The 57671-nt window shown below is 33.8% G+C and carries 59 protein-coding genes, 1 other RNA gene and 1 CRISPR repeat array (1 of these 61 running past the window's edge); of the genes, 34 read left to right on the top strand and 26 right to left on the bottom strand.

The window, feature by feature from the left end; translation table 11 throughout:
• Window positions 1-957 carry the 3' portion of a CHAT domain-containing protein gene (locus ACN4EE_RS01050; protein WP_431704537.1) on the top strand. 453 nt of this gene lie to the left of the window's left edge, so the window shows 957 of its 1410 coding nt (coding positions 454-1410); its start codon lies off the left edge, out of view; the stop codon is at window positions 955-957.
• 592 nt (window positions 958-1549) lie between these two features.
• Complete coding sequence (locus ACN4EE_RS01045) at window positions 1550-3784, top strand: RNB domain-containing ribonuclease (RefSeq protein ID WP_431704536.1); 2235 nt, start codon at window positions 1550-1552, stop codon at window positions 3782-3784.
• Here the strand turns inward: ACN4EE_RS01045 and ACN4EE_RS01040 are convergent.
• From ACN4EE_RS01040 to ffs, 20 genes are all read right to left on the bottom strand, one after another.
• Window positions 3774-7376, bottom strand: coding sequence for a DEAD/DEAH box helicase family protein (locus ACN4EE_RS01040; RefSeq protein WP_431704535.1), 3603 nt, complete (start codon window positions 7374-7376; stop codon window positions 3774-3776). The genes ACN4EE_RS01045 and ACN4EE_RS01040 overlap by 11 nt on opposite strands.
• A 13-nt stretch (window positions 7377-7389) precedes the next feature.
• A complete protein-coding gene (locus tag ACN4EE_RS01035; protein WP_431704534.1) occupies window positions 7390-7584 on the bottom strand; it encodes a hypothetical protein in 195 nt (64 codons plus the stop codon).
• Between the two features lie 10 nt (window positions 7585-7594).
• Window positions 7595-7825: a helix-turn-helix domain-containing protein gene (locus tag ACN4EE_RS01030; RefSeq protein ID WP_431704533.1), complete on the bottom strand. Its 231-nt coding sequence runs from the start codon at window positions 7823-7825 to the stop codon at window positions 7595-7597.
• An 18-nt stretch (window positions 7826-7843) separates the two neighbouring features.
• On the bottom strand, window positions 7844-8257 hold the full coding sequence (locus ACN4EE_RS01025) for a putative toxin-antitoxin system toxin component, PIN family (protein ID WP_431704532.1): 414 nt from the start codon (window positions 8255-8257) through the stop codon (window positions 7844-7846).
• Window positions 8250-8609 carry a hypothetical protein gene (locus tag ACN4EE_RS01020; protein WP_431704531.1) on the bottom strand — a complete coding sequence of 120 codons (360 nt, stop codon included), beginning with the start codon at window positions 8607-8609 and terminating at the stop codon, window positions 8250-8252. The genes ACN4EE_RS01025 and ACN4EE_RS01020 overlap by 8 nt, the downstream gene beginning before the upstream one ends.
• 58 nt (window positions 8610-8667) lie before the next feature.
• A complete protein-coding gene (locus tag ACN4EE_RS01015; protein WP_431704530.1) occupies window positions 8668-8892 on the bottom strand; it encodes a hypothetical protein in 225 nt (74 codons plus the stop codon).
• Window positions 8893-8900: 8 nt separating this feature from the next.
• Window positions 8901-9113 carry a DUF2283 domain-containing protein gene (locus tag ACN4EE_RS01010; protein ID WP_431704529.1) on the bottom strand — a complete coding sequence of 71 codons (213 nt, stop codon included), beginning with the start codon at window positions 9111-9113 and terminating at the stop codon, window positions 8901-8903.
• A complete protein-coding gene (locus ACN4EE_RS01005; protein ID WP_431704528.1) occupies window positions 9110-9358 on the bottom strand; it encodes a DUF4926 domain-containing protein in 249 nt (82 codons plus the stop codon). Before ACN4EE_RS01005 ends, ACN4EE_RS01010 begins: the two co-directional genes overlap by 4 nt.
• A 4-nt stretch (window positions 9359-9362) precedes the next feature.
• On the bottom strand, window positions 9363-9689 hold the full coding sequence (locus tag ACN4EE_RS01000) for a DUF6883 domain-containing protein (protein ID WP_431704527.1): 327 nt from the start codon (window positions 9687-9689) through the stop codon (window positions 9363-9365).
• Window positions 9690-9692: 3 nt separating this feature from the next.
• Complete coding sequence (locus ACN4EE_RS00995) at window positions 9693-10883, bottom strand: restriction endonuclease subunit S (RefSeq protein WP_431704526.1); 1191 nt, start codon at window positions 10881-10883, stop codon at window positions 9693-9695.
• A 32-nt stretch (window positions 10884-10915) separates the two neighbouring features.
• On the bottom strand, window positions 10916-11161 hold the full coding sequence (locus ACN4EE_RS00990; protein WP_431704525.1) for a type II toxin-antitoxin system HicA family toxin: 246 nt from the start codon (window positions 11159-11161) through the stop codon (window positions 10916-10918).
• The gene (locus ACN4EE_RS00985) at window positions 11158-11394 is read right to left on the bottom strand and encodes a 2-oxoisovalerate dehydrogenase (RefSeq protein ID WP_431704524.1); all 237 of its coding nucleotides are present in this window, start codon (window positions 11392-11394) and stop codon (window positions 11158-11160) included. Before ACN4EE_RS00985 ends, ACN4EE_RS00990 begins: the two co-directional genes overlap by 4 nt.
• 100 nt (window positions 11395-11494) lie before the next feature.
• Window positions 11495-11815 carry a hypothetical protein gene (locus ACN4EE_RS00980; protein ID WP_431704523.1) on the bottom strand — a complete coding sequence of 107 codons (321 nt, stop codon included), beginning with the start codon at window positions 11813-11815 and terminating at the stop codon, window positions 11495-11497.
• A gap of 114 nt (window positions 11816-11929) precedes the next feature.
• Window positions 11930-12169 carry a hypothetical protein gene (locus ACN4EE_RS00975; protein ID WP_431704522.1) on the bottom strand — a complete coding sequence of 80 codons (240 nt, stop codon included), beginning with the start codon at window positions 12167-12169 and terminating at the stop codon, window positions 11930-11932.
• Window positions 12170-12253: 84 nt separating this feature from the next.
• Entirely contained in the window at window positions 12254-12577 is a 324-nt protein-coding gene (locus tag ACN4EE_RS00970; RefSeq protein ID WP_431704521.1) for a nucleotidyltransferase domain-containing protein, read from the bottom strand.
• Between the two features lie 33 nt (window positions 12578-12610).
• The gene (locus ACN4EE_RS00965; RefSeq protein WP_431704520.1) at window positions 12611-12826 is read right to left on the bottom strand and encodes a type II toxin-antitoxin system HicB family antitoxin; all 216 of its coding nucleotides are present in this window, start codon (window positions 12824-12826) and stop codon (window positions 12611-12613) included.
• A gap of 74 nt (window positions 12827-12900) precedes the next feature.
• Entirely contained in the window at window positions 12901-13089 is a 189-nt protein-coding gene (locus ACN4EE_RS00960; RefSeq protein WP_431704519.1) for a type II toxin-antitoxin system HicA family toxin, read from the bottom strand.
• Window positions 13089-13313 carry a type II toxin-antitoxin system HicB family antitoxin gene (locus tag ACN4EE_RS00955; protein ID WP_431704518.1) on the bottom strand — a complete coding sequence of 75 codons (225 nt, stop codon included), beginning with the start codon at window positions 13311-13313 and terminating at the stop codon, window positions 13089-13091. Before ACN4EE_RS00955 ends, ACN4EE_RS00960 begins: the two co-directional genes overlap by 1 nt.
• Window positions 13314-13327: 14 nt before the next feature.
• A complete protein-coding gene (locus ACN4EE_RS00950) occupies window positions 13328-14851 on the bottom strand; it encodes a type I restriction-modification system subunit M (protein ID WP_431704517.1) in 1524 nt (507 codons plus the stop codon).
• A gap of 149 nt (window positions 14852-15000) precedes the next feature.
• Window positions 15001-15097, bottom strand: an RNA gene (ffs, locus tag ACN4EE_RS00945) — signal recognition particle sRNA small type.
• Between the two features lie 132 nt (window positions 15098-15229).
• Between ffs and petE the strand changes: the two genes are divergently transcribed.
• Complete coding sequence (petE, locus tag ACN4EE_RS00940; RefSeq protein ID WP_431704516.1) at window positions 15230-15601, top strand: plastocyanin; 372 nt, start codon at window positions 15230-15232, stop codon at window positions 15599-15601.
• A 147-nt stretch (window positions 15602-15748) separates the two neighbouring features.
• On the opposite strand, the gene ACN4EE_RS00935 is transcribed toward petE, so the two are convergent.
• The gene (locus ACN4EE_RS00935) at window positions 15749-16138 is read right to left on the bottom strand and encodes a hypothetical protein (protein ID WP_431704515.1); all 390 of its coding nucleotides are present in this window, start codon (window positions 16136-16138) and stop codon (window positions 15749-15751) included.
• A 268-nt stretch (window positions 16139-16406) separates the two neighbouring features.
• On the opposite strand from ACN4EE_RS00935, the gene ACN4EE_RS00930 reads away from it, so the two are divergent.
• The 9 genes from ACN4EE_RS00930 to ACN4EE_RS00890 all read left to right on the top strand — a co-directional run bounded on the left by ACN4EE_RS00930 (window position 16407) and on the right by ACN4EE_RS00890 (window position 24521).
• Window positions 16407-16922, top strand: a complete 516-nt coding sequence (locus ACN4EE_RS00930; protein WP_431704514.1) for a transcriptional repressor — start codon at window positions 16407-16409, stop codon at window positions 16920-16922.
• Between the two features lie 229 nt (window positions 16923-17151).
• Window positions 17152-18039 carry a fructosamine kinase family protein gene (locus ACN4EE_RS00925; RefSeq protein WP_431704513.1) on the top strand — a complete coding sequence of 296 codons (888 nt, stop codon included), beginning with the start codon at window positions 17152-17154 and terminating at the stop codon, window positions 18037-18039.
• 27 nt (window positions 18040-18066) lie between these two features.
• Entirely contained in the window at window positions 18067-18837 is a 771-nt protein-coding gene (gene tatC, locus ACN4EE_RS00920) for a twin-arginine translocase subunit TatC (protein ID WP_431704512.1), read from the top strand.
• A 79-nt stretch (window positions 18838-18916) separates the two neighbouring features.
• Window positions 18917-19117 (top strand): hypothetical protein, encoded by a 201-nt coding sequence (locus ACN4EE_RS00915; RefSeq protein ID WP_431704511.1) that lies wholly within the window; start codon window positions 18917-18919, stop codon window positions 19115-19117.
• Window positions 19114-19368 (top strand): type II toxin-antitoxin system RelE family toxin, encoded by a 255-nt coding sequence (locus ACN4EE_RS00910; protein ID WP_431704510.1) that lies wholly within the window; start codon window positions 19114-19116, stop codon window positions 19366-19368. The genes ACN4EE_RS00915 and ACN4EE_RS00910 overlap by 4 nt, the downstream gene beginning before the upstream one ends.
• Window positions 19369-19577: 209 nt before the next feature.
• On the top strand, window positions 19578-20036 hold the full coding sequence (locus ACN4EE_RS00905; protein ID WP_431704509.1) for a DUF29 domain-containing protein: 459 nt from the start codon (window positions 19578-19580) through the stop codon (window positions 20034-20036).
• A gap of 67 nt (window positions 20037-20103) precedes the next feature.
• A complete protein-coding gene (gene hisF / locus ACN4EE_RS00900) occupies window positions 20104-20871 on the top strand; it encodes an imidazole glycerol phosphate synthase subunit HisF (protein ID WP_431704508.1) in 768 nt (255 codons plus the stop codon).
• 276 nt (window positions 20872-21147) lie between these two features.
• The gene (locus ACN4EE_RS00895) at window positions 21148-22848 is read left to right on the top strand and encodes an Rqc2 family fibronectin-binding protein (RefSeq protein ID WP_431704507.1); all 1701 of its coding nucleotides are present in this window, start codon (window positions 21148-21150) and stop codon (window positions 22846-22848) included.
• Between the two features lie 95 nt (window positions 22849-22943).
• Window positions 22944-24521 (top strand): iron uptake porin, encoded by a 1578-nt coding sequence (locus tag ACN4EE_RS00890; protein WP_431704506.1) that lies wholly within the window; start codon window positions 22944-22946, stop codon window positions 24519-24521.
• Window positions 24522-24673: 152 nt separating this feature from the next.
• Here the strand turns inward: ACN4EE_RS00890 and ACN4EE_RS00885 are convergent, their stop codons facing one another.
• Window positions 24674-24949: a hypothetical protein gene (locus tag ACN4EE_RS00885; RefSeq protein ID WP_431704505.1), complete on the bottom strand. Its 276-nt coding sequence runs from the start codon at window positions 24947-24949 to the stop codon at window positions 24674-24676.
• A gap of 65 nt (window positions 24950-25014) precedes the next feature.
• Window positions 25015-26589: a CRISPR direct-repeat array (repeat unit 37 nt; unit sequence GTTTCAATCCCTCATAGGTATTAATGATAGTTTAAAC).
• 327 nt (window positions 26590-26916) lie between these two features.
• Here ACN4EE_RS00885 and ACN4EE_RS00880 point away from each other — a divergent pair.
• Both ACN4EE_RS00880 and ACN4EE_RS00875 read left to right on the top strand, forming a co-directional pair.
• Entirely contained in the window at window positions 26917-27957 is a 1041-nt protein-coding gene (locus ACN4EE_RS00880) for a DUF362 domain-containing protein (RefSeq protein ID WP_431704504.1), read from the top strand.
• Between the two features lie 95 nt (window positions 27958-28052).
• Window positions 28053-29207, top strand: coding sequence for a DUF58 domain-containing protein (locus ACN4EE_RS00875; RefSeq protein WP_431704503.1), 1155 nt, complete (start codon window positions 28053-28055; stop codon window positions 29205-29207).
• Window positions 29208-29496: 289 nt separating this feature from the next.
• Here the strand turns inward: ACN4EE_RS00875 and ACN4EE_RS00870 are convergent, their stop codons facing one another.
• Entirely contained in the window at window positions 29497-34797 is a 5301-nt protein-coding gene (locus ACN4EE_RS00870) for a hypothetical protein (RefSeq protein WP_431704502.1), read from the bottom strand.
• Between the two features lie 833 nt (window positions 34798-35630).
• On the opposite strand from ACN4EE_RS00870, the gene ACN4EE_RS00865 reads away from it, so the two are divergent.
• From ACN4EE_RS00865 to ACN4EE_RS00845, 5 genes are all read left to right on the top strand, one after another.
• Window positions 35631-36905, top strand: a complete 1275-nt coding sequence (locus ACN4EE_RS00865) for a dihydrolipoamide acetyltransferase family protein (RefSeq protein WP_431704501.1) — start codon at window positions 35631-35633, stop codon at window positions 36903-36905.
• Between the two features lie 264 nt (window positions 36906-37169).
• Window positions 37170-38246, top strand: a complete 1077-nt coding sequence (locus tag ACN4EE_RS00860; protein WP_431704500.1) for a Fic family protein — start codon at window positions 37170-37172, stop codon at window positions 38244-38246.
• A 172-nt stretch (window positions 38247-38418) separates the two neighbouring features.
• The gene (locus tag ACN4EE_RS00855; RefSeq protein ID WP_431704499.1) at window positions 38419-39531 is read left to right on the top strand and encodes a geranylgeranyl reductase family protein; all 1113 of its coding nucleotides are present in this window, start codon (window positions 38419-38421) and stop codon (window positions 39529-39531) included.
• A gap of 99 nt (window positions 39532-39630) precedes the next feature.
• Entirely contained in the window at window positions 39631-40149 is a 519-nt protein-coding gene (locus tag ACN4EE_RS00850) for a phycobiliprotein lyase (RefSeq protein WP_431704498.1), read from the top strand.
• A 252-nt stretch (window positions 40150-40401) separates the two neighbouring features.
• Entirely contained in the window at window positions 40402-41943 is a 1542-nt protein-coding gene (locus ACN4EE_RS00845) for a M16 family metallopeptidase (protein ID WP_431704497.1), read from the top strand.
• Window positions 41944-41951: 8 nt separating this feature from the next.
• Here ACN4EE_RS00845 and trhO read toward each other — a convergent pair whose 3' ends face one another.
• Window positions 41952-42716: an oxygen-dependent tRNA uridine(34) hydroxylase TrhO gene (gene trhO, locus ACN4EE_RS00840; protein WP_431704496.1), complete on the bottom strand. Its 765-nt coding sequence runs from the start codon at window positions 42714-42716 to the stop codon at window positions 41952-41954.
• A gap of 168 nt (window positions 42717-42884) precedes the next feature.
• Between trhO and ACN4EE_RS00835 the strand changes: the two genes are divergently transcribed.
• The 11 genes from ACN4EE_RS00835 (at window position 42885) to ACN4EE_RS00785 (ending at window position 53477) form a co-directional block, all read left to right on the top strand.
• Window positions 42885-43340: a peroxiredoxin gene (locus ACN4EE_RS00835; protein ID WP_431704628.1), complete on the top strand. Its 456-nt coding sequence runs from the start codon at window positions 42885-42887 to the stop codon at window positions 43338-43340.
• 225 nt (window positions 43341-43565) lie between these two features.
• The gene (locus tag ACN4EE_RS00830) at window positions 43566-43862 is read left to right on the top strand and encodes a hypothetical protein (RefSeq protein ID WP_431704495.1); all 297 of its coding nucleotides are present in this window, start codon (window positions 43566-43568) and stop codon (window positions 43860-43862) included.
• Between the two features lie 6 nt (window positions 43863-43868).
• Entirely contained in the window at window positions 43869-44273 is a 405-nt protein-coding gene (locus ACN4EE_RS00825; RefSeq protein ID WP_431704494.1) for a type II toxin-antitoxin system VapC family toxin, read from the top strand.
• Window positions 44274-44352: 79 nt separating this feature from the next.
• Window positions 44353-44610: a hypothetical protein gene (locus ACN4EE_RS00820; RefSeq protein ID WP_431704493.1), complete on the top strand. Its 258-nt coding sequence runs from the start codon at window positions 44353-44355 to the stop codon at window positions 44608-44610.
• Between the two features lie 118 nt (window positions 44611-44728).
• On the top strand, window positions 44729-45025 hold the full coding sequence (locus ACN4EE_RS00815) for a hypothetical protein (protein ID WP_431704492.1): 297 nt from the start codon (window positions 44729-44731) through the stop codon (window positions 45023-45025).
• Between the two features lie 7 nt (window positions 45026-45032).
• On the top strand, window positions 45033-45194 hold the full coding sequence (locus tag ACN4EE_RS00810) for a hypothetical protein (RefSeq protein WP_431704491.1): 162 nt from the start codon (window positions 45033-45035) through the stop codon (window positions 45192-45194).
• Window positions 45195-45305: 111 nt separating this feature from the next.
• Window positions 45306-49064: a hydantoinase B/oxoprolinase family protein gene (locus ACN4EE_RS00805; RefSeq protein ID WP_431704490.1), complete on the top strand. Its 3759-nt coding sequence runs from the start codon at window positions 45306-45308 to the stop codon at window positions 49062-49064.
• A 685-nt stretch (window positions 49065-49749) separates the two neighbouring features.
• The gene (locus ACN4EE_RS00800; protein ID WP_431704489.1) at window positions 49750-50112 is read left to right on the top strand and encodes a hypothetical protein; all 363 of its coding nucleotides are present in this window, start codon (window positions 49750-49752) and stop codon (window positions 50110-50112) included.
• A gap of 29 nt (window positions 50113-50141) precedes the next feature.
• Window positions 50142-51596 (top strand): ABC transporter ATP-binding protein/permease, encoded by a 1455-nt coding sequence (locus tag ACN4EE_RS00795; RefSeq protein ID WP_431704488.1) that lies wholly within the window; start codon window positions 50142-50144, stop codon window positions 51594-51596.
• A 220-nt stretch (window positions 51597-51816) separates the two neighbouring features.
• Window positions 51817-53052: an RNA-guided endonuclease InsQ/TnpB family protein gene (locus ACN4EE_RS00790; protein WP_431704487.1), complete on the top strand. Its 1236-nt coding sequence runs from the start codon at window positions 51817-51819 to the stop codon at window positions 53050-53052.
• 131 nt (window positions 53053-53183) lie between these two features.
• The gene (locus ACN4EE_RS00785) at window positions 53184-53477 is read left to right on the top strand and encodes a YkvA family protein (protein ID WP_431704486.1); all 294 of its coding nucleotides are present in this window, start codon (window positions 53184-53186) and stop codon (window positions 53475-53477) included.
• A 234-nt stretch (window positions 53478-53711) separates the two neighbouring features.
• Here the strand turns inward: ACN4EE_RS00785 and ACN4EE_RS00780 are convergent, their stop codons facing one another.
• The gene (locus ACN4EE_RS00780; protein WP_431704485.1) at window positions 53712-54785 is read right to left on the bottom strand and encodes a glucose-1-phosphate thymidylyltransferase; all 1074 of its coding nucleotides are present in this window, start codon (window positions 54783-54785) and stop codon (window positions 53712-53714) included.
• A 281-nt stretch (window positions 54786-55066) separates the two neighbouring features.
• On the opposite strand from ACN4EE_RS00780, the gene ACN4EE_RS00775 reads away from it, so the two are divergent.
• From ACN4EE_RS00775 to ACN4EE_RS00760, 4 genes are all read left to right on the top strand, one after another.
• Window positions 55067-55276, top strand: a complete 210-nt coding sequence (locus tag ACN4EE_RS00775; protein WP_431704484.1) for a hypothetical protein — start codon at window positions 55067-55069, stop codon at window positions 55274-55276.
• Window positions 55277-55310: 34 nt separating this feature from the next.
• Window positions 55311-55748: a DUF29 domain-containing protein gene (locus ACN4EE_RS00770; protein WP_431704483.1), complete on the top strand. Its 438-nt coding sequence runs from the start codon at window positions 55311-55313 to the stop codon at window positions 55746-55748.
• A gap of 438 nt (window positions 55749-56186) precedes the next feature.
• Window positions 56187-56498 (top strand): KGK domain-containing protein, encoded by a 312-nt coding sequence (locus tag ACN4EE_RS00765; protein WP_431704482.1) that lies wholly within the window; start codon window positions 56187-56189, stop codon window positions 56496-56498.
• 17 nt (window positions 56499-56515) lie between these two features.
• A complete protein-coding gene (locus ACN4EE_RS00760; RefSeq protein ID WP_431704627.1) occupies window positions 56516-56758 on the top strand; it encodes an HNH endonuclease in 243 nt (80 codons plus the stop codon).
• A 30-nt stretch (window positions 56759-56788) separates the two neighbouring features.
• Here the strand turns inward: ACN4EE_RS00760 and ACN4EE_RS00755 are convergent, their stop codons facing one another.
• Complete coding sequence (locus tag ACN4EE_RS00755) at window positions 56789-57622, bottom strand: alpha/beta fold hydrolase (RefSeq protein ID WP_431704481.1); 834 nt, start codon at window positions 57620-57622, stop codon at window positions 56789-56791.
• Window positions 57623-57671 lie beyond the last annotated feature (49 nt).

Genomic DNA, 57671 nt, shown 5'->3' with positions numbered 1-57671 from the left:
AGTAAACCTAATTGTCAGAAGCCTAATCGATCGAACGATTTTCATTATCCTCGCAAAGTACGCATTTTGGCAATTTTAGGCGATCGAAGAAGTATAGATATAGAAAGAGACAGACGTATCTTAAATAATTTACCTAATGCAGAAGTGGTATTTTTAGATCAACCTAATCTAGCAGAATTAACGCCCTTATGGGAGCAATCATGGCAAATTTTATTTTTTGCGGGGCATAGTAGTAGTAATGATAACAACCAGTGTGGTTTATTGCAAATTAATCCTTACGAAACCATCGATATACAAAGATTAAAAAACACCCTTGCCAAAGCGATTCATAATGGGTTAGAATTGGCTATCTTTAACTCCTGTGATGGCTTGGGGCTTGGCTTTAATCTAGCTGATTTACAGCTACCCCAAACTATAATAATGCGAGAGGCTGTACCCGATGAAGTCGCCCAAGAGTTTTTAAAATTTTTCCTTCAAGCCTATTCCCAAGGTGAAACCCTATATCAAGCCGTTAAGGATGCCAAGGCGAAAATTCAAGACTTGTATCATCTTGAACAACAAGCCCCCGGCTCGTCATGGTTGCCCGTTATTTGCCAAAATTTGGCGGTTGATCCGCCTTTATGGGAGAATTTGACAGGAAAGAAAACAAAACAAGGTAATAACTTGAAAAATAGTGGCTTTTCTCGGTTTTTCTCGAAAAGATCGATCGTAGTTGGTGGTGTCACGATGATTGTGGGAATCGCATTATTAATAATAGGATTCAATTTTTTAGAGAAATTTTCGTTATCCTCTTCTAACACCCCTCCAGATATGTCAAAACCAATTCGTAAACCGTTAGAGGGGGGGGTGTGTGAATGCCCCTATGACATAGACAAAGCTGGAAGATTATGCGGTGGCAAATCCGCTTATAGTCGCCCCGGAGGAAGTCAACCTATTTGCTATGTAGGTGATAAGTAGGAGGGTGCTGAAAAAGTCTGAGGAAAGGGTAGGGCAAAGGTTTTAATGGTTTTAATTCTTAGAATCAGAGTCTGTAATTGTATAATACTACCCTGTTTTTTGAGGAAAAATTCCTAAAACTGCGCACTTTTTTGTTAATTTAATGTGTTGAATCCCTTGATTTTCCTAGTCTTCCGATTTATTCAGCAAAGCCTAATTATGATGAAAAATGTCGTTTTTGATTTAACCCTAGAAAAACCTATAGAATGAATAGTTAATAGTCAATGAACTTTTTTACTTCTCTCTTCTGATTGATAAGCTAAAACCTATTTATTTCAATTTTTATGGTTCTTCTACTTCTCGTCGTGATAAATTATGTCTAAAAAAAGGTATCAGGTATTGGGTAGCAGGTATTAGGTTAAATTCACACTGTTAATTTAATTTATAACAATTGCATTTTTAAAATAATCAAAGCTATAGGTGATAAAGTTTGTATTAATTATTTTTTATTAATTCTTGAAAATAACTAAAACTCTTAATCTACTCCCTATTCCCTATCTCAATTAGATACCTCCTAGCTTACTGACAATGCGATTCAATTTTGCTATTTTCTATGATTAAACCACGCAAATTTACCTCTCCACAAATTAAACAAGCCGAAGCCATTAACTTAGCAGATTATTATTATAACCGTTTACCTGTTTTTGGTATTACGATCGATGATGCTAGTACTGTCGATCGAGATGACGGTATTTGGTTAGTAGAATTAAATAACGGTAACTTTGAATTGCAAATTAGTATCACAGATGTTTCGACAATAATTCCTAAAAATTCTCCCATTGACGAAGAAGCGTTTTTAAGGGTAATTACGTTATATCACACTTCACCGCCTACCCCCATGTTACCCACTCATATTAGCACTAATTTAGGCTCATTAGAACCTGAAAAAAGCAGACTAGCTTTAACAATGTTTTTTGAAATTAATAGTAATGGGGCGGTTAATTCTTTTCGCATAAAAGAAACAATTTTTACCAGTAAAAAGGCTTTTAGTTATACCGAAGTGGAAGAAATTTTAACTAATCCTCAAGATAATGCTGAAGATAAATTATTAGTCAAAATGCAGAAAGTTTCTCAATTAATTGGCAAAGCAAGGGGAGGAAATTCTGGTATTTTAACTGAAGATGGTTACTTAGATGAAGATGGTAATTTAATTCAAGAAAATGTTAATACTTACCAACTTATCGCTGAATTAATGATTCTTACTAACACTTCGATCGCCAATTTTTTAGCAGAAAATAATATTCCTGCATTATACCGCACTCAAGACGTTGGGATCACAGATTTTGAAGAAGTTAAAAAAACTATGGGACATTGTTTAGTACCTGCAATTTATTCTCCTTATGCCAAGCCCCATGTAGGATTATGCCTTATGGCTTATACTCATTTTAGCAGTCCATTACGCCGTTATATTGACTTAGTTAATCACCGTATTATTAAAGCGATTTTAAAGAAACAATCATCACCTTATACCCTAGAAGAATTAGAAAAAATCTGCAACTATATTAATGAATATAATCAGCAATTAAAAATTTCTAAAACTAAGTATATCAAGCAAAAAAAACAAGAAGAAATTAAAAATAATTTTACTAATTTAGACAAATTAAATATTAACAAAATTTCTGTAGATAATTTTTCTGATTTATTACAATATGCCGTTTTTAAGAATGCGGTAGATAAAATTTTACCTTATATTGAATCTCGTATTGATACCTTACAACCAAAAGATTTTTATTATCTCTGGTTTGTTGCTAAAATTAACCAATTTTTTGAGTATGAAAATATTAATGTTGCCTCGATTTTATTAGTAAAAAATCAAATAGATAATTCGGTTATTGACTATACATCAGAATATTGTAATGAAGATCAAAATTATTATGTCCATTGTTATATAGATGGATTAACCACAGAAAATCCTAGTCAAGATACCAAGAAAAATAAGGCTAAACAAAAGGCTGGTTTAGCCACTATTAAAGGCTATGTATTAGGGCAATTAATTTCTAAACCTATAGAAGAATCCACTATCAATGAGGAAAAAAATATTCTCTTACCTGATGTTTCTTCTCTCAATGAAAAAGAGTTTTCTAAAATGTTAGATTACTGTGTGAAAATAATCACAGAAATAGGTAAAAGAATACCGAATGTATTGCCTAAAGATTTGTATAAAATTTGGTTTCAAGCTAAAATTAATCAGTTTTTCGATCGAGATAATTTAGATGCTGTTACAGTATTATTAATTCATTCCCAATTAACCTCTTGTAATGTAGAATATCGCATTGATTATTTAGGGGATAGTAAAGAATATATCGCTTATTGTTATGTAGATGGTTTAACTCATCCTCAACCGCAATTTGACACGAAAAAAAATAAAGCCAAACAAAAGTCAGCTTTAGCCTATATCCAAAGTTATCTTCAAAATCAATTAATAGATAATAAAGAGTTATTAAGAGAAGAAATAGCTACTGAAGAAGAGACAGTTATTGAAACATTGCCAGAAAATACTAACGTTATTAATAAAGAGGAATTAGTAGAAAAAAATGTTGTTGAAGAAAATGATTTTGTCTCCAAATTATATAACTTTTGTCAATCTCATAACCTTGAATATCCTGAATATCACTTTATAAATATTGATGGCTTTTTCACCTGTAAAATTATCCTCAATTATCAAGCTAAAATTATTATCTCTTATGGCTATGGTAGAAATAAAAAAGATGCCAAAAAACGAGCTTCTAATATCTTAATGATACAGCATAATTTAATTAATAATGAGGAATGTGGAATTAAGAATTAAGAATGAAGAAATTAGAGGTGAAGGTTGTTTCTACTCCTTCATTAAAGTAACGTACGATCGCAATTATATTATCCGCATCTTTATCATTGAATACTCCATCTAAACCTTCGGGATGAATATCAGTGAAAGGGGATTCATACAAAAGGGGGGGATTCATTACCCCGTGTTGGGTTAACCAGTTGATAATTTGTTCAATAAAACGGATTTGGTTAGCACTCAGGTTGTTGTTTTCTAAATACTTACTAAAGGCTTCTTTAGCTGTGTTTTTGTCTAATCCTACCAGTTCACGAATAAAACTCTTTAGATTTCTTTTACCATACACTAACTCAAATTTATCCCTCGATTCCATTCCCTCTGAGGTGAATAACATCTTTTCTAATTCCCTTAAATCCGTTTCTGTCAGGGGTAAATTCCGTTTTAACTTGACGATCGAGATATGATCTTGATGAGCTAAGATATAATTTTGTACCTTTTTACTATATTGATGAGAACTGAAACCCGTTTGACGGTTAGGCACTGACACAGTTTCTAATTCGCCTAATTCATCCTCAAAATTAGTGCAAATAATATTTTCCTGTTGTTTATCTATAAATATCATTAAATCTCGCAGATTTACCCTCATTTCTTCCACTAGATAAACCGTTACATCTTGCCACCATGATTCTGATTGCACCTGTTCGATGAAACTTAATTTATCCTTAACAATGGGGATAGTTTTTTTATCTTCTAAACAGGCTAATAAATCCCTCACTTTATCCCGTAAGGTTTCAAAATCTTGGGTATTTTTGAGGATAGCTAACTGAATTTTTAGGCAAAGAAGATCGAAATTTTTGAGACGGGGATTTTCCACTGGTAAACTATTAGGCAGAGGGATAAGGGTATCGAGAATTATTTGCTTATCCTCTTGAGTCAAATTGTGCCATTTTTCTCGTTGACTAAAAGTCTCCACCGTTTCTAAATGGCGACGCACCAGAAAATTATTTTCTTCCATACTGGTAACGTGTTGATGTAACTCATCGAGTATTTTTTCCCTGAGATTCTCCGTTTTAACTACAGTATAAGGGTTGCTTTGAGGTTCTTTTACTCGATTTTGAGGGTTATTGACAGGAGTGGTATTTTTTTCGGCGGTGTCTAAACATTCCCATAATTCCAATTTTGCCTTTAATAGTCGAGTGTGCAAGGATTCTGAGGGGGTTTGTTCTTTTTCCTTGACTTCTTGACTAAAATAAGCAAAGTTATCACATAAATCAAAAATCAAAAATTCTGTTTTATCCCTACCTATACCGAATAAATTAGGACATAAACGAGTACCTCTACCTATCATCTGGTTAAATTTGACTTCGGAGTAAACGGGTTTGAAAAATACCAAATTTAGCACTTCTGGCACGTCCACCCCAGTATCTAACATATCCACAGAAATGGCGATTATTGGCTCTTTTTCGGGGTTTGAGAAGTCATCGAGGATACTTTGGGCATAATTGTCATGACTGTCGATAATACGGGCAAATTTGCCTTGAAAATGGGGATAATTATAGTTAAATCTCTCTTCAATAAATAGGGCGTGTTGATGATTTCTAGCAAAGATGATGGTTTTGCCGAGTCGATCGAACTGATGGACTTTTAAGCCCCAATCCATGAGGATTTCTAAGGCTTTATCAACGGTATTTTCATTAAACAACCAACGATTAAGGGCGGTAGCGTTAATTTCTTTGGGGATTTCCCCTGTTTCTTCATCATAGAATTTTTCTTCATATTCTAGTTGTTCTTCGGGAGATAATTCGTTATATTTCACCCCACTACGCAGAAATTTAAAGGGTACATTAATACCTGTGGGCGGTACTAAATAGCCGTCACTAATAGCGTCTTGTAATTCGTAGGCAAAGGTGGGATTCCCTGCTTCTAAGTCAAAAATGCGGTAGGTGTCTCGATTAATTTCGTTTCTAGGAGTGGCGGTTAAACCGATTAATAAACTATCAAAATAAGTGAACAGGGCTTGATATTTTTGGTAAATACTACGGTGAGCTTCATCTATAATCACTAAATCAAAGTAACCCACCCCGAAGGTTTTAACTTCCCCCTCAATCTCTCTACTAGGGGAGGGAGATTTATCGGTGTCGTTGTTGATGCGGTTCATCATGGTGGGGTATGTGGAAAGAATTATATTTGCACCGCTTACGTCTTTTTCTTTGGTCAAATCCACTGCTATGGCGTGGGGTAAGTGTTTCTGTATCGCTCTTTTAGCTTGGGTTAGTAATGATGTCCTGTCTGCTAAAAATAGCACTCTTTTAATCCAGTTTGCCCTCGTTAACACATCAATAAGAGCGATCGAGGTTCTAGTTTTTCCTGTACCTGTTGCCATGACTAGCAAGGCTTTACGGGCTTTTTGCTCAAAGGTTTCCGTCACTCGTTTAATGGCTTCTATTTGGTAACTTCTCCCTGCTATTTCTTGATTGGGTAGCACTATATCAAGGAGTTTAGTGTGACTACGGCGATAAATCATTCTTTGCAGTTCATCTTTTTTGAGGAAGCCTTCCACAAGGCGAGGGGGATAGTTATTGTCATCCCAAAGATAGGTTTGATAACCGTTGCTGTAAAAGATAATGGGGCGTTGGTGGAATTTGTTTTCTAAGCAGTCAGCATAGAGTTTGGCTTGTTGTTTACCTAAATTGACATCTTTTTGGGTGCGTTTGGCTTCTATTATCGCTAAGGGTAAGCCGTTATCATCCCATAAGACATAATCAATGTAGCCTTTGCCTGTGGGGTTAATGCTTTGGGGCATTCCTGTTATTTCGTACTCGGTAAAGTCGGGTTGAGTTATATCCCACCCCATTTCCTTGAGTAAGACATCGATTAAATATTTACGGGTATCCGTTTCGTTATAATCATGATTATCTTTGGAGGTACTGTTTGCCTGTTTGAGTTGAGTAATTTGGGCTTTGAGTTGGTTATATTCTGCTTCGGTCTGTTTTTGTCTTTTTTCGGCAATTCTCGCCATTTCTTGGGCTTGAGATAGTTCTTGCTCTAGTTTTTGCAGTTGGGCAACGGTTATCTCTGGGGTTACTTCAGTTTTTACCTCTGTGGGTAGGGTTTCATCTTCCCTCATCCCTATTTGTGAAGTTTGCTCTCCCTTAACTCCTATTTGTGAGGTTTGATCCCCCCTAACCCCCCTTAATAAGGGGGGGATGTATTTGAGTTTGGGGAGGTTTTTGCCGTTGGGGGAGTAGTAGCGACATAGCCAATAGAGAAAGTGGAATAATTCCTGTGTAATATAAATTGCGTCTTTTTCGGTGATTTTATCGTTACTGTGGACGGCACTATTCCCGATTTTGTGAATCATACGAACTTTTGGGAAGAGGTTGGGGGGAAGGTTATCTTTAAATGTCTGTTCGTGAATTAATGCCCCTAAACTATCATCGTAGGGTAATTTTAAGTAGGGATCATTATCATATAGCCAAATAACGGCTTGTTCAAGGGTATAACGGGCATAAAAGCAACAGGCACGACGATCGATCGGGGCGAGGTTTTCGACACGGGTGGCACTTTCGTAAATTTCGGGAAAGTCGGTGGTTAAAAAGTCGAAGTTTGATGTCATGGCTAGTTACCAGTTATTCTAGGTTTTCTAAATCCGTAATTGTATAAACTCTTTGAAGTCTTAATTCAGCATTATTGTATTTGTATTGATGGTATTCTTGACGGATTTCTTCTAAGGCTTCTAAGCGTTTTTCGTAAGGTTGTTGTTGCCAATAGTTAAAGTCGCTTTTTTGTTGTTTGAGTTTTATTTTGGTGATTACTTTTTCCATTGGATTTGATTCATAAAGTATGCTTATTGTGTTGTTCTATTCTAAATTTTACGGCATCGATGAGATTTGGTGGGGCAATGGGATAATATTTTTCTTCGTAGGCTTCCACTAGGGTGGTAAGTACATCCAATTCGTCAAATTCTGGGGTATTTGGCATGGCTTCCATTAGCTGTTCAATTCTGGCGAGGGTTTCTTGGTAATCTTGTTCGTTTCTGAGGGGTTTAATGGTTGTGGTGTGCATGGTTTTAATCTTTGATTTCTACGGTGTTAGCGATAAAAATTCATCAGGTTTAATAATCTTAATCTCTCGAAAAGGATTTAACACTAACAAGTCTTTGTCTCCAGTGATGATATATTCAGCTTTACCGCTTACTGCTAATTCTAAATACTTATTATCTTTCGGATCTCGACAATCTATAATCGTTTCAGTAGGATTTATTTTATCAGCAAGTTCTAATAAGTCGTTCAATAATTCTTGTCTGGTAGTTAAAGATAAATAACGATCGAATTTGTCTCTTTGAATAACATTTTTAAGTTCATTAATTATCGATTCAGATAGTAAGATTATTCCGCAAATTTTAACTTTTTCTAATGCGAGACGAGGTTGACTTTTTTTAAACAAAAATGCACTAATAATTACGTTACAATCGAAAACAAACTTTGATTTATTCATCTTCAGCTAAGATTGATTCTAATATTTCAGGTGTTAATCCATTAGCTTCTGCTTCATCACTTGCTTTATCCATCGTTGCCGATAATTTCAATGATGCTTGTTGTCTTTTTTCGTCTAATGCTTCATTTAAAATGTTTATTAATATTTCGGGTGTTAATCCTCTAGCTTGAGCTTTCATACTGATTTCGTCCATTAATTCACTTAGTTTATCATTAGATTTTTGTCTGACATTTTCTAGTTCTAAGTTGATGATTTTTGTCAGTTTTTGTTCTATATTTTCTCGATCTTCTTCTGAGATACTGTTATATCTTAAGGCTATTTCTTTGGGCAAATTGATGGTTATTTGTTCCATTTTATTCTCTCTAGTAAGTTATTTCTTATCTGACAATTATACAATTTCTATTTTCATTTTATGCTGTTAATGTTACTGGAGTTAGGCGATAAATACGGGCTAGTTGGGTGGCGGTTTTTAAGTCGTTGTTTTGCAAGGCAAGGCGTAGGTTATCGAGTTTTTCGGCTTCTTGGAGGGATAGGTAAGGAAACCAATCTTCTTCGGTGTAGGTAAGGGTAATCTCAATTTCGGCAATGTATTCCCCTTGACGGATAATTTTTGTTTGGGTTTTTGTGTTATTCATCGGGGGGTTTAACTGGCGTTAGTCATTAATTCGGCGATTAGGGGTTTATCTTGGGCTAATTGACGCAGGTTTAGCACGGAAAAGCCGATAATCTTTCCTTCTAAATCCACTCTCTCCATCAGGTTATCGTTGTCGGTTTCTCTCATATAACCACTGACGGGAGAAAATTGTACTTCTAAAAAGTCGGCTTCGCTGTCGTAGTAAATTTTTAGGGTATTCATAATAAAATTTCTTGTTTACGACTGGTTAATATATCCTCTGAGGTAAGGGGTTTTATCACTGAAATAGGCACGGTAACAACTCTGAGGGATTCTCCGAGGGCGTTAAATATTTCTAAGATACAGCCTGTTTCTCCTCCTGTGGGATGTGGTACGAAATCAACTAGGGTTGCTATGTCTCCTTGTTTTAGTTGTTGTTGTGGAATGTCACGGGTTAGGGTTATTTCTTGATATAGTTCAATATTCATGGTGTTATCCTCGATAAGGTTTTAGGGTTATAAATTGAAATTCTTGATCTATTTCTCTTCTTAACCAAATTGTAACAACGGTTAAGTTTTGATTATTGACTCCTTTTAATTCTCCAATTACTTGGTAATATGTACCGTATTGATCTGTTATATCTTCTTTGGCTTCATTTTCTCTAATGATTTGCTGTATTGCTAATTTTAATAGTTGCCAATTATCAAGAGTAAATCCTGCTTGTGCTAAATATTTTGATTTATCATTTCTCGGTTTAAAGATTAATAAATATCTGGTGATTTTAGCTTTTGGGATAATGGCATTTTCGGGAATTTTCATCTTTTATAACTCTCCTTTGAATGCCCTCTGCAATAAGGAGTTGAATAAGTTTTCTGATTCTTGTAATGACTTTACATAGTTATTTGCAGTTTTTTGAATCATGATGCTATATTGGATAAACTTTTCTTGAAGTTCTTTAGGTGGTATTGGTATAGAAATCGATTCTAATCCCTGTTGACTTATAGTATATTGACCTGCGGATGTTTTGATATAGCTTTCAATGATTTTTTTCCCATAACTATTATTAAAAACAAAGGCTAAATATTCAGTTTTTAAGTTTGCTTTTGTTTGAATACGAATAATATGGTCATTGTGATAAACATCTTCTTGGAAACCATTATATACAGCACATCTTCCAACATATTCTTTATTACCATTTACTCTAATAAATAGTAAGTCACCTTTTTGTAATTGATACCGTTTTTGCTCCGATAATTCTAACGGAATTCTATTTGGTTCAGAAAAATCGATTTTCCCTGCTTTTATATCTTGTAATCTCAATACAATATTACCAACATTATCGAATATTTTTCTTCTTCTACTCAAACCATTATTACAATGTAGAATATACTCTCCTAATTTTACTACATCCCAACCTTTAGGATTAGTAACGGGATCTCCAAACATATCGAGGAAGATGGACTTTTGCAGTTGTTCGGTGAGTGCGATCGAGCTTTTCCTTTTCTTCACGATTTCATCCGCCTTATCCAATATCTGGGCTATCCTACGTTGAAGTTCGATCGATGGTAAAGGGATTTTTACATTTCTGAGAAAAGTTGCCGATAAATTTTTTTGCGTGACACCATTTGCTAAGTATAGAAATTCATTTTTTTTTCCTAATAACCAGTAATATAAATATCGATCATATAATTTACTTTGATCCTTAATATTTATTCCTAAAATTGCTTGATTAGTAGAAACTTTAACTTCTGTAAATGCCATTTTGCCAACAGATCCATACATAGCAAAAAGTAAAGTACCTTCATCAAAAATTCTATTACGAATTGCTTTTAAACCTTTCTCTGTTATTGTTTCTTCCGTTGTAAATAAAGTGCCATTAGAGGCTTCTATATCTGAAATTTTAGCCCAAGGAATTGAACCACCATAATTATCTTTTTCATTTCTTGATGGAGTGCCTCCGCTTTTAATTTCACATATATCGCTAAGTTTTACAAGGTCATATTTTTCTTTCATCCGTGACATCTCCCATTAAAAAATAAATGATATTAAGAAGTAAAAATTTGATTGATTAAATCGTCTTTAGTCAGATCAAAATGATTAGCCACATCTCTCAGAATAGAGTTTAGAGTGCCAATTTTGAGGGGTTTATGGGCTGGAATAGTTACATGATGTTCTCCATTTTCTTGAGTAGTTAAACGAATATGACTACCCGTTTGATGACTAACTTCATAACCTAAAATTTTTAAGGCTTTTACTAAGTCAGAACCAGATAAATTTCTCGGTAATTTCACGAAGCAATAACCTCATCTCTGACGATATGTAAACGGATAATTTGGGGACGATTTTGAGCATCGGGAAAATGACAATGAACAGCGTCTCTTATTTCAGTTTTTAACTCTTCTAAAGTATCAGCTTCCGTAAAAATTGATTCCCCTAAAGCCTGAGCAATATAACCCCCTTCCGTTGCTTCTTCCACTAAGAAAATAATCTCTTTCACTGGGGATAAATTAGTTGTTATAGTCATCTTATTTAATCTCGGTAAAAACTTGAATTATGAATATTTTTAAAATGTAAATTTGACTTTTTACTGGGGTTAATTTGGAGGCAAAAGGTAAGACAAAAACTTAAGCCACTTGTTGCCGTGCCTGTTGCCTAAACTCATCTAACAAGAGGAAAAACTGATCAAAACCTGCCTTTTCATCATGACAAGAAAGCATAATCAACTTAGCCCAACTGGTGACACTTCGCACCCCCAGACGTTGCTGTAACCAAGGCTGAAAACCATCATAAAATAACTCCTCCTCCTCATCTAAATCCACATCCATTTCACCTCTAGCAAACTCATAACCCACGAGAAACATAAATAGATCACTCACAGAAGGACGACCTAAATATATCCCCGGTGCTTCTTTTATCTTGTTTAAGATTTCATATAAATTAGTCATATAGTTTTCAATTTTGATTTAAAAATAATTCTATCTCCTTCGCTTTTTTGTGCCATGTATCAGATTTATTTAATAATGCTAAAAAAGCAGAAGTATCAACAAAAACTTTTTTCATTAATTTGCCCGTTTAGGTGTACCGTGAATATAATGATCATGTTGTTCAGCTAAATCAGTTATACCTGTTTCTATTTGACATTCATCTAATACTTGAGAAAGTTTATCCCAATCATTAAGCTCAGTATTATTATTTTCTGATACTTGTAAATTATCTATCATTAATAGAGCAATTTTTTCTTGCTCAGATTCAGGTAAAGATTTAACGAGTTCGATCGCACTTTCTAATAAATTATTCATAAAATTAATCTCCTTTATTTAACAACAAAATTGCACCTTCTAAACTACGTTTTGCCTTTGCTAAAAGTAATTTTTGTTCCTTATTCATAGAGTAATCCCTTCTCGTCGTATATTAAGCAAAAAAGGAGTATTATCTTTTTCAAAAGACTCTTGAGAAATAAAAGCACGGGATATAACAGTATCATATTGCAAGGATAAATCACAAATTAAATCGCTAGTATTATTTAACTCTTGACGATAATTAAAAGCCCTTTTAAGAACTATTAGAATATCAATATCCGAATATTTTTCAGCATCACCTCTAGCCTGTGAACCATATAAAATTAGTTGATGTAAATCCTCTTGATAATATTGAGAAAACCATGCTTTTAGTGAAATAATAATTTCATTGAGTTGTAAATGTTTCATAATTAAACCCTCTTGAGCAAATCATAATACAAACTATTTAGCATACATCAATTTGCCTTTCGGTTGAGGAATATCTCGCCCGAACTCTTGAGCCGTTTCTAACCATTCTTGAATAATCACCTCAGCATTACTAACAGCCTCTTGATAGGTTTTACCGTCTGCCATACATCCTGCTAACTCTGGCACTTCGACAATAAAGCAATCATCCATCTCACTCCAGTAAATGATTAACTCATACTTAATTGACATCGCTATCCCCCAAATTATACTTGCCAAGGACGATCGCACTTTCTAGTAAATTATTCATAAAATTAATCTCCTTTTTAAAATTTTTTCTTTAATCCAGCCTGTTTACAAATTTGATTAGCAGTGATTCTGTCAAAAATGTTGTGTCGTTTCACGGGGATGGTAGTCGTATTATTTGTATAAATAGAGTGATTTCCCCCTTCCCGCAAAAGATAAAAACCATTATCTTCCAAGTATTGAATTAAATCCCTTCTTTTTACCGACATTAAGCAACCTCAATAAATAAACTTTCAATAATGTCACTGTCATTTAAAGGGATAGTTTTACCTTGCAGTTGATAAGCTAAAATCATCTCATTTAAAGCATCCTCAAGCATTAAACGACACTCAGTCAGACTTTTTCCTTCCGTCACCACCTCTTGCCATTCCATAATTTGCCCCATATAGCCAGAGGGGATTTTAGTATATTTAGCAGTGTATTTATATTTCATAATATGATTAAACCCTAATTAGTAATTTTATCATTGCCCAACATTTCCTCCAAAAGTTCCAAATCCCCCATAATTTCCGCCTCCATCAGCTTCAGCTTACCTAAAATCACCCTAGGAGACTCATAACTAACCTCCTCATACTCCACCTCCTTATAACGATTGATAGACAAATCATAACCATTTTTGACTATTTCCTCCTTCGACACAAAGAAAGCCTTAGCCGTGCGGTTAGTATCCTTGTCTATATCTCGACTATGCCACTTACTGATAATGTCGGGAATATCGTTTTCCTCTACAGGGATACGTTTATCATCCAAAGATAAACCATCGGCAGACATATCATAAAACCACACCGCATCAGTACCACCAACCCCCGTCTTAGTAAACATCAGCACCGCCGTAGAAACTCCAGCATAGGGCTTAAAAACTCCTGAAGGCATGGAGATAACCCCATCCAACTTATGACTCTCTACCAACGTCTGACGCAGGGCTTTATGGGCATTAGAAGAACCAAATAACACCCCGTCAGGCACAATTACCGCCGCTCTTCCCCCCTTCTTCAACAACCGCAGAAATAACGCCCCAAATAATAACTCTGTCTTTTTGGTACTAATTACTTTCGTTAAATCCTTAGCGATCGTATTAGCCTCCAAAGAACCCTTAAAAGGAGGATTAGCTAAGATTAAAGTAAAGGCTTCCGATACCTCTGAATGCTCTTGGGCTAAAGAATCCCGTGCCTCAATTTTCGGGTCTTCAATACCGTGTAACATCATATTCATACTACCTATTCTTAACATGGTAGCATCGAAGTCAAAACCGTGAAACATCTCCTCGTTAAAATGCTTACGGTTGTCAGGGTTATGCAAAACATAATTACCCTCACTATCCTTTTTCTGACGTAGATATTCTGCTACCGCCACCAAAAAGCCTCCTGTACCACAAGCAGGGTCACAAATTACCTCATGGGGGGAAGGATTCATTAACTCCACCATCATCTTAATAATATGACGAGGAGTGCGAAACTGCCCATTAGTTCCTGCGGTGGTGAGCTTTGAAAGCATATACTCATACAAATCCCCCTGTAAATCGATGTAGGTTTTATCCTGAGAATCATTAGCTTGTTTCGTCAGTAACTCAAGCATTTGGTCAACCTGTTCCACTACATTCGCCAATAAAGCGGGGTTAGCGATTAAAAATACTGCATCCTTCATGTGTTGGGCATAAGCCCCCCCTTCCCTACCGATGGTTTTGATAAAAGGAAAAGCGGAATCCCTGACGGTGACTAACATATCCGAAGGGTTTTGATTTTTGAATACTGACCAACGACAATGATTATTTTCTGGGGTAAAGGTGGGATTGTCTAAAGTACCTCCTAACCGTTTTATCTTCTTCTCTTGGGCTAATTGTAAGTCATCTAAACGTTTGATAAAAAGTAGGTACGATATTTGCTCTATTACTGAAAGGGGATTACTAATACCGTTATTCCAAAACGTTGTCCACAATTTATCAACTTTAGATTTTAATTCGCCTGTAATCATTTATCTGGATACCTTTATTTTTGCTGATGATTTCCATTATCCTTGATGACAAAATAATTATCAATCGCTCATAACAATTATTTTCTGATGTTAGGGCAAGTTTATCTTTTATTTCACTATTGTAGAGTTTAGTGAGAGTTAAAAGTTCAGAAGACCCGAAGCCTACGCCCATCATAAGCATCCCGTATTGCTGCTACTTTCCAGTCCTGACAAGGTTTGAGCGTCACGATCGCATAAGTTCGAGTCAATCCCCATTATAACAGATATTGTCTATTTTTTACAAGGTAGCGAGGGAAATAAAAAAATTTGTTCAAAAAATGACAAGTGGTCAAAGTTCATTGTATGATGATTAGATAGAAAAAATTTAAAAGAAAAACAATGACTAAGAAACTAGGTTTATTATTATCCTCTTTATTGTTAGCCGTTACCATGATGTTTAGTGCGGTTAGCCCTGCCCATGCCGACACCGTAGAAGTAAAAATGGGTGCGGATAATGGAATGTTAGCTTTCCAACCTGCAAAAGTAACCATCAAAGCTGGTGATACCGTTAAATGGGTAAACAATAAACTCGCACCTCACAACGTAGTTTTTAATATTTCAGCTAAAAATGCTGATAAATTAAGCCATAAAGGATTGGCATTTTCCGCAGGAGAATCCTTTGAAGCTACTTTTACCGATCCCGGTGAATACACATACTACTGTGAGCCTCATCGTGGTGCTGGAATGGTAGGAACTATTACTGTAGAATAGACTTCTCCAAAAGCGAAGATATTTACACCGTAGAACGGGCATTTTGCCCGTATTAGAAAATATATCACCGTAGAACGGGCATCTTGCCTGTATTAGAAAATATATCTAAAGATGTATTGTATATAGAATTTAGAATGTAGAATTTGATTATTTTCCCTCTTCTAAACTATTACCAGAGATTTCGATCGCATCTACTTCGATCGTACCTAGGGGAGTTTGTCGAATAAATTTACTGTTTTCTACCCTTAATAATTCGCCACAATTAGGGCAACGAGTTTCGGTATTATTTAAGCCCGTAAAGGTATGATTACAAACAGGACATTCATCTTGAATGAGGTTTCTTTTCAACCACCAACGAAAAGCCCAAACACCAATAATCGGCGTAATAATTAGTAAGGCAATGAAGATTAAAAAGCCATTTACTACCCATTGTAGCCCGATCGAGCCTAAAATTAAACTAGCAAGAATGAAAGTTAATAAACAACCTAAACCTGAATTATTAATACTAATGATTTTATTTTGAAAATTTCTTTTCACTGTTTTTTTTGTTCTAAAAGTTGTACGTCACCATAACGAGAATTGCTGACTATTCATATATAAATAACAAATTTAGTTGAATTGTTACTAATTTTTTATTAATTCTTTACCTATTCCCTCTTCCCTTTCCCCTCTCTCAATCAGTAAACTTGGATGTTCTAGCTTAACTCTATTCAAAAGTTATTCTCAATTAGAGCCTAATAGTTGCAAATGGGGTAAAAACAAAAGTATGATAGAGACAAAATAATTTTTCTTCCCCCTAGTGATTATGTCTTCAGATACTACTGCATCCATTAAAAAAAAGCTCAATTCCAGAGGTTGGCGAATGACTCCCCAACGGGAAAAAATCCTTCAAGTATTTAATAATTTACCCCAAGGAAATCATCTCAGTGCCGAAGAATTATATAAATTGTTGGAAGAAGAAGGAGAAAATATCAGTTTATCTACCATCTATCGTAGTGTAAAATTGATGACTAAAATGCGAGTTTTGCGTGAATTAGAATTAGCTGAAGGTCATAAACACTATGAATTAAATCATCCTTATCCCCACCATCATCATCATATTGTTTGTGTTCAGTGTAACAAGACGATCGAATTTCAAGATGATTCTATTCTTAAACATAGCTTAAAACAATGTCAGAAAGAGGAGTTTCAATTAATTGATTGCCAGTTGACAGTAACAACTATTTGTCAAGAAGCCCTTGAAATGGGGTGGCCTTCTACTCTCCCCTCTAATTGGTATTGTAGCCGTGCGATCGCTGAAGGTCAACATAAACATAGATAAAGTAGAACACATCTCACTTTACTGGTTCGGGTAGGGCAATGGGCAATGGTTTTAATGGTTTTAGCTTTCTGATTTATTCAGCAAACCCTAAATAACATAATCTGCTAAAAATTAAACCTGCTACCTGATACCTGATACCTGCTTCAGTTGGATATTCTTACATCGAACTGAGGTTATATTATGCCCCTACCAACCAATTAAAATACTTTTATACTATCAATGAGTTAATATGTGGACTGAAATTGTTAATAATATTGTTAAACATACCGATTCTGCTTTTACCTTAACTAATTATCGATCGATGGGGGGCGGATGTATCAATCAGGCTTATCAACTTATTGGGAAGGATATTAGTTATTTTGTCAAGTTAAATCGTGCCTCACAGGTAGCAATGTTTGAGGCGGAGGCTATGGCTTTAGAAGAAATGTATCAAACAAAAACAATTCTTGTGCCGAAACCGATTTGTCATGGTGTATCGGGCAATGATTCCTATTTAGTCTTAGAATATCTTAACTTAGGACGGGGTGAGGTTCGATCGTGGCAATCAATGGGTAAAAACTTGGCTATGTTACATCAATATCAGGTAAATAAACCTTTTGGATGGTATATCAATAATACGATCGGCTCTACACCGCAAATTAATGATTGGGGGGATAATTGGGCTAATTTTTTTGCTGAAAAAAGAATCGGTTATCAACTCACATTGGCAAATCGGCGAGGAGGCAATTTTAAAAACAGTCAAGAAATTATTGACAGGGTTCGATCGAGCCTATCTAATCATAATCCCTTACCGTCCTTAGTTCACGGAGATTTGTGGTCGGGAAATGCAGGATTTACAGATACAGGGGAAGCGACTATATTTGATCCTGCGTGTTATTATGGCGATCGAGAAGTGGATATTGCCATGACAGAATTATTTGGTGGCTTTCCTTCTGCTTTTTATGAGGCTTATAATCAACAATGGCGTTTAGACAGTGGTTATGCGCAACGCAAAAATATTTATAACTTGTATCATATTCTCAATCACTTTAACTTATTTGGAGGCGGTTACGAATCTCAAGCAAAAAGAATGATTCAACAATTTTTTCCCGTGAATTTTGATACTATGAAGCTATGATATTTTTACATCATCAATTTTATAAAAATGGCGACTCAGGAATTAAAGAAGCAACCTCAAGAAACACAAAACCCTCAAGACTATTGGGATGAGATACCCAACGAATCAGAAATGCCTTTTTTTGATCATCTGGAAGAATTGCGCCGAAGAATTTTCGTTAGTATTATTGCCATGGGAGTTGGCGCTGTTTCCTGTTTCTTTTTTGTAAAGCCAATTGTGGCATGGTTAGAAATTCCAGCAGGAGATGTTAAGTTTCTACAGTTAGCACCGGGAGAGTTTTTCTTTGTCTCGATTCAAGTGGCAGGTTATACGGGGATTTTGCTTTCAGCGCCCGTGATTTTATATCAAATTGTGCAGTTTGTAACCCCCGGTTTAACTCGCAAGGAAAGAAAAACCATCGCCCCTGTGGTATTTGGCTCAAGTATCCTCTTTTTCGCTGGTTTAGCCTTCGCCTATTATCTACTTATTCCTGCCGCCCTCAACTTTTTTATTAATTATGGTGCTGATGTAGTAGAACAATTATGGTCGATCGATAAGTACTTTAAGTTTGTGTTATTGTTAATGTTTTCCACTGGTTTAGCCTTTCAAATTCCAGTGATTCAATTACTCTTAGGCACATTAAATATAGTATCTTCCCAACAAATGCTTTCTACTTGGCGCATAGTAGTTTTAGGTGCAATGATTTTAGGAGCTGTATTAACACCATCAACCGATCCACTTACACAATCCCTTCTCGGAGGTGCAGTTTTAGTATTATATTTTGGCGGTATTTTTATGGTTAAATTAACGGGAAAATGAGAAAGAATTAAGAATTAAGAATTAAGAATTAAGAATTTTTGCAATCATCACAATAAAATTTAGTAGTGGAAATAATGAAATGCAATTAAAAGAAAAGTATATTACTGATGTGGAAGGTAATCCCATAGGAATCATTTTAGATATAAAAGAATATCAAAAATTATTGGAAGAATCTGAAGAATTAGAGGCAATTAAAGCCTACGATTTAGCAGTTTCTACCGATGATGATGAGATACCTTTTGAAACTGCGATCGCAATGATTGAAAATCGAAGTCAATGAATTACAATATCAACATTAAAAAAAGAGCCTCTAAAGTCTTAGAAAGTCTATCAAATGTCGATTATCAAAGAGTTAGAGATGCCATTAGAGAATTAGCAAAAACCCCTCGCCCTTCTGGCTGTTTAAAATTGACGGGTAGAAATGCTTGGCGAATTAGAGTTGGTGTTTATCGAATTATTTATACTATCAATGATTCTCAACTCACGATTGTGGTTATAGATATTGGGCATCGTAGGGATATTTATCGGTAAAATTCTACATTAAGTTGGTATATTATTATACGGGGTCGATTATGAGTTCGATCGAAGTTAATAAATCCCTGAGAGAGATTTAATTTAAAGTCTTATAACAGCGACTAAATTATTCCTAGACTTATTATGCTATTTTAATTATAAAAACTAGGGAAAAAGGAAAAGGAAAAAGTGATAAATTAAAATTAATGATAATTGACAATAAAATTATGATAGTATCAACTCCCATAAATCTTAAGGAATTATACGAAATTGATGATTATTTATGGATACAAGAAACGGTAAAATTATTAAAAGAAAAAAAATTTAATGAATTAGATTTAGATAATTTAATTGAGGAGTTAGATGATGTGGGAAAAGAAAGAAGAAAAAAAGTCGAAAGTTTGTTAGAACAAATTATCAGACACCTATTATTATGGCAATATTGGCAGGAAGAAAGAGATAGATGTTGTCGTCATTGGGAAGGAGAAATATTCTCTTTTCGCAGACAACTAAAAAAAGATTTAACTACTAATTTTTATAATTATCTCAGTCAAGAATTACCTAATATTTATGATGATGCTTGGGGATATGTTACCAGAAAATCTGGTCTTAAAAATTTACCTGAAAACTGTCCTTATACTTTAAAAGAATTATTAGATGAAAATTGGTTGCCTGACATTAATTAGAGTGAAAGTGTTGAATAAATTGAACTTTTTTGATTCATTGTTAATTGTTAATTGTTAATTGGTAGATATGTTAGCAAAAAGAATTTTACCCTGTTTAGACGTTAATGCTGGTAGAGTCGTCAAAGGCGTTAATTTTGTGGATTTAAAAGACGCTGGTGATCCTGTAGAACTAGCTAAGGTTTATAATGATGCTGGTGCTGATGAATTGGTTTTCTTAGATATTACCGCAACCCACGAAGCTAGAGATACAATTATAGATGTGGTTTATCGCACTGCGGAACAAGTTTTTATTCCTTTAACCGTAGGAGGCGGTATTCAAACTCTGGATCATGTCAAAAATTTATTGAGGGCTGGAGCTGATAAAATTAGTATAAATTCCACGGCGGTAAGAAATCCCGATTTTATTAATCAGTCTAGCGATCGATTCGGTTCTCAGTGTATAGTAGTAGCTATAGATGCTAGAAGGAGAAATGATCCGAATAATCAAGGTTGGGATGTATATGTCAGAGGTGGGCGCGAAAATACGGGATTAGATGCGGTGGCATGGGCGCAAGAAGTGACAAAAAGAGGTGCAGGAGAGTTATTAGTTACCAGTATGGATGCCGATGGTACTCAAGCAGGCTATGATTTAGAATTAACTCGCACTATTGCCGAAAAAGTGGAAATCCCTGTCATTGCTTCGGGTGGTGCAGGAAATACTCATCATATTTACGAAGCCTTAACGGAGGGGAAGGCAGAGGCGGCGCTACTAGCTTCCCTTTTACATTATGGGCAATTAACTGTGTCGGAAATTAAGCATTATCTGCTCGATCGAAATATACCAGTAAGACACTAAATAGTGAATAGTGAATAGTGAATAGTGAATAGTTATTAAAAATGACTTTACGCTAAATAACATAAGGTTTCAAGATTGCTTCGTAGTCTCGCAATGACAAGAATTTTTATAATTTTTTATATGAGTCGCTTTAGCAGACGGTAGCTATTAGCCATGTTATTTATTACATGGTGGGTTATTGATTAACAACTAAAACTATTTTTACTTTTTACTTCTTACTTCTTACTTCTTACTTCTTACTTCTTACTTCTTACTTCTTACTTTTTACTTCTTAAAATGCAATCAGTAGATTATACAACCCTTGTAGCCATTTGTCACTCATTACAAAATGGCTATATTCCCTCACGACTAGAACAAGTATATCAGCTCGATCGATATACCATCAGTCTTTGTTTACGCAGTCTTAATCATAAGGCATGGTTAACGGTATCATGGCATCCCCAAGCCGCTAGAATTTGTATCGGAAATCCTCCTCCTCGTGGTAAAGATACCTTTACTTTTAGTGAACAATTACGGCATCTTATTAATGGTTATGCTTTAATTGGGGTAAATATTGTTACGGATTGGGAAAGGGTAATAGATTTTCAATTTGCCCAGCGCCCCAATGAAAAACCCATATATCATTTATTTGTGGAAATAATGGGGAAATATAGCAATGTTATTTTAACTTCTGCTGACAAGCAAATTATCACCGTTGCTAAACAAGTTACTGCGGATAAATCTAGTGTACGCACCGTAGAAACTAGCCAAATTTATCAATTACCTCCCCCCCTGTTAGGTGAAACTCCAAAATTAAATGAATCTTTGGAAAAATGGCAAGAAAAAGTAAGTTTAATTCCCGATCGAATTGATAGACAATTAATTAAAACTTATCGAGGAGTTAGCCCTATTATAGCTCAACATTTATTAAATAAATCTAACATTTTATCTACTAAAAATAATCAAGAATTAACTCAAAAAGAATGGATAATGTTATATAAAAATTGGCAAAATTGGTTAATCACTCTTGAGAAAAAAGACTTTAACTGTAGAGAATTAGATAAAGGTTATACAGTTTTAGACGAAAAGGCTAATAATCAAGACTTACATAAAGTTTTAAATAATTATTATAATAAACAAATTTATCAAGAAAATTTTAATCAATTAAAACAGCAAATATCTCAGAAAGTAAAAAATATTTTAACTAAATTAGAAGTAAAAAGAGATAGATATAGAGATAAAATAAATGATTCTGATAACTGCGAAATTTATAGCAATAAAGCAGATTTATTAATGGCTCATTTGCACTTGTGGAAAGTAGGAATGACAGAAATTATCCTCAATGATTTTACCACTAATGAACCTATAAAAATCGCCCTTGCTCCCGATAAAAATATGATTCAAAATGCCCAAAGTTTATATAGACAAAATCAGAAATTAAAACGGGCAAAATTAGCGGTACAACCTTTATTAGAAGAAGTGCAAAACGAGGTTAATTATTTACAGCAAATAGCCACAATTTTAACTCAATTAGACTATCAAGAAAGCGAAGATTTAACGAGTTTACAAGAAATTAAAGCCGAATTAATTAGTCAAAAATATATGGAAGATAGTCAATATCGAGGCAATAATACAGTAGAAGAATCTCACCCTCGCAAGTATCAAACTCCTTCGGGTTATGAGGTTTTAATTGGGCGCAATAATCGTCAAAATGATATATTAACTTTTCGCACAGCAACGGATTATGATTTGTGGTTTCACGCACAGGAAATCTCAGGCTCTCATGTTTTATTACGTTTGAGTGCAGGAGACATACCAGACGATCGAGATTTACAATATACAGCTAACTTAACAGCTTATTATAGTCAAGGAAGACACAGCGATCGAGTGCCAGTAATTTACACCAATCCTAAATACGTTTATAAACCCAAAGGGGCGAAACCCGGCATGGTAATTTATACCAGAGAAACGGTGATTTGGGGGCAACCTTCACTATAAAGAAAATCTGTGAATCCCTATAGGGGGTATTGAAAAAGATAATCATTATCAAATATTGTTGATTCAATTAACGATTCTCGTGAGGAGTTTTTATAGTGAAAAATAAATTATTTATTGGTAGTGTTTTATTAGGCTCGATCGTATTTCCAAATATTGCTTTAGCAGTACCAACAGAAGAAATTTTAGAGCAAATCGACAACTATCAACCAAGTCAAAATCAAGTTACCAGTGTTTCTCAATTACGGGATGTTTCCCCTACGGATTGGGCTTTTGAAGCATTGAGAAGTTTAGTCGAAAATTATGGTTGTATTGTGGGGTATCCCGATCGAACCTTTAGAGGAAATCGTGCCTTGAGTCGTTATGAATTTGCGGCGGGGTTAAATGCTTGTATGCAACAAATGGAGCGTTTAATTGCCTCTAGTCAATCGGTAATGAGAGAAGACATTGAGAAACTTAAGCGATTAATGGCAGAATTTGAGACAGAATTAGCCACATTGGGAGCAAGAGTTGATAACCTAGAGGGTAGAATTGCCTTTTTAGAAGATCATCAATTTTCTACTACCACTAAGTTAAGTGGAGAAGTTGTCATCGGATTAGCCAGTATTTTTAATGGGCAAAAAGACGGCGGAAGAAGAAATATTGAACAAGTACCCGTATTAGGAAGCCGTACTAGAATAGAATTAAGTACCAGTTTTACAGGGCAAGATTTACTCTACACCCGTTTAGCCACAGGTAACTTTCCTGATTTTAGCGTACCTGCCCAGACTCAACAAGCTAGTTTAGCATTCTCTCAACCTGATGATAATGACGTTTCGATCGAAGTCTTAAACTATAATTTTCCTATTAGTGAAAATATCACCCTATGGTTAGAAGGTGCAGGAGGTGCATTTGATGACTTTACCAATACCTTGAGTATCTTAGACGGAGATGGCGGTAGTGGTGCATTATCCAGTTTTGGTACTCGTAACCTTGTTTACTATCAAGGAGAAGGCACGGGTTTAGGGATAGAAGGTAAATTAGGGCAATTTGGTTGGAGTTTAGGCTACTTAGCCACCGATGGCAACAATCCCGAAAGAGGAAACGGCTTATTTAATGGAGCTTATGGTATCTTAGGACAAATTGGCTATTATCCCAACGATAAATTTGGTATCGCCTTTGCTTATGGACAAGGATACAATACCTTTGGCATTGGTGAAAATACTCGTAGTTTTGCTGACATCGTTGCCGATAGCCCTATTGATACCTCTCACAACACCTATGCTGTAACTATGTCATGGCAATTATCAGAAAAATTTGTCTTAGGTGCATGGGGAGGCTATTCTAATGTCAGAACCCTCAATAGTTTTTCCGATGGTAACGTTAACATATCCCGTGGAAGCTCTGATTCATGGTATTGGGCGGCAACTTTAGGATTTCCCGACTTATTCAAAGAGGGTAGTTTAGGAGGTATCATTGTGGGAATGCAACCATGGCAAACAAACTCTACTATCAGAAATAACGGTGTAAAATTAGACAAAGACGATACTTCTTTCCACATTGAGGCATTTTATGAATACGCCATCACCGATAACATTAAAATCACCCCCGGTGTCATTGTCGTCACGAATCCTGCTAACGACAGTCGCAATGATCCCCTTGTTATAGGTGCTTTGCGTACTACTTTTACATTCTAGCTGACTCTAATAGGTATTAATGAGGTTTTAAACATACAGCAAGGCTTTTAAATGAGGATTAAATGATATTGGTTTTAGTGGTTATTGATTAAGTTGATTAAGGAAAGATTGAAGATTAAAAATTAAGGTGTTTGACAACCCTTCTAATTAATTTACAAAGTGACATTTGGGAAAAGATAACGGGCAAACGCTAATAAAATAGCAATAATTACCCCTCCTGCGATCGATCGAGCCACAAATTCAATATTTCCTAATCGCTTATCTAAACTGTCAAAATTAGTCTTAGCTTCGCTTTTTACACTATTTAATTTTTCATCAAGTTTAGCTACATTGATTTTAACCTCATTAACTTCATTAGTTAAATGATCCATTTTTGCTTCAAGTCTCATTAAGACATCAGCGATATTAACTTCAATAATTTGGTTCATTGTTTTACTTCTAAATTTAATTTGATTTTAACCATTTTTCTTCAGCAATCCCTTGACATTTAGGGGTTTCAATCCTTCATAGGTATTAATAATAGTTTAAACGTCATCAGAATTTGTATTAATCAAAAAAACATTCTGTTTCAATCCCTTATAGGTATTAATGATAGTTTAAACGAAATTGTAGAGTTAATTATACTTTTACTGATGATGTTTCAATCCCTCATAGGTATTAATGATAGTTTAAACCTTATTTCACAAATAGCCCGAATACTGAAATAAGGTTTCAATCCCTCATAGGTATTAATGATAGTTTAAACTTGTCTAGAAAATAAATGTCCTTTAGATTCTCCAAAGTTTCAATCCCTCATAGGTATTAATGATAGTTTAAACGTTGGCACGGTGATGATTTTGAATCTCAAATATCCACGTTTCAATCCCTCATAGGTATTAATGATAGTTTAAACACACAGGAGTTATTAAATGGCTAATACGATAAATATTCAGTTTCAATCCCTCATAGGTATTAATGATAGTTTAAACTTCCATGAACGAAATTACCCCCATTTAGCTCGATCGCGTTTCAATCCCTCATAGGTATTAATGATAGTTTAAACTCGAATAATATATTGCTCTAAAAAGTCATTGAAAGTTTCAATCCCTCATAGGTATTAATGATAGTTTAAACGATGAATGAGGTAGATTATGTAAAAAATATTCATGTTTCAATCCCTCATAGGTATTAATGATAGTTTAAACTTATGCTTGTATTTGCCCTGCTTTTGTCGCATTAGGTTTCAATCCCTCATAGGTATTAATGATAGTTTAAACGAAATAATGTCAATGTAATCACAAAATTTGGTAAGTTTCAATCCCTCATAGGTATTAATGATAGTTTAAACGTATGCCAAAAGGTGCATTCTGCAAGGGATAAGTTCGTTTCAATCCCTCATAGGTATTAATGATAGTTTAAACGAAATTAAATCTTGAGGATACTTTAATTTTTCTTTTGTTGTTTCAATCCCTCATAGGTATTAATGATAGTTTAAACTGGAAGTAAAGATGAAAGTAAACTTTAGGGTATGTTGATGTTTCAATCCCTCATAGGTATTAATGATAGTTTAAACAAATTTTCTTCACTAACCTTGCTACCAGAAAAAGTGTTTCAATCCCTCATAGGTATTAATGATAGTTTAAACTAGATAATGTAGCTTATCCTGTTAAAAACAAACGATTGTTTCAATCCCTCATAGGTATTAATGATAGTTTAAACAGTATATGGTAAATTGTCGTGTGGTGAGACAAGTTGTTTCAATCCCTCATAGGTATTAATGATAGTTTAAACAGTATGTCAAAAGGTGCATTCTGCAAGGGATAAGTTTGTTTCAATCCCTCATAGGTATTAATGATAGTTTAAACCATACCCTACCAATTCTGCTAAATCAGAATAAGATTGTTGTTTCAATCCCTCATAGGTATTAATGATAGTTTAAACGAAATAATTTAGCGGACGATCCAGATTTACATAAATATTTGTTTCAATCCCTCATAGGTATTAATGATAGTTTAAACCGATAATGCACCACCTATATCCTCCACTACGGGCGTTTCAATCCCTCATAGGTATTAATGATAGTTTAAACGCCCACGATCGAACCCTTTGATAGATAAAGTTTTCAAGGTGCAGTTGCGGAAGGCTAGTCATAATTATAGAATAGAGTCGATCGAAATGACAACAAAATCGCTGAAATGCTTATGGGATAAAGAGCGTAAGGCTCTCAAAAAAAGAAAAAGCCAAAACCCTTATGGGATAAGGAAGATAAAGAGTTTTCGAGAAAAAGGAAATTTTACACCCTACCCCTTCCGCAAATTAGCAATACTCAGATTTTTTTCAGATATTACTAAATTCTATCAGAAAGATTAATTGAGAAAATTCGTTATCCTTAAAAAAAGTTTTCAATTTTTCTATTATGCCTTTACAACGAAGACAAGTTTTACGTTTAGCCACCTTAGCTACAGGAGCATCTTTATTTCCCTCAGCCTGTCGTGCTATTAATTCTACTGTTACTGATAATAAGGTGACGGCTCAATCTTCTCCTTTAACTCCCCCTCAAACAAGTAAAGTAGTACTGGTTTATAATGAGGATCGTTCAGCAGGTACTCGTCAAGCATTGGAATTATTACAACCCACTGGACTAAAAGGGAAAACAGTTTTTCTTAAACCTAACTATAATACTGGTGATCCAGCCCCTGCGGCTACGGATACTCAACTATTAGAAACTTTAATACAAGAATTTCAAAACGCCCAAGTCGAACAAATAACCATCGGCGATCGATCGGGAATGGCGGATACTCGTCAAGCAATGGAACAAAAAGGGGTTTTTAAGTTAGCAGAAAAGTATGGTGTTAAAACTATTGTGTTTGATGAGATGGAAGCGGATCAATGGCAGTATATTTCAGCAGACGGCACTCATTGGCAAAAGGGATTTGCTTTTGCTCGTCCTATTTTAGAATCTGAGGCGATTATTAATACCTGTTGTTTAAAAACTCATCAATACGGTGGACATTTCACCCTTTCTTTGAAAAATTCAGTGGGTATGGTGGCAAAATATGTACCTGGTGATTCTTTTAACTATATGGGAGATTTACATTCTTCTGCTCACCAACGGTTAATGATTGCGGAAATTAATCAAGTCTATCAACCGTCTTTAGTTCTGTTAGATGGAGTCGAGGCTTTTGTTAATGGTGGACCCGCATCGGGTAAAAAAGTCCGCTCTAACGTTATTTTAGCTGGAGTCGATCGAGTGGCGGTGGATGTAGTTGCGATCGGGTTACTTCGTTTGTTAGGTACAACCAATCAAGTATCTAATGGCTCAGTTTGGGAATTAGAGCAAATTAAAAGAGCCGTTGAATTAGGCTTGGGAGTAAGTCAAACTGAACAAATTGAGTTTATTACCCCAGATGCAAAAAGTAAGGATATAGTTGAGCAAATTAGACCTTTAATTATTTAACCTCAATCAGCAAAAGATTAATTCTGTTAACTGATCAAGCATCGGAGGTAAGCATTTGAATCTATAATAGAGTCAATAATTATTGCTATTGATTAATGTATAATTCCCCTCATCATAATTTTATCCTTTCTTTTTTTAATTGGTTAGAACGTCGTTGGGCAACTCCAGCCTATGGCGGTTGGGTTTTAATCGGCATTGCCTTAAGTTTTTTTGGGGCGGCTACTAACACTATGGCAGGTTGGTTATATGTTTTGAGTGGGGTGTTATTCTCTCTACTAGCTTTAAATTTATTTATCTCTATCAACACTTTAAAACAAATTCATCTAAAACGATCGAACATCGAAGCCATCAGCGCAGGAAATGAATTAACCATCGAATTAATAGTTAAAAATCCTACCAAGAAAGTCAAAACTCTTATCGAAATTATTGATGAGTTACCTTTAGATTTATCAGGTAAAATTATCAATCGCATCGAGACTTTACCGCCGAAAACAGAGACAAAATTAGTCTCCTATGCCCATGCCAAAAAAAGGGGTATCTATCATTGGCATCATGTTATCTTAAAAACCGCCGCCCCCTTTGGATTATTTTATAGCAGTCGTCAACGTTCGATCGAAAGTAAAGCCATAGTTTATCCTCAAGTCTTACCATTACAAACTTGCCCCTTAATTGATAGTATCGGTAACGAAGAAACCAAACAAAGACAAAGCGAAAAACTCTATCAGAATGCCACCGAAGGAGTCACAAAAGCCATACGACAATATCGTTATGGTGATCCAACACGATTGATACATTGGCGTAGTAGTGCTAGATTCGGAGATTTACAAGTGAGAGAATTAGAAACCATTACAGGGGGAGAAGAAATCATCATTTGCTTAGACAACTCCAGTGAATGGGAATCAGAATATTTTGAAACAGCAGTCATCGCCGCCGCCTCCATGTATTTTTATGCCAGTCGTCAACAATTAGAAGTAAGATTATGGACAGCAGATAAAGGTTTAGTCAGAGGAAATCAAGTCATGTTAGAAACTCTTGCTGGTGTTGATTTTGGTGTCTCCATGACAAAAGAAATTCCCTCCTCTCCTTTGATTTGGTTATCTCAAAATACAGATTTCTTGTCATCCCTTCCCATGGGTAGTCGTTGCTTATTATTTCCTCCCATAGAAACCTATCCTAAAAACGAGAATATTTTAAGCATCTTTTACGATGAAGAAATACCTTTACAAAATCTCTTACAAAAACCTCTTTAATCATTAGGATTTTCTGAAAAAGTCTTTAGGTGAGGGTAGGGAAAAGGGAAAAGGGAAAAGGGAAAAGGGAAGAGGGAAGAGTGAATAAGTTACAAGAATCGAGGTTTTGAGGTTTTGTATCAGCATATGAGTATAAAGTTATTTTTAATAAAATTTAGTAAAAAATGCTCATTTTTTGAGTAAAAATTGCTAAAACTGCACACTTTTTTAGTAATGTAGTTTGTCTAAACCCTTTATTTTAATAGACTTCTGATTTATTCAGCAAATCCTAATTGTTAATTGTTAATTGTTAATTGTTTCTCTGAGTTAAGGCTAAAGCCGCTTCTTTCCATCTCCCCATTTTACGCAAGAGGTTAGCGGCTTTGAGTTTATTTCCTGATAGTTGCCACGCTTTTACGGCATCTTCCCATTTACTCTCACCCTGTTGTTCACAAGTATAAGCCACTTTATCCCATTGAGATATTTTACGCCAACATTCCTCTGCTAATGACCATTGTAAGCCTTGTTCATAGCATAATCCAGCCTTCATAATTTTATCTTTATCTTCGCTTTCTAGCCAAGATTGCGCCGCCTTTTCCCATTGTTTTAACTTTTGATATGCGATCGAAACCTTATCATATCGTTGTAAATTTTGCCAACAATCAGCATTTTTCTGCCATAAATTTGCCTTCTCATAACAAATACCAGCTTTCTCCCAATCGGGAATTAACTCCCAAGCCTCCCCGGCGGTTTCCCATTTCTCTTGTTTTTCACACATCAAAGCTACCTTATCCCATGCTTCCACCTTGCGCCAACAGTCTTCAGCTTGAGGAAAAAATTGGATAGTTTGATAAACTTCCCCGGCTTTCTCCCATTCCTGTGCCAAAGTATAAGCCTCCCCAACCTTATCGAGTTGGTTTTGTTTTTCACACATCAAGGCAACCATCAACCAATTTTCCAATTCTCTCCAAAGGTTTTCTGCATTTTGCCACAACTCCCCATTTTGATAACAAAGTGCTGCCTTTTCCTTTTCAGAAATTTGTAACCAAGCGAGAGAGGCTTTTTCCCATTGTTGTTGATTTTGCCAAATAATAGCAGATTCTTCCCATTTACCTTGTTTTTCACAAGCAATCCCTGCTTTTTGCCAATCTCCCATCACTAACCAACAAGACTCCGCTTTACTCCAATTTTCTATTACCTCATAACATCTTCCAGCGTTTGCCATGTCATCCATAGCTAACCAAGCCTCCGCCGATTTTTCCCACTGCTGTTGTTTTTCACAAAGTAAGGCAACTTTTGCCCAATTTTGCAGTTGACGATAACAAGATTCTGCATTTTGCCAGTCGTTATCTTTTTCATAGCAAACCCCCGCTTTTTCTACCTTATCTATTTTCAACCATGCCTCACTAGCCTCTTGCCATTTTGATTGAGTCTCACACAGTAAAGCGACTTTTTCCCAGTTTTCTAGTTGACGATAACAAGTTTCTGCTTTTTGCCAGTCGTTATCTTTTTCGTAACAACCTCCTGCTTTTTCCACTTCTTCTATTTTCAACCATGCCTCACTAGCCTCTTGCCATTTTGATTGAGTCTCACAAAGTAAGGCAACTTTTTCCCAGTTTTCTAGTTGACGATAACAATTTTCTGCATTTTGCCAGTCGTTATCTTTTTCATAGCAAACCCCTGCTTTTTCTACTCCTTCTATTTTCAACCATGACTGCGCGGCTTTATGCCATGCCTCCTGTGTTTCCCATAACAAAGAAGCGGTTTCCCATTTCTCTTGTTTTTCGTAAACTTCCCCTAATTTTGTCCAATTTTCGCTTTTTTGATAACATTCTTCTGTTTTTGCCCAAAATTCTCCGTTTTCATAGCAAAAACCTGCATTATCCCACTGTTTAATTTTTTCCCATCGTTTAGCTGACTTTTCCCATTGTTGTAAGTTTTGCCAAATAATAGCAGAGTCTTCCCATTTGCCTTGTTTATCGCACATTAAAGCGGATTTTTGCCAGTTTTCCAGTTGACGATAACAGTTTTCAGCTTCTCCCCATGCTTCTATTTTTTCGTAACAAAAAGCAGATTTTTCTAAAGGCTTGACTTTTTGCCAAGTTTGTGCAGCGTCTAACCATTTTTCTTGTCTTTCACACATCAATGCCACGTTTACCCATTGTTGTAATTGTCGCCAAGAGTCTTCGGCTTGTTGCCAATTTTGCGCTAATTCATAATCGAGGGAAGCCTGATTTAACTCTCCCAACTCATGCCAAATATCGGCGGAGTCTTGCCACTTCGATTGTTTTTGACAAAGGGTAGCGACTTTTTCCCAGTTTTGCAGTTGACGATAACAAATTTCTGCTTTATCCCATGCCTCTACTTTTTCATAGCATAATCCCGCCTTAGCAAATTGTTTGAGTTTTTCATAAGCCTTTCCTGCTTCGGCGAATTGTTGTAATTTTTGCCAAATATTAGCGGAGGTTTCATAATTGCCTTGTTGAAAACAACAGAAGGCTACCTTATCCCAATTTTCTAATTCTCTCCAGATGTTTTCTGCTAATTGCCATAATTCCCCTTGGGAGTAACATTTAGCGGCGGCTTCTTTTTCATCAACTTTTAACCATGTAGAAGCGGATTTTTCCCATTCTTCTTGTTTTTCATAGATAACGGCAAGTTTTCTCCAGTTTTCTAATTTTAACCAACAAGATTGTGCTTTTGACCAAAGTTGTCCTTTTTCATAGCATAATCCTGCTTTTTCTAAGTCTTTTGCCATTTCCCAAGCGTTACCTGCTTTTTGCCACTGTTTTAGGTGTTGCCAAATCTTAGCGGATTCTTCCCATTTATGTTGAGATTCACAGCAGGAGGCGATATTCGGTAAGTTATTGAGTTTACGCCAACAGGCTTCGGCTTTTTGCCAACACATTCCTCGTTGATAACATTGCGCCGCTTGAGAAAGTTGAGAGATTTTGAGATAACATTGTGCCGCTTTTTCCCATTGTTGTAATTTTTGCCAAATTTTCGCTGATTCTTGCCATTTTTCTTGTTTTTGACAACAGTAGGCAATTTTTTGCCATTGATTTAATTTTCGCCAACAGGTTTCGGCTTTTTCCCATTGAGATATTTTTTCGTAACAAACACCTGCTTTTTCCCAGTTATCAATTTTTTGCCATTGTTGCGCTGCTTTTTCCCATTTATTTTCTTCTTCTCTAATTAAGGCAATTTTTTCCCATGCTGACATTTTTTCCCACATCAAGGCGCAACGGGATAACTCTCCTTTTTGACGATAAATTTTTTCGGCATTAAGATAACATTTTTCAGCTTCTTTAATATCTTCTAAATTTCTATATTCATCTCCTGCTTTTTCCCATTCTTGATTTAATTTTAGACATTGTAAATAGCTATTATTATCTTCCGCTTGTTGGTAACAAATTCCTGCTTGTTGATAACATTTATTCGTGAGAAAATATTGCCCTTTTTCTTGCCATTGATTCGGGGTTAAATTTGCCCATTTTTTTAACCACAAATTATTATCGATTTCCTGCCAACAGTTAAGGGCTTTTTCCCAATTTTCGAGAATATTCCATAAGTCTCCTGCTTTACCCCAGTTGCCTTCTATTTCTTCTATATAAGGATGAATCTCGTTGGCTTCTCGATATTTTTTGTTTTGTCGATAGCATTCGTAAGCCTGTTTCCATGCTCCTTTATTATGATAGAATTGTTCGATCGAACTAGAGTTTTCATTGTCAGAGTAGGGGGGAAAAAAGTTTTCTAAATCTTCAAAACCACCTTTACTTAAACAATGGTTTAAAAAGGGATAATTTTCTTCTATATTAAAGTTACTTTCATAACAGTAGATTTTTTCGGTGACACTACCTAAACAAAGATATAAATATTGTCGCAAAAGATTATAAGCGATGGTTTGATGTTTGATATTATAAAAATAACTTAAAAAGTTCCATAAAATAATTTCTTTAAACTTTAAACCTTCTATTTCTTGAAAAGTAAGAATACGACTGTTAACTATATCGGGATTGCTTTGAAAATGATTTAATAATTTCTCTTTTTCTTGAGGATTAGTAACAACAATACATTTATCTAAGGCAAAGTTTTTGCTGATACTTAAAAATTTCCATTCTGGGGTAGTAATCCATAAACAGTTATTATTTTGCTGTAAAATATGGCTAGGTTTTAGTTTGTTTTCATTGTCGGTTTTTTTCCATAATTCAGCGTTTAAAACTTCTTTAGTAAAGTTATCTAAATTTTCATTACTTGTCAGATTTGTGATTAATTGAGTTTGATTAATTTTGCCGTTATTGTTAGGGTAAACCAACTCATTAATTTTTCTTTCCCATGTTTCTAAGGGATAAATTATTTTGGCTCGATCGAAACTCAAACAACAGTTATTATAGGAGTTAGTCTGACTATCTTTTTTGAGAAAACGAAATAGTAATTGTTGCGATAAATCGTTTAATTTATCAATATTATCATAATAGATTCGATCGACTATACCGTTAAATGAAGCAGGAAGATTGAGAGAAATAGAAGTAACTAAATCGGTTATATCCCAGTAGTTATTATCTGTTAACCACTGTTGATATTTAAGGGTTAGTTGATATATTTTAGTAGGTTTAATATCAGGAGGTAAAAAACTATATTGTTTAATTTGTTGACTATAATCTTCTAAAGAAATTAAAGCATTTTCTCCTTGCGGATAATTACTACTTCCTTTAATTAAATAAGAAATTTCCTGCCATAAATACCATGACTCAATATCTTCAATATTATAATTAGCTAAAAATTTTTCTTTGAATTTTTTATAGTTAACTTCTTTACTTCTAATAAATTTATCAGGATTTAAAAGGTTATTTTTTCGAGCAAAATTAAGACAAAAATTAACAAAATTATCTAAAATTAAATTATCATTTTTTTCCGTTTTTAAAATATCTTTTGCGAAAGAAGATACTTGTTGTTGATTACTTTGATTATTAGTTAGATAAAGGATTTTTTGAGCAGGATATTTAAAACTATCTTGAATAGCTTTGATAACAGAAACTGTGGTTTTACCACTATTATTTACTCCCTCTAAAAGTAAAGGTAAAGACTGATTAATACTATTAATTTCTTCAACGGATAACAGAATTTTATAACTATTTTCTAAGTTACTATTTAAGTTATCTAAGGGATAATAATAAAAATCTTCGGGCTTGTTTTCTAAATCTTCTCTGGCAATTTTTAAATTTTCTCTACTTTTAAATAAATTAATTATATCTGAAGCAAATAATTCATTTTCTTTACTTAAATTTATATCTAAATCAATAATTTTTGTCGATAAACCCTCTTTAAAAACGATAACTCTTTTCAGTTTACTCTTGTCAAAAATATTTAAAATTTTAACAATATTTTGCTCTTTTAATTGATAGTGAGTCGCTAATATTTCTAATTTATAACCAAAATTAATGCGATAAATAACTTGTTCAGATATATTTTTTGTTATTTCTGCCCCTAACAAATTATTATTAACAATATTCTCTAAATTAATTAAAAACTTTTCTCGATTTTCTTCATTTAATAAAGAAATTTTTTTCCTGAGATTATTACTAACGCTTAAAAGATATTGATTATTCATAAAATTATAGTCAATAGTGAGAGATTGATTAAAAATTTTTTTTGATGGCATGGGGTAATAGAACAAATTTGAATTATTTAAAAGAATTGAATTTAGTAAATAATTATATAAAATCAATTCCACTAAAGTTTTAATTAATTCTTATTACCATTAAGGATTTTACCTTAAGTTTCTGATGTAAGCCTTATTTAATAAAAGTTATAGCATTTATTTTCTCCTAATTTATCATAACTACTGTAGAAAAGCCTTGTTTTTTATCGTTATTTATAATTTTATGTTAAACTGGTATATAATTAAAATAAATTTGGTTCTTCTATAGCAATCAAGAATCAGTTGTGAAAATATAATTCTCCTTTTAAATATATGATACCCATAACACCCTTTTATTAAGGGAAACTTAGTTTGAATTTATAGTATTACAAGTGATTTAGATTCTTGTACTTTGAGTAAATAGATAGGCAAATTAATTGTATGTTTACTTTGTGAAAGGCAAAAGGCAAGAGGCAAGAGGCAAGAGTTGCTCTAAATCAATAGTTATTAGTATTTTTAACTATTAGAAAAAAATGCAAGTTAAATGCGTCTTAGCTTAGGGGTTGCTGAATAAATTTTTAGACACACTATCTTCACAAAAAAGTATGCAAATTTTTGCTCAAAAACTAGGCACAAAAAATACAAAATACAAAATACAAACTTTACATTAAGGGGGAATAACATCAAAACTCTTCCCTCTTCCCCACCTTCATCAAAATACTTTTTGAGCAAACCCTAAGTAGGATACAAACTAGCTTATAATTAAAAGTTTGATGAGTAAATAGAATAAATTGTAAATTATAATGATTCACGATATTTTTATGCCCGCCCTAAGTTCGACTATGACAGAGGGTAAAATCGTTTCATGGGAAAAAGCGCCCGGTGATAAAATCGAGAAAGGAGAAACCGTTGTTGTCGTAGAATCAGACAAGGCGGATATGGATGTCGAATCCTTCTATTCTGGTTATTTAGCCACTATTTTAGTACAAGCAGGAGAAGAAGCTCCTGTCGGTGAGGCGATAGCTTACATTGCAGAGACAGAAGCCGAAATCGAGGAGGCAAAACAAAAAGCTAGTCAAAAACAAACCTCAACTCCTGCCACCTCTACCCCTACCCCAGAAGTAAAACCAGCCGTTGAAATTCAGCCCGTTATCACCGCCGAAGTGGCAACTCCAGCTAAAAGTAATGGTAGAATTGTGGTTTCTCCTAGGGCGAAAAAACTGGCAAAACAATTAAACGTGGACTTAAGTTCGATCGTGGGAAGTGGTCCTAATGGTCGTATAATTGCGGAAGATGTAGAAAAAGCCGTTGGTAAAACTCCTAGCGCACCCAAAATTGCCCCCGTTACCACAACTACCACTCCTCAACCTACGTTTACTCCTCCTCCAGTTGTCAACAATTTAGCGGGGGAAACAGTACCTTTCAACACTTTACAACAAGCCGTGATTCGCAACATGATGGCGAGTTTACAAGTGCCTACTTTCCAAGTCAGCTATAACATCAACACCGATGCTTTAGATACTTTGTATCGCAAAATTAAATCAAAAGGTGTCACTATGACGGCATTATTAGCAAAAGCCGTTGCCATGACATTACAAAAACACCCTGTTGTTAACGCTAGTTTCACCGATGCTGGTATTAAGTATAACGAAGGCATAAATATTGCCGTTGCCGTTGCTATGCCAGACGGAGGCTTAATTACTCCTGTAATCAAAAATGCAGATCAATTAGATATTTACTCCTTAGCGCGTAGTTGGCAAGACTTAGTAAACCGAGCCCGTGCTAAACAGTTACAACCTGATGAGTACAGTACTGGTACATTTACCCTTTCTAATCTGGGAATGTTTGGAGTAAATGACTTTACCGCTATTTTACCCCCCGGCACAGGTGCTATTTTAGCCATTGGTGGAGTGCGTCCTACGGTTGTCGCTAACAAAGATGGTTTATTTGGGGTAAAAAATCAAATGACTGTTAATATTACTTGTGATCATCGTACTATTTATGGTGCAGATGCCGCAGGATTTTTACAGGATTTAGCGAAGTTAATTGAAACGGATACTCATTCTTTAACTTTATAAATAGACATCAGACAAAAATTATTTTTAGTTGGTTTGTAGTAAGGGCTTCAGCCCTTAAAATTTTAATTAATATCGAAGTCTAATTATTTTAGGTATTAGGTATTTTAGGTAAGTAAAATAATTTTTTATTGGTTGGTAGGGGTTGAATAATATTCAGCCCTTGTTTTCTTATTAGACATCTTCAAAAATACAGGCAAGATGCCTGTTCTACGGTGATAAAATTATAATTATGATGAGAGTCTAATTGGTTGTAATTGGCTATAATTGGTTCTTATTGGCTTATTAATTGGCTATGGTATGGATATTAACCAAATTGTCATCACTCCAGAAATTCTAACTCTAATCGCTGAAATTGATGAATTTAAAGGCTCGTGGCGTAGTTTAAAAACTCTTGCCCCTGAAAAGTTGGCTACATTGAAAAAGGTTGCCACGATCGAGAGTATAGGTTCTTCCACTCGTATTGAAGGAGTTAAGATGAGCGATCGACAAATTGAAACCTTATTGAGTAACTTAGATAAACATTCTTTTACCACTAGAGATGAGCAGGAAGTGGCAGGATATGCCGAAGTGATGGATATTCTCTTTCAAAGTTGGGAGACGATTCCTATTACGGAAAATTATATTAAACAGCTTCATGCCATTTTGCTTAAATATAGCCCAAAAGATGAAAGACATCGGGGAAACTATAAAACCATTGAAAATCATATCCAAGCCTTTAACGAAGAAGGGAAAAGTTTAGGGGTTATTTTTTCTACTGCTTCGGCTTTTGAAACTCCTTTAAAAATGGAAAATTTGGTTTTTTGGTTACGGCAAGAAATGGAAGAAAAAAGATTGCATCCTTTGTTAATTATCGGCATTTTTATTGTGAATTTTTTAGCCATTCATCCTTTCCAAGATGGTAATGGGAGAATTTCCAGAATTTTAACCACATTATTATTATTAAAAAGTGGCTATATTTATGTGCCTTATAGTTCTTTAGAAAGTGTTATTGAGGAAAATAAAGACAGTTATTATTTAGCTTTAAGACGTACTCAACAAAGTATTAAAAATGATAATCCAGACTATCTTACATGGTTATTATTTTTCCTAAAATCTATCAAAAAACAAAAAGATAAATTAGCTCAAAAATTAGAAAGAGAATTGATTTTTCAAACATCTTTACCTGAGTTATCAGTGCAGATTTTAGAGTTAGCTAAGGAGCATGGTAGAATTAGCACAAAAGATATTGAAAAATATACTAAAGCTAGTCGTAGTACTATTAAAGCGAGATTAAATGAATTAGTAAAACAAGAAAAAATTTATCGTTATGGTAAAGGTCGATCGACATGGTATAGTCTTTGAAAAAGACATTTAAAATAACATATGTTTATATTGAATTAACTCATATTTTGAAGTTAAGACATCCAATTATGTAATAAAAAAAATATTGATAAATTTAAAATTTTAGGGAACTTTTATGGCTTTTATCTGTTCTAATAAACAGAAGAATAAGTCCTTTTATTTTGATTTTTTTATGTATGATTGTATTGTTGTTGGAACTGGACCTGCTGGAGCGACGGCGAGTTATCATCTAGCTAAAAAGGGGCATTCTGTCTTAATGTTAGATAAGGCAAAGTTACCCCGTTATAAACCCTGTGGCGGAGGAGTTTCTGCGGTTATTCAAGAATGGTTTGATTTTGACTTTACCCCTGCTATTTCTCTTAAAAGCGATCGAGTCTATTGTACATGGGAACATCAGGAATCGATCGAAGTTTCTATGGGTAATCATCCGATTTGGATGGTAAGACGAGATGTGTTTGATTATTTTATTGTGCAACAAGCGGTTAAACAAGGCGCAATATTAAAAGATGAAACGGAGGTTATTGATCTTGATTATAAGCTCGATCGATGGATAGTGAAAACCCCTGATGGAGAATTTCATGGGCGTTATCTCATTGGCGCAGATGGTGCGAAGGGAGTCATGGCGAAATTATTAGGCTTCGGTAAACAAAAAAAATTGGTGGCAGGGGCATTAGAAATCGAGATACCATACCAAAAACAGGATAACCCTCATACTTATTTTGAGTTTGGTTTCGTCAAACACGGTTACGCTTGGAATTTTCCCAAAGCTGACGGTTTTTCTATGGGCGCTGGGGTTTTTACTTCTCAAAGAAAAGCCCAAAGTTTCCATAAAATTATTGAAGATTACGCTTCTCAATTTAACCTTACCCTCACCCAAGCAACACAACACGGGCATCCCATCGCACTATGGAATGGTAATCAAAAATTACATACCGATAATGCTTTATTAGCAGGAGAATCCGCTTGTGTAGTTGACCCATTTACAGCAGAAGGTATAAGACCATCAATTTTTAGTGGTTTAAAGGCATCAGAAGCTATCCACAATAGTATATCTCGATCGAGCCACGCTTTAGAAAAGTATAGTCAAATTATGGCGGAGGAATGGGGTAGAGAGATGATTTGGGCGCAACGGTTAGCACAAGTATTTTATCGTTTTCCCCATTTAGGTTATAACGTAATGACGAAAAATCCGAAAAGTGCCATTACCATGACAAAAATTTTTAATGGTGAATTAAGTTATTCCCAAGTTGCCCAAAAAGCCCTTAAATTATTGATGAATATTTAGGTAAATTTCAACACCCTACCTCTCTCCCCTGTCTTTCTCAATGTCGAACTCAGGTTATAATCGATCGAGATATAAAAATTATTTGTAATTTTAGACTGAATGAATATTAATACTTTTTTAGAAAACTCTGCGGGAGAATGGTTTTCTCAGCGTAGCACTTATAATATAGTAAATAACGATGTTGATAATAGTAAAGCCAATGTAACTATCAATCTTCTTCCCCCTACAGAAGCCGACATTACCTCATTATCTCCAGAATATAATCTTACCTTAGCATTGGGTTCGATCGAATCAAAATGGGATAACTCTCCTGATTGGGGAAAACCAAAACAACAAGGGGATAGTTTAATGTTTATGTTTCGGGATGAGAAAGACGACAATCAAGGAAAAATTTTAAGAATCGTCAAAAATAAAGACAACTTAATGGGGAGATATATTTTAGCCGAAGATAAATCTTTAACCTTAATTATTGAAAAAGACAGCCATTATATAGAAGAAAGAATTTGTTTTGCCAGTGAGAATTTACGTTTACGCAATACCATTGTCAAAAATAATGGGCAAGTTATGGAAACCTCTTTTTATTCTGAAATCCGCCGAGTAATTAAGAATGAGGAATGAGTAATGAGTAATGAGTAATGAGGAATGAGTAATGAGTAATGAGTAATGAGTAATAAGTAATGAGTAATAAGTAATGAGTAATGAATTAAAAATTATACATTTTTATATTGTCATTGCGAGGCACGAAGCAATCTCTCTAATTATTTAAGTTACTCTATTTTTTTGTCATTGCGAGGCACGAAGCAATCTCATAAACGTTATTTTGTATTTAAAAATTATTATTATTAACTATTCATTATTAATTATAAAAAAATGCTGAAAAAAATATTTTATTGGACTTTAATAATATCTTTAATCTGGAGTTTTAATACTGATTTAGTATTCGCTAAAACTGCCATAAATAATCAATCTCAGTCAATACAACCCTATTTAGAGCAATTTCAATCTAATGTCACTGAATTTACCTTAGATAATAATATCAAATTTATTGTCATGGAAAATAAAAAAGCTCCCATAATATCTTTCGTTACTTATGTTGATGTTGGAGGAGTAAATGAGCCAGATGGGCAAACAGGAGTAGCTCATTTTTTGGAACATTTAGCCTTTAAAGGTACGCCCGAAATTGGCACGACTAACTATGAAGAAGAAAAAGTAATTTTAGATAAATTAGATCAAGTTTTTGATGAAATAAAAGAAGCTCAACAAGCTAATAATCAAGAAAAAGTAGCTCAATTAACCACTCAATTAGAAGAATTAAATCAAAAAGCTAGTCAATTTGTTAAACAAAATGAATTTGGAGAAATTGTCGAAATTGAAGGAGGTGTGGGTTTAAATGCCGCAACTTCTGCCGATGCCACTGTCTATTTCTATAACTTTCCTGCTAATAAATTAGAGTTGTGGATGTATTTAGAATCAGAAAGATTTTTAAACCCCGTCTTTCGAGAATTTTATATGGAAAAACAAGTCATTTTAGAAGAAAGAAAGTTGCGCACCGATAACTCTGCTATCGGTAAAATGGTAGAGGGTTTTCTTGATACAGCTTTCACTCAACATCCCTATAAACGCCCTGTAATTGGTTATGAAACAGATATAAGAAATTTAACAAGGCAAAATATACAAGATTTCTTTGAGGCTTATTATGGGGGAAGTAATATCACTATTGCCATTGTCGGTGACGTTAATCCTCAAGAGGTTAAAACTATGGCAGAAAAATACTTTGGTAGATTTCCCTCTAGCACTAAACCTTCTAGTGTCAGTATAATTGAGCCTAAACAAACTCAAACCAGAGAAGTTACTATTCAATATCCTTCTCAGCCGATATATATGGAAGGTTATCACATACCAGATTTAAACCATCCTGATTATATTGTTTATGACATCATGGGTTCTATTTTAAGTGATGGACGCACTTCTCGTCTTTATAAATCTTTGGTGGAAGACAAAAAAGTTGCCTTAACCGCTTCTGGATTTACAGGTTTTCCGGGAGATAAATACCCTAATCTAATGTTATTTTATGCCCTATCTACCCCTGATCGAACCTTAGATGAATTGCAAACCGCTTTACATTTAGAGATTGAAAAACTAAAAACTCAACCCGTCAATCAGGAAGAATTAGAAAGAGTGAAAACCCAAGCCAAAGCCTCCTTATTAAGAGGTTTAAATTCTAATGCAGGAATGGCAAGATTATTGACTGAATATCAGGTAAAAACGGGAGATTGGCGTAATTTATTCACCAATTTAGATAAAATTTCCGCCGTCATGGCGGAGGATATTCAAAGAGTCGCTAAAGAAACCTTTACCCCTGAGAATAAAACCATCGGCAAATTAGAAACCATAGACATCAACATACAATAATATATACCCTAATTCGATCGAACTATTGGATTTCCAGTGTCAGGGCATAATTCATAACTGCCGGTTTCCAAACCATGCTTAACCGCTACCCTTTCATCGAAAACAAAACACTCCCCCTCCCATAAACTCTCTTCAGGGGGTATTTCTTCCAAATATTTTAAAATGCCACCTTGTAGATGATAAACCTCTTTAAAACCTTTACTTAACATCAAAGAAGTAACCTTTTCGCAACGAATACCTCCTGTACAAAATAAGGCTACTTTTTTATCTTTTTCTGGGTTTAAATTCTTTTCTATATAATCATTAAACTCTTTAAAAGAATCAATATGAGGATTTTTTGCCCCTTTAAAAGTCCCAATATTATACTCATATTCATTGCGAGTATCCACTAATTTTACATCAGGTTGAGCAATTAAATTATTCCAATCTTTAGGCTTAATATAAGTACCCACTTGCTTATTAGGATTAGCTTCTTCAATGCCAAAAGTGATAATTTCTGCTTTAATTTTGACTTTCATCCTTTCAAAAGGCATTAATTCAACCTCTGCATATTTTATCTCTAAATCTTCACAGTTTAACTCTTTTTTTATATTTTCAATAACTGTAATTAATCCCTCTTTTTCTCCCACAATATTAGCGTTAATACCTTCGGTAGCAATTAAAATTGTACCCTTAATTTTTTCTTCATTACACCAGTTTAAAAATTTAGTTTGTAAATCTGTTAAATTCTCTAATAATAAAAAACGATAAAATGAGGCAAACGTAAAACTCATATCAATTATTTTTCCGACTCAAATAGACAAATATCTATCCTTATTATAACCTAACATCCAACTAAAAAAAATTGCAGGAGATTGCTTCGTACCTCGCAAAGACATTTTATGATTAACTATAATAGGTATCTTCATTTATTTACTATTAACCATTCATTATTAACTATTATGGCAAGTTTACAAGTAGGCGATCGAGCGCCCGATTTTACATTACCTTCAGCAACGGGGGAAAACGTTAGTTTAAAAGACTTTTTCGGGAAAAAAGCCGTGGTAGTTTATTTTTATCCTAAAGATGATACCCCCGGTTGTACCGCAGAATCCTGCGCTTTTAGAGATAGCTATGAAATATTTAAGGAAGCTGGTGCGGAAATTATCGGTATTAGTAGCGATTCCGTGCAATCTCATCAACAATTTGCGAGTAAATATCAATTACCCTTTATTTTATTGAGTGACAGTCAAAATCAAGTCAGAAAACTATTTGATGTGCCTTCCACTTTGTTTATCATACCCGGTAGGGTGACTTATGTGATTGATAAAGAAGGTATCGTTAGACATATTTTTAACTCTATGTTAGATTTTAAAGCCCATGTGGACGAAGCCTTAAAAACTATCAAAAATTTCTAATAATATCCTCAAGAAGATTGTTAAAATTAACATCAATAAACATCTTTAAAAAGAAGGATAATAAGGTTTAAAGCCTTGGGAGGGTTGAATATTATTCAACCCCTACATATCTATAAAAAACAATTATAATCATAATCTCAGATTAAGGTTCGATCGAACTATTTTCAATCATCAAAAATTTGATACAATATTGATAAAAACTATTTATTTAATGAGGGAATAATTATGTTATCAACCGATATTAAACAAGAATCAATGGTTAAAAAAATTACGAATACTGTTGATATTTTAAGAGAAGAATATCCTATCTATAAAAAAAGTCTTGATTATTCAGAAACGTTACTAGATTTAGTCGATGCTTTTCAAAGAAACTTATCTTTTGAAGAATTTAATGCTATGTCAGATGAAAAATTAAAAAAACACTGTCGAGATATGATGGCGGTAAGACTTTTGGGAAATATTGGTGATTCTTTTACCCCTGAAGAAATGATAATTTTTGAAGATGCAATTAAACGCAAATAGATAATTATGAACTATTTATTAGATACTAATATCGTTTCTTTTGCTCTTAGAAAAAATCGTCAAATTATTCAAAAAATTGATGATATTAACCTTCAAAATAAAACGATATTTATTAGTTGTATCACTTATTTTGAAATTAGACGAGGTTTTTTGGCAGTTGATGCACCTAAACAAAGAAGAGAATTTCAAGAGTTTTGTGAGAATTATCAAATAATTTTTTTAGATGATTTGGCTATTTTAGAAAAAGCCTCCCAAATTCACGCTAATCTTAGATTAAAAGGTTTACCAATTCAAACGGAAGATATTTTAATCGCTTCTACGGCAATTATTAAGGATTTAATTATGGTTTCTAATGATAGTGATTTAGCGAGAATTGAGGGTTTAAATTTAGAAAATTGGTCATTATTATAACGTTTCGATCGAACTGTTTTAGATAAAAAAAATTTGATATAATGGTAGTAAAAACTATTCATTTAATGAGGTAATAATTATGTTATCAACGGATATTAAACAAGAATCAATGATGAAAAAAATTGAGAATATAGTTGCTATTTTAAGAGAAGAATATCCTATCTATAAAGAAAACCTTGATTATTCAGAAACGTTACTAGATTTAGTCAATGCTTTTCAAAGAAACTTCTCTTTTGAAGAATTTAATGTTATGTCAGATGAAAAACTAAAAAAGCTTTGTCGGGAGATGATGGCTGTAAGACTTTTATTAAATGTTGGTAATTATTTCACCCCCTGAAGAAATGGTAATTTTTGAAGATACAATTAGACGTAAATAAGCAATTCTGAACTATTTTAGATAATAAAAAATTTGATATAATGGTAGTAAAAACTATTCATTTAATGAGGTAATAATTATGTTATCAACGGATATTAAACAAGAATCAATGGTGAAAAAAATTGAGAATATAGTTACTATTTTAAGGTCAGAACGTCCTATCTTTAAAAAATATTTAGATTATGAAAAAATAGTACAAGGTTTGGTTACAGTATTTCAAGAAAACCTATCTTTTGAAGAATTTAATAATGTCTCAGAAGAAAGTCTCAAAAATCGTTGTAGTAAAATGATGTCTGTTGAATTGTTAGCAACAATAGGTGATGATTTTACTCCTGAAGAAATGGCAATTTTTGAAGATGCAATTAAACGTAAATAGGAGATATATGGGTTATTTATTCGATACAAATATTGTCTCTTTAACACTTAAACAAAATACTCAAATTATTCAACAAATTAAGAGGATTGAATCTAAGGATTTAATTATGATTTCTAATGATAGTGATTTAGCTAGAATTGAGGGTTTAAATTTAGAAAATTGGTCATAATAATAACATTTCGATCGAACCTGAAAAGCCTCATAAATTTTCCTGACTATATTCTATTAAATAACTGATAATGTTTAACTTTACTTATATATAATTAAAGATTAATTCACGATGATCAAACAAACTAATAAACCAGAAAAAGAATGGCAATTTTGGATCGATCGAGGGGGTACATTTACTGATATTGTAGCCTTAAATCCCGAAGGCAAAATTATCACCCATAAACTATTATCCGAGAATCCTGAACATTATCAATCTGCACCCATCGAAGGAATTAGACATATTCTTAACATACCATCAGGGCAACCTCTCCCCACTACAGATATTGAGGTAATAAAAATGGGGACAACTGTCGCTACTAATGCCCTTTTAGAAAGAAAAGGAGAAGGAGTGGTATTGGTAATCAATCGTGGCTTGAGAGACGCTTTACGCATCGGTTATCAGCATCGTCCAGATATTTTTGCCCGAAATATCATTTTACCAGAAATGCTCTATCAAGATGTAATAGAAGTGGCTGGGCGATACTCTGCTGACGGAGAAGAATTGCAACCGATTAACCCCGAAGAAGTACAAAAAGACTTACAAGAAAGGTTCGATCGAGGTTTCCGTAGTTGCGCTATTGTGTTAATGCACGGTTATCGTTACCATGATCACGAATTGCTGATAAGTTCGATCGCTCGTAAAATAGGATTTACTCAGGTGTCGGTATCTCATCAAGTCAGTAACCTCATCAAACTCATCAGTCGAGGAGACACCACCGTAGTTGATGCTTACCTGTCTCCCGTGTTGAAAGCCTACGTTAATCAAGTCAAAACCAGTCTGCAAGAAGAAGGTTTATCAAACACAGACAACACAAAAGACAATCTGTCATTCCGAGGGATAGCGAAGGAATCTCAACCATTACCGAAATTGATGTTTATGCAGTCTAACGGCGGATTGGTGGATAGTAACTACTTTCAAGGTAAGGATAGCATACTATCAGGACCTGCGGGGGGCATTGTGGGCGCTGTCAAAATTTGTGAGAAGGCAGGGTTTCAAAAAATTATCACCTTTGATATGGGAGGCACTTCCACCGATGTTGCCCATTATGCAGGAGAATTAGAGAGAAATTTTGAGACAGAAATAGCAGGAGTGAGAATGCGGACTCCAATGATGGCAATTCACACCGTAGCGGCTGGAGGAGGCTCAATTTGTTACTTTGATGGTAGTCGTTATCGAGTCAGCACAGAATCAGCAGGTGCAAATCCGGGTCCTGCGTGTTATGGTAAAGGGGGAAGTTTGACTATCACCGACAGTAATGTTTTATTAGGGAAAATACAGCCTGATTTTTTTCCGCAAGTATTTGGTAAAAATGCCGATCAACCTTTAGACTTTAATATAGTTAAGCAAAAATTTATTGAGATTCAACAACAGATAAATAATGATACTTCCTTAGAAGAAATTGCTCAAGGATTTATTACTATTGCCGTAGAAAAAATGGCTAACGCTATCAAAAAAATTTCTCTGCAAAAAGGATATGATGTTAGTCAATATGCCTTATGTTGTTTTGGAGGCGCTGGAGGGCAACACGCTTGTTTAATTGCTGAAAAATTGGGTATCAAAAAAATTATTTTACATCCCCTCGCTGGAGTTTTATCGGCTTACGGTATTGGCATGGCTGATATAAGAATTATTAAAGAAAAAACCCTTAATATTATCTGTAATGAAAGTTCGATCGAAACCACTAAAAAAGAATATACTTATCTGGAAAACCAAGCTAAACAAGAATTAGAGCAACAAATAGAGATAAATAATAACTCCATTGAGATTAAACAAAAAATTTACTTAAAATATCAAGGTACAGACTCTAGTTTAGAGCTTAATTTTACTAACTATGAAAATATATTCCAACAATTTAACCAAATTCATCAACAACAATACGGCTTCATTTTACCAGAGAAAATCCTTGTTATTGACCAAATCTCGATCGAACTTATTTGCCCTACCTATCAAGAAAAAGAAAGCAAATTTTATCCACAAAATGTAGATGATTTCTCACCCATTACCAGAGTGAAAATGTACAGTAAAAATCAATGGCATGATACCCCTATTTATGAGCGAGAAAAAATAAAAGTTGATAAAAAAATCAACGCCCCAGCCTTAATAGTTGAATCCACAGGTACAAATGTTATTGAAATCGGTTGGCAAGGAGAAATTAACCCCGATGGTAACTTAATTTTAAGCAAAATTGAAGACGAAACCTCCTTAGTAAATGCAGAAAATAACGAGACTTTAAATAATACTATCCCTAGCAAAAATAAAGATATTTCCAGAAGGGAAAATATTCTCACTAAAGATAATCAACCTAATCCTATTTTATTGGAAATTTTTAACAACCTTTTTCGCTTTATCGCCGAAGAAATGGGCATTACTTTACAAAATACGAGCTATTCTGTCAATATCAAAGAAAGACTAGATTTTTCCTGTGCAATTTTTGATGAAAAAGGAGAATTAGTTGCCAATGCTCCTCATATTCCTGTACATTTGGGCTCAATGAGTGAAAGTGTCAAAGCCTTAATTAATGACAAGAGAATTAATATCAAAAAAAGTGATGTTTATTTAACCAATAATCCCTATAATGGGGGAACTCATTTACCAGATATTACCGCTGTTACTCCCGTTTTTGTTAATAATAATAGTCATGCTGATTTTTATGTGGCTTCCCGTGGACATCATGCAGATATAGGCGGAGTAACCCCCGGCTCAATGCCTCCCCATAGTAGCAATATTGAAGAAGAAGGAATTTTAATCGACAATTTTTGTTTAATCAAAGAGGGAATATTTCAAGAAACCGCTCTCAAAAATTTATTAACCAACCATCCCTATCCCGTCAGAAATTATGAACAAAATTTAGCAGATTTAAAAGCCCAAGTTGCGTCTAATAATAAAGGTGTCCAAGAATTAATAAATCTTGCGAATACCTATAGCTTAAATACTGTCAAAAATTATATGCAATTTGTCCAAGATAATGCAGAAACTTGTGTTAAAAAAGCCATCAATTTTTTACAAGACGGGGAATTTATTACTGAGTTAGATAATGGGGCAAAAATTCAAGCTAAAATTACTATCCATAAACATAATTCTACCTGTTCGATCGACTTTACCGGTACATCAGCGCAACTGGATAATAACTTCAATGCGCCCCTTGCCGTCACCAAAGCTGCCGTTTTATACGTTTTTCGTACCCTCGTTGATGACGACATCCCCTTAAACGCAGGTTGTCTTAAACCCATCCACCTTATTATTCCCGAAGGTTGTATGCTTAACCCCCAATACCCCAAGGCGGTAGTTGCAGGAAATGTAGAAACCTCTCAAAACATAGTCGATTGCCTTTACGGCGCACTGGGTATCATGGCAAACTCTCAAGGCACGATGAATAACTTTACCTTCGGTAACGCAAAATATCAATATTACGAGACAATTTGCGGAGGTTCGGGAGCAGGATATAACCATCACGGCACAGACGCTATACAAGCGAATATGACCAACTCTCGATTAACCGATCCAGAAGTCCTAGAAAGCCGTTTTCCCGTGCGATTAGAGCATTTTGGAGTTCGCAAGGGTAGCGGAGGAGAAGGGCGTTATCAGGGCGGAAATGGCGTTATTCGTGCCATTCGTTTTTTAGAACCGATGACGGCAGGAATTTTGTCTAATAAAAGAGTAACTTTTCCGTTAGGTTTAAAGGGAGGTAATAACGGAAAAAGAGGAGAAAATTATGTGATTAAAAAAGATGGCTCAAAACAAAAACTATCTAGTAATGATACCGTTAATGTCGATATTGATGATGTTTTTGTCATTAAAACCCCCGGAGGAGGAGGTTTTTCAAGTTAATATTAAGTTAAATTACATCGATTGTGATTCTTCTATATTTTAGTTTGATTAATTATTTGTGAAGGTAAGCAAGAGGCAATAATTAACAACACACTTGTACCAAAAATCAAGGGATTTAGATTCTGTGGCACAGGCTGATATGCCTGTATTAGCTCGGAATGAGATACTTTACAAAAAGAGAAAATTTATTATATCAATCGTTATATAATTTGTAATGATGAATCAATATAGCAATCTTTTATCAGTGGTGAGATTTTCTATCTTAAAACTTAATCATCATAGTCAACAGACAAAAAATTTCTTTTGAATCATTCCTGATTGTTATAATTGACAACATAAACACAAAATAAAATATAAAAGTATGTCTTTTTCTTCTAATTCAGAGTTGAAAACTTTTAATCAAGGGATTTTTAAGGGAATTTTTCTCAGTATTTTTATTATTAGTACGGTGTTTTTAATAATGATTACTTGGAATATTCAGCATTCTTGTAAACCGATGATAGGTTGCCCTTCTTCTCTTTCTTGTAAAACTGTAAAATCAAACAGTATTTTTTGTAAACAAAATTCTAATCGATGGGATAATATTATACAGAAAACTATTCCATTTATTTCAAAAAAAATCCCTTTCTTACAACGATAAAATATTCAGATCGATCGAACTCTTAATAATCAGGACAATAATTTTATGAATACAGAAAATCCATCTAATAATAATCAAGATTCCGACAAAAAAACGAACCTATTATTTAATTCTTTTAAAGATGGAATATTAGAGGTATTAGCGTTTTTATTTAAAAATTTAGGCAAAGTTTTTGCGATTTTATTCTTAATAACAGCAACATTTTTTACGTTCAAATATTTTGGAAATTCTATGATAGGAATACTAGATGCAGATATTACCCCCATTTTAGGAGGCACATTAGCAGGTTTAGGTTCAGTATGGTTAATATCAATTATTCCAGCTTTATCTATCAATCCCATAATTGGTATTCCCATTGGCATTATTGTCTGGTTAATTATGTACACGACTTTTCACACTAGCAGTTAATTTTAGTATTCTAATTGAAATCAAAAAACATGAAATTAATAGAAGTAACAAATATCAGTAAAAAATTTACTTATAAAGGAGAAACAAAACAAATTATCAATGATATAAGTTTTATCGTAGAAACGGGGGAATTTGTTGTTCTCAAAGGTAATAATGGTTCAGGTAAAACCACATTAATTAATTTAATTTTAGGTATATCTAAACCAGATAAAGGGGAAATAAAATTATTAAATTACTCTCCCCAATCCCCTGAATCTAAATTAAATTTAGGAGTTGTTTTGCAAAAAGTTGCACTTCCTAAAAATGTTACAGTCCAAGAATTAGTCAATTTATTGAGAAGTTATTATCCCAATTCTCCCTCTACTCAAGAAATTTTAAATCGGGTTAATCTTCAAGAAAAATCTAATTTTTTAGCCTCTAAATTATCAGGTGGAGAAGAGCAAAGATTATTTTTTGCCATCGCACTGGCAGGAAACCCTCAATTATTAATTTTAGACGAACCAACGAGAAATTTAGATCAAGATGGTTTAAATGAATTTTGGCAACAAATAAAAGCCTGTCGAGAGCAGGGAATAAGTATTTTAATGGTGACAAATAATAACTCTGATTGGGAGGTTTTAAATGACTTTGTTACTAGAACAATAACCATTTCTGATGGTAAAATTCAAGAAAATTATCATGGAAATAATCAAGTAATAGATAACATTAATTTAACTAATAAAAAAGATGCCCTAACCTTCAATTATTTTGTGAAAATGTGGCAAGAACAAATTTGGTTTGAAGTTAAACAATATTTAGCTAATTATGAAATTATTATCGGTATTTTATTGTTTAGTTTAATTCCCTTATTTTTACCTCAAAATCTTTTACCTTTACCTAGTATCTATCAACCCAATAAAATTATCTTAGCGATTCTAGCCTTATTATTTATGCTAGTTTTTAGCTTGATTTGTTTTGGGAAAATAGTCGCTTTCGATCGAGTGGAAGGGTGGTTGAAATTACTGCGTTTTACACCTTTACCCCCAATGATTTATTTAGGCTCTAAAGTGATAGTTTTTCTCGGTTTACTAATGCTTAGTTTAGTAACAATGTTCAGTTTAAGTGCATGGAAATTACATATTCAACAAACACCCTTAGAGTGGATTTTTTTGATATTTGTTTTAATTTTTGGTTGTATTCCTCTCACAATTTTAGGGTTATCTTTTGCCTATATTTTACGTCCAAAAGCCATCGATATTGTTGCTATGCTTTTATTAATTCCTGCTTTATTAACCGTTGGTTTACCCCTTCCTTTTTCTCCCATAATTCAAGATTTAGTAATTTTTTCTCCTTTTTATCATTATGGACAATTAATTTCATGGGGCTTCAATTTACCCAATTATGATCACTATTTTTTCATACATATAAGTTGGTTAATTTGGTTTAGTATTTGCTTTTATTTATTAGCTAATTATGCTTATAAACAAGAAAAAACTTTGTTATAGTAAAGATGCGTCCTAGCTTATTCTGTAAACCATCATTATAAGGGGCTAATTACTGTTCATAAAAATATACTCAATTATTGCTAAATCTACTCATTTTTATAGCTATTAAAGACTAATGAGAAGACTTAAGATAATTAAGTCATAATGATTAATTTTGCTGTATAATCATCATATGCTTGTATTAAGTGTAGTCAAAATGCTTGTATTGAGCGTAGCCGAAATGAAGCTAGTCGAACGTCATGTTATCACTGAAAATCACCCTTTTTGGTCAGAGATTGATCACAAGGCTTTTTTGTCTAAAAATCTCTTTAACCTTGCTAACTATCATTATCGTCAATATTTTTTTGAATATGACAAAAAATTAAACTTTAATCAACTATATCATCTTGTTTCTAAAAGTCCTGATTATTTAGCACTACCGACAAAAGTTAGTAAACAAATTATTAGGAGATTAGATTCGGCTTGGAATAGTTATATTGGGGCATTAAAAGAGTTTGAAAAACATCCTGAGAAATTTTTAGGAAAACCAAAAATACCTAAATATAAGCATAAACAAAAAGGTCGAAATATCTTGATTTATCCTTTTGAGTCAGTGTATAAAAAATCTTTAAAAGAAGGAATTTGTCACTTGTCCATGAGTGAGATAAAAATTGCCACAAATTTAAAGGAAATAATTGAGGTGAGAATAGTACCAAAAACTAGCTGTTATGTAATAGAAATAGTCTATGAAAAAGAGGAGGAAAAAGTAAATTATGAAGGAGTAGCGGGAATAGATTTAGGATTAAATAATTTAATGGCAGTAACTACAAATCAAACAGGTATCAAGCCTCTTTTGGTTAATGGCAGACCGTTAAAGGCAATTAATAACTACTATAATAAAAGACGCTCTTTGTTACAATCATCTCTAAAAAAAAGAAATAATCAAGACTTTTCCAACAAATTAAAAGCACTAACTCATAAAAGAAATTGTCGAGTAGAAAACTATCTACATACGGCAAGTAAAAGAGTAATTGACTGGGGTATAAAACATCAAATAGGACTGTTAATAATTGGACATAATCAACAGTGGAAACAAGAAATAAATATCGGGAAGAAAAACAATCAACAATTTGTGAACATTCCCCATAATAGGTTAATAGAAATGTTAACTTATAAAGCCCAATTAAGAGGGATAAAAGTAGTCATAACCGAAGAATCTTACACAAGTCAATCTAGTGCAATGGATAATGATATTTTACCAAAATATGGTGGTAAAAAAGTAAAATTTAAGGGAAAAAGAGTAGCAAGAGGATTGTATAAAACCGCAGAAAATAAGTTGATAAATGCGGATATAAATGGTTCATTAAACATCATAAAAAAAGTAATTCCTGATGTGTTTAACCAAGGAATAAAGGGTTTGCCGTTTAACCCTGTAATGCTTGACCCATTACGAATAAATAGTCTTTCAAACTTTTGAGTAAGATTGAGTAGGTTTATTTGAGCGGTGAAAACAGTACTATTTAATTATTTCTTCATGGTAAATGATGAGGTATGATTAAGCTAAGATCAATAAATATCTTTGTTATTTAATTATTCTCACTACCGCCCATGAAAATTAATCTTCAGTCTCTCTACGGTTTTTATCGCAACGCTATCCGCAATCCTAAATATAGAAATTGGATTATTTTAGGTACTTTAGTTTATGTATTAAGTCCTTTTGATATTTCGCCTGATTTTTTCCCTTTGGCAGGACAAATTGATGACTTTTTCCTATTATCAATTATGTTAACGGAAGTTTCTCAAATGGTGTTAAGTAGTCTGAAAAATAAGAAAGATCAAGATATTAATACAGAAAATTATAGTTCTAAAACTGTTGATGTGGATGCTATTCCTTTAGATTAATAACTGGTGCATTTCTTTAAAAAATTTCTCTATAGTACCTTAATTTGTGACTACATTTTTATAGTTTAATTTATTCTTTAAGTTCGATCGAGCCTTACCAATATGCGATCGAACTACCTTTTTACGACTAAAATTGTCATTACAATTTTTAAAGGTTCTAAATCTGCTAATTTTAAAATTCTAAACCTCAATTAAATTAACACTATATAATAGTTATCGCCGTACACTATTGAACTAAGTCAATTCAATGTGAGAATCATCTCCTATCATTAAACTTAGGGCTTTAGGGCGTTTTGACACAAGGTTGATTTTTGCCCTTTGTCCAATTACACTGTCCACTATTCTTTGTTGAATGTTTAAGATTTGTGCCGATTCTAACACTACGCTATGTTCTAAGTCAGATTCGGTTAATGTTACGTTGTCTGCGATGCTAGAATAAGGACCTATAAAACAATTTTCTATATAACAATTTTCTCCTATAATAACAGGTCCTCGAATGGTGGAGTTAATAATTTTTGTGTTTTTACCTATTTTTACTCTGCCGATTAACTGAGTATTTCCTTCTATTCTGCCTAAGTTTTCTGCGGTTAAATTAGTGTCTAAAATAATGCGATTAGCTTCTAATAAATCGTCTTTTTTTCCTGTGTCTAACCACCAGTTTTTAAGTTGTCTGGCACTAACTAATTTTTTGTCTTCTAATAACTTTTGAATAGCGTCCGTTATTTCTAATTCCCCCCTAGCAGATGGTTTCAAGGTTGAGATCGATCGATGAATTTGAGGAGAGAAAAAATAAATACCGACTAAAGCTAAATTAGAGGGAGGATTTTTCGGTTTTTCTACTAATGCTAAAACTTCGCCTTTTTCGTTGACAGTAGCGACACCAAATGCCGAAGGATTAGAGACTTTTCTTAACAGAATTAAAGCATCTAAATTTTGCTCTTTAAACTCCTGTAAATATTGAGTTAAATCATCAGCAATTAAATTATCTCCCAAATACATGACAAAGGGAGAATCACCGAGAAAAGGTTGAGCAATTTTGACGGCATGGGCTAAACCATCGGGGCTATTTTGTACAATATAGGTGATATTGATTCCAAATTTACTACCATTGCCTGTTTTACGTTGAATTTCATCACCTGTTTCTGGACTGATAATGATACCTATATCGCTAATTCCAGCACTAATAAGGGCTTCAATACCATACCAAAGAATGGGTTTATTAGCTACGGGTACTAATTGTTTTGCCCCCGTATAGGTGAGAGGGCGTAATCTTGTACCTTTGCCACCTGATAAAATTAATGCTTTCATAAACGATAATTTTTTATAATATAAATATTTTCAATGGGGTTAAACCATCCTAACATGATGGCAATTTACTCACTTTTTGGGTTGATAAATTTCATTGTCACTACTCCTTGAGAGAGGTTTTTAATGAATGTTTACTAGAAATTATATAATTATATGAAAAATCAATAAACTTCTCCAATAATTATTTTTACCCGATTGAAAATGACGATAAACTATATTAATTTAATGATTTCAATATCTAAATTGATTTAATTTTTTATTTCTGGAGATGTCTATTAGTTATGACTGAAAATATAGAAATTTTAAATAAACGAGACGTAATTACTCTTGAAGATGAAAAAACAAAATTAAGAATGTCGCACAAGACTTTTACATCTGAGGAGTTTTTTACCAAAATACAAGAATCTATAGGGGTTAATGAAGAAGCAAAAGAATGGTTTAAAAATGGTGTCATTGCGGATGTTTTAGAACTAAAAAAAGTGATTAATTAGCTATTTTATCAACAATATATCAGAGGTAAAAATAATGAATATTGAATATGAAAATGATTTTTATGGATGGACACAACAACAGGTAAAATTCTTAAGAAATAAAGAAATTAATTTGTTAGATTGGGCGAATATTGCAGAAGAAATTGAAGCTATGGGAAAATCAGAAAAACGGGAATTAGAAAGTAGATTAGAAGTTTTAATTATGCACTTATTAAAATGGCAATATCAACCAAATTTACGCTCTCGTAGTTGGCAATTAACTATAAAAGAGGAAAGATTAAGACTAGAAAAACTCTTAAAAGAAAATCCCAGTTTTAAAGCAATTTTAGAAGATACGAAGGAAAAAATTTACCCTTTAGCGGTAATTAGTGCTGAAAAAGAAACAGGTTTATCTTATTTTCCAGAATCTTGCCCTTATTTATTAATAAACATTTTATCAAGAGATTTTTTACCTGATAGTAATATTAACTAATTATAGCAATCCTCAATCATTCGTGAGAAATTGACAATAAGTTCCCTCTTTGTTTATAGTGAATTTTCATTCTCAAAATTTGATTTAACTTAAAATAATAATCAATAAGAAATCTAGCCATTTTTTATGGTTTTCATCAATAACTCGCTGTGTAATAAATGATCTTGTTAGCGAAACAAATCTTAATATAAAACTTGACAAAACGGAAAATTTATGTACTTGTTAAGTTTAACTTGAAAAACAATTTTTAATTAATGGAATTATCCATTAACTCACTTCGCAATAAATCGCGCAGCGTTGCGAGGCACGAAGCAATCTCGAAGTAATAGCTCAAATCTGCTAAAGCGATTTCATAAATATCTTTTTCTATGATAAAATACAAGTAAAATATACTTAAATTTTTTCAAATTAGTCGCTTTATCAGCAAATTATTAACTCATGCCAGAAAACTATCAACCTTTAGAAAACGAAGCCCATGCTATTCACATTATCGATGAAGATGTACATCGTTTTTATGTAGGACAATCTATGTTTAAATTAGGGTATTTAATCGAAGGTATTAAGTGTAAATTAATCGATGTATCTCATAATGATTTAAAGAAAGAAAATAGTCATAATAATCGTAAAAAATGGATTAATGATGGTGTTGATGTAGAAGTTTTAAAAGTTGGCGGTTTAGGTTGGCAAAAAGGCAAGTTGAAATTGAAAGTTACCGTAGAATTTTGCCCTGAAGAATCATCATTAAATTAAAATTAATTATGGAAAAAATAAAAAAAACTCCCCGTATTCCTATTCCGATCGAAGTGAGAAAATATGTCTATAATAGAGACAAATATCAGTGTCAAAGTTGTGGTAAAAAATTTGCAGAAACTACCTTAAATATTGATCATATTATTCCCTTAGCAAAGGGAGGAAGTAATGACATAAGCAATTTACAAACCCTTTGCAGTCATTGTAATCAACAAAAAAAAGCTAATATTGATTCTCGTTTTCGCCGTTATTTTTCCTAATTCCTAACTCGTGAATATCAAAAATTTGAGTTATAAGAAGTTAACTAATTGAGGAGAAATTTCTTTAGAAAAATGCTCTTGGGGATAGTGCTTTGCTTCCTCGAAAGTAATTAATTTGAGGTTACTATTACTTTTAACTAAGGCTTCCACAGGTTCAAATTCTAGCCAAGGATCATCTTTTCCCCATATAATTAAACAGGGTTTTTGCCATTGTTTTAAGCCAGATTCAATCTCTGTAGTTACTTGTTTTAAGTTCAATTTTTTGACAACAGTTACTAAAGTTCTACCAGCTAAAGAAGATGTCACAATCGGTTTACGATAAAAGGCTAAATTATTGTCGGAAATTACAAAACCTGAGCCTTTTTCTAAGGTTCGATCGACAATTAACGGGTCTTGTGTTACCATATCACCTAATAAGGGAAAACCACATTGGGCAATTTGCCAAGGTAATTTTGCTTCAGCATAAATGGGAGTATTTAAGATAATTAATTTATCAATTTTATCAGGATATTTTAAAGCATATTGAATGCCAACGGTAGCTAAAAAACCTTGCACCACAAGGGATATTTTTTCCAACTTTAACTCCTCAATAAAGTCTTTAAAAGCAGTTACATAAGCCGAAGGAGTATAGGCAAAATCTCTTTTATCAGGCTTATCTGACAACCCCCAACCTAACCAATCTGGGGCGATCGATCGATAACCATATTCTGCTAAAATAGGCATAACTTCGAGCCAACAAAAACTCTGAGACATCAAGCCATGAAGTAAAATAACGGGAGTTTTATCACTATTTTCGGAAGGTAAACTTTCCCGATAAAACCAATCTAAAGAAGAAACTTTTATTTTATTTTCTTGTATTGTCATTTAAGAATTAAGAATTAAGAATTAAGAATTAAGAATTAAGAATTAAGAA

This window comes from Geminocystis sp. CENA526, from assembly GCF_050753365.1.
GTDB lineage: Bacteria > Cyanobacteriota > Cyanobacteriia > Cyanobacteriales > Cyanobacteriaceae > Geminocystis.
The sequence above is the reverse complement of the archived record's forward strand: the minus strand, read 5'-3'. Positions and strand labels throughout refer to the sequence as shown.

Excerpts from the sequence above, each read along its gene's own strand:
- ACN4EE_RS01045 (WP_431704536.1), top strand. The coding sequence starts at position 1,550 with ATGATTAAACCACGCAAATTTACCTCTCCACAAATTAAACAAGCCGAA.
- ACN4EE_RS01040 (WP_431704535.1), bottom strand. The coding sequence starts at position 7,376 with ATGACATCAAACTTCGACTTTTTAACCACCGACTTTCCCGAAATTTAC.
- ACN4EE_RS01035 (WP_431704534.1), bottom strand. The coding sequence starts at position 7,584 with ATGGAAAAAGTAATCACCAAAATAAAACTCAAACAACAAAAAAGCGAC.
- ACN4EE_RS01030 (WP_431704533.1), bottom strand. The coding sequence starts at position 7,825 with ATGCACACCACAACCATTAAACCCCTCAGAAACGAACAAGATTACCAA.
- ACN4EE_RS01025 (WP_431704532.1), bottom strand. The coding sequence starts at position 8,257 with ATGAATAAATCAAAGTTTGTTTTCGATTGTAACGTAATTATTAGTGCA.
- ACN4EE_RS01020 (WP_431704531.1), bottom strand. The coding sequence starts at position 8,609 with ATGGAACAAATAACCATCAATTTGCCCAAAGAAATAGCCTTAAGATAT.
- ACN4EE_RS01015 (WP_431704530.1), bottom strand. The coding sequence starts at position 8,892 with ATGAATAACACAAAAACCCAAACAAAAATTATCCGTCAAGGGGAATAC.
- ACN4EE_RS01010 (WP_431704529.1), bottom strand. The coding sequence starts at position 9,113 with ATGAATACCCTAAAAATTTACTACGACAGCGAAGCCGACTTTTTAGAA.
- ACN4EE_RS01005 (WP_431704528.1), bottom strand. The coding sequence starts at position 9,358 with ATGAATATTGAACTATATCAAGAAATAACCCTAACCCGTGACATTCCA.
- ACN4EE_RS01000 (WP_431704527.1), bottom strand. The coding sequence starts at position 9,689 with ATGAAAATTCCCGAAAATGCCATTATCCCAAAAGCTAAAATCACCAGA.
- ACN4EE_RS00995 (WP_431704526.1), bottom strand. The coding sequence starts at position 10,883 with ATGAAAGAAAAATATGACCTTGTAAAACTTAGCGATATATGTGAAATT.
- ACN4EE_RS00985 (WP_431704524.1), bottom strand. The coding sequence starts at position 11,394 with ATGACTATAACAACTAATTTATCCCCAGTGAAAGAGATTATTTTCTTA.
- ACN4EE_RS00980 (WP_431704523.1), bottom strand. The coding sequence starts at position 11,815 with ATGACTAATTTATATGAAATCTTAAACAAGATAAAAGAAGCACCGGGG.
- ACN4EE_RS00975 (WP_431704522.1), bottom strand. The coding sequence starts at position 12,169 with ATGAATAATTTATTAGAAAGTGCGATCGAACTCGTTAAATCTTTACCT.
- ACN4EE_RS00970 (WP_431704521.1), bottom strand. The coding sequence starts at position 12,577 with ATGAAACATTTACAACTCAATGAAATTATTATTTCACTAAAAGCATGG.
- ACN4EE_RS00965 (WP_431704520.1), bottom strand. The coding sequence starts at position 12,826 with ATGTCAATTAAGTATGAGTTAATCATTTACTGGAGTGAGATGGATGAT.
- ACN4EE_RS00960 (WP_431704519.1), bottom strand. The coding sequence starts at position 13,089 with ATGTCGGTAAAAAGAAGGGATTTAATTCAATACTTGGAAGATAATGGT.
- ACN4EE_RS00955 (WP_431704518.1), bottom strand. The coding sequence starts at position 13,313 with ATGAAATATAAATACACTGCTAAATATACTAAAATCCCCTCTGGCTAT.
- ACN4EE_RS00950 (WP_431704517.1), bottom strand. The coding sequence starts at position 14,851 with ATGATTACAGGCGAATTAAAATCTAAAGTTGATAAATTGTGGACAACG.
- petE (WP_431704516.1), top strand. The coding sequence starts at position 15,230 with ATGACTAAGAAACTAGGTTTATTATTATCCTCTTTATTGTTAGCCGTT.
- ACN4EE_RS00930 (WP_431704514.1), top strand. The coding sequence starts at position 16,407 with ATGTCTTCAGATACTACTGCATCCATTAAAAAAAAGCTCAATTCCAGA.
- ACN4EE_RS00925 (WP_431704513.1), top strand. The coding sequence starts at position 17,152 with ATGTGGACTGAAATTGTTAATAATATTGTTAAACATACCGATTCTGCT.
- tatC (WP_431704512.1), top strand. The coding sequence starts at position 18,067 with ATGGCGACTCAGGAATTAAAGAAGCAACCTCAAGAAACACAAAACCCT.
- ACN4EE_RS00915 (WP_431704511.1), top strand. The coding sequence starts at position 18,917 with ATGCAATTAAAAGAAAAGTATATTACTGATGTGGAAGGTAATCCCATA.
- ACN4EE_RS00910 (WP_431704510.1), top strand. The coding sequence starts at position 19,114 with ATGAATTACAATATCAACATTAAAAAAAGAGCCTCTAAAGTCTTAGAA.
- ACN4EE_RS00905 (WP_431704509.1), top strand. The coding sequence starts at position 19,578 with ATGATAGTATCAACTCCCATAAATCTTAAGGAATTATACGAAATTGAT.
- hisF (WP_431704508.1), top strand. The coding sequence starts at position 20,104 with ATGTTAGCAAAAAGAATTTTACCCTGTTTAGACGTTAATGCTGGTAGA.
- ACN4EE_RS00895 (WP_431704507.1), top strand. The coding sequence starts at position 21,148 with ATGCAATCAGTAGATTATACAACCCTTGTAGCCATTTGTCACTCATTA.
- ACN4EE_RS00885 (WP_431704505.1), bottom strand. The coding sequence starts at position 24,949 with ATGAACCAAATTATTGAAGTTAATATCGCTGATGTCTTAATGAGACTT.
- ACN4EE_RS00880 (WP_431704504.1), top strand. The coding sequence starts at position 26,917 with ATGCCTTTACAACGAAGACAAGTTTTACGTTTAGCCACCTTAGCTACA.
- ACN4EE_RS00875 (WP_431704503.1), top strand. The coding sequence starts at position 28,053 with ATGTATAATTCCCCTCATCATAATTTTATCCTTTCTTTTTTTAATTGG.
- ACN4EE_RS00870 (WP_431704502.1), bottom strand. The coding sequence starts at position 34,797 with ATGAATAATCAATATCTTTTAAGCGTTAGTAATAATCTCAGGAAAAAA.
- ACN4EE_RS00865 (WP_431704501.1), top strand. The coding sequence starts at position 35,631 with ATGATTCACGATATTTTTATGCCCGCCCTAAGTTCGACTATGACAGAG.
- ACN4EE_RS00855 (WP_431704499.1), top strand. The coding sequence starts at position 38,419 with ATGTATGATTGTATTGTTGTTGGAACTGGACCTGCTGGAGCGACGGCG.
- ACN4EE_RS00850 (WP_431704498.1), top strand. The coding sequence starts at position 39,631 with ATGAATATTAATACTTTTTTAGAAAACTCTGCGGGAGAATGGTTTTCT.
- ACN4EE_RS00845 (WP_431704497.1), top strand. The coding sequence starts at position 40,402 with ATGCTGAAAAAAATATTTTATTGGACTTTAATAATATCTTTAATCTGG.
- trhO (WP_431704496.1), bottom strand. The coding sequence starts at position 42,716 with ATGAGTTTTACGTTTGCCTCATTTTATCGTTTTTTATTATTAGAGAAT.
- ACN4EE_RS00835 (WP_431704628.1), top strand. The coding sequence starts at position 42,885 with ATGGCAAGTTTACAAGTAGGCGATCGAGCGCCCGATTTTACATTACCT.
- ACN4EE_RS00830 (WP_431704495.1), top strand. The coding sequence starts at position 43,566 with ATGTTATCAACCGATATTAAACAAGAATCAATGGTTAAAAAAATTACG.
- ACN4EE_RS00825 (WP_431704494.1), top strand. The coding sequence starts at position 43,869 with ATGAACTATTTATTAGATACTAATATCGTTTCTTTTGCTCTTAGAAAA.
- ACN4EE_RS00820 (WP_431704493.1), top strand. The coding sequence starts at position 44,353 with ATGTTATCAACGGATATTAAACAAGAATCAATGATGAAAAAAATTGAG.
- ACN4EE_RS00815 (WP_431704492.1), top strand. The coding sequence starts at position 44,729 with ATGTTATCAACGGATATTAAACAAGAATCAATGGTGAAAAAAATTGAG.
- ACN4EE_RS00810 (WP_431704491.1), top strand. The coding sequence starts at position 45,033 with ATGGGTTATTTATTCGATACAAATATTGTCTCTTTAACACTTAAACAA.
- ACN4EE_RS00805 (WP_431704490.1), top strand. The coding sequence starts at position 45,306 with ATGATCAAACAAACTAATAAACCAGAAAAAGAATGGCAATTTTGGATC.
- ACN4EE_RS00800 (WP_431704489.1), top strand. The coding sequence starts at position 49,750 with ATGAATACAGAAAATCCATCTAATAATAATCAAGATTCCGACAAAAAA.
- ACN4EE_RS00795 (WP_431704488.1), top strand. The coding sequence starts at position 50,142 with ATGAAATTAATAGAAGTAACAAATATCAGTAAAAAATTTACTTATAAA.
- ACN4EE_RS00790 (WP_431704487.1), top strand. The coding sequence starts at position 51,817 with ATGAAGCTAGTCGAACGTCATGTTATCACTGAAAATCACCCTTTTTGG.
- ACN4EE_RS00785 (WP_431704486.1), top strand. The coding sequence starts at position 53,184 with ATGAAAATTAATCTTCAGTCTCTCTACGGTTTTTATCGCAACGCTATC.
- ACN4EE_RS00780 (WP_431704485.1), bottom strand. The coding sequence starts at position 54,785 with ATGAAAGCATTAATTTTATCAGGTGGCAAAGGTACAAGATTACGCCCT.
- ACN4EE_RS00775 (WP_431704484.1), top strand. The coding sequence starts at position 55,067 with ATGACTGAAAATATAGAAATTTTAAATAAACGAGACGTAATTACTCTT.
- ACN4EE_RS00770 (WP_431704483.1), top strand. The coding sequence starts at position 55,311 with ATGAATATTGAATATGAAAATGATTTTTATGGATGGACACAACAACAG.
- ACN4EE_RS00765 (WP_431704482.1), top strand. The coding sequence starts at position 56,187 with ATGCCAGAAAACTATCAACCTTTAGAAAACGAAGCCCATGCTATTCAC.
- ACN4EE_RS00755 (WP_431704481.1), bottom strand. The coding sequence starts at position 57,622 with ATGACAATACAAGAAAATAAAATAAAAGTTTCTTCTTTAGATTGGTTT.